Genomic DNA, 56038 nt, shown 5'->3' on the forward strand with positions numbered 1-56038 from the left:
GAATTTGAACCAAGATCTCCACAGGAGCTTCAATCTTACGAAAATCTTATAAAAAGTGCAATAGGTTTTGACCCAAACAGAGGAGACAATGTTACTGTAATTAGCGTACCTTTCGAATCTTTAGAAACTCGAAAACAAGGAGAAGAAAAACCAAGTATTATACAGTATATAGTTGCAGGTTTATTGGGTTTAATCTTGCTTGGATTAATAGTATTCTTACTGCTTAAAATGAAAAAGAAAAAACAAGAGGCTATTATTACACCTTTATCTACAGGAGCAGCTCCTGCAGGTTTAGCCGCAGAACTTGCTAAAAGATACGAAGAAGAAAAAGGACTACAGCCAGAGTTTGAGAAAATACCTGAATACATAAAATTATTAGAGATTGCAGAAGAGAACCCTGTACTTATTGCTAATCTTATATCAAAGTGGTTAAAAGAAGAAGGTAAGTAATGTTAAATCTTACAGATTTTAGTAAGATAAATAAAAGTAATAATTTAGAAGATGATAAAAAATATCAGGAACTATTGATGGAAAACTCCATTTTAAAACATCAAATTAAAGAGCTTGAAAAAAAGTTAGAAGAAATAAAGCAGATATCCTTAATCGAAGGTTATGAAAAGGCAAAAGAAGAACTACTAAAAGAGTTAGAAATTGAAAAGCAAAAATATTTTAATCAATTAAAACAGGAGTTTGAAGAAAAAACAGCTCAAAAGTTACAGCTGTATAAAAAAACATTTGAAGATCTAAATTACAAATTAAATCAAGGTTTGAAAGAGATTTTAGATAAAATAAACGTAATTATTTCAGACTCTGTAGAAGAGATTTTAGATTTTTTATCTTTAAATTATCATAATCCTCAAACAATTAAAGACAGTATTGAGATGTTGATAGAAACTTTAAAATCTAATAATCTCGTAAGCATAAAAGTTGGAAAAAAAGAATTAGAAGAACTTTTAAAAAAAGCTTTACCAGACACACAGATAACACTTGATGAAACATTAAACCCTAACGATTTTAAATTAGAGTTTGAAATGGTAAAGGTAGAGAATAACGTAAAAGAAAAAATAGAACTGGTAAAAGATGAAATTAAAAGAGAGATTAAAAAGTTATCCGAAGTATAAGATAATAGGGAAAGTAAAGAAAATTAAAGGAAACACGATAGAAGCTGTAATGCCTGAAGTTAGTATAGGAGACGTATGCTTTATAAATGACAAAATAGAGTCTCAAGTAATTGGTTTTAACGATATGTATACCATATTGATGACATACGAAGATATTGAAGGAGTCAAAGTAGATAGCCCAGTTGTGCTAAGTTATACAAAAGGAAATATTTTAGTAGGGGATGACCTGCTTGGGTCTATTTTAGACCCTTTTGGAAAATCTCTCAATAAAGAAAGTATAAATTACTCAAATAGTTATTACCTAAAGTTAGAATCTATAAATCCTCTTAAAAGAGAAAGGATAAAAGAAGTTTTAGATGTTGGAGTAAAAATAATAAACAGTTTAATCACGATAGGAAAAGGCCAGAGAGTAGGGATACTATCACCAGCTGGAGTAGGAAAAAGTACCCTTCTTGGAATGATTGCAAGATACACAGATGCAGATGTAAACGTTATTGCACTTGTAGGTGAAAGAGGCAGAGAAGTAAAAGAGTTTATAGAAGATAACTTGGGAAAAGAAGGTTTAAAAAAGTCAGTGGTTGTCGTTGCAACATCTGATATGTCTCCATTAGCTAAAATAAGAGCTGTTTTAGTTTCTTTGACTATTGCACGGTATTTTTCTGACAAAGGTAAAAATGTCCTTTATCTTCTTGACTCGTTGACAAGAGTTGCTATGGCTCAAAGAGAAATAGGTCTTTCTGCTGGAGAGCCTCCAACTACAAAAGGTTATACACCATCAGTTTTTACTCTTATGCCTAAGATAATAGAACAAGCAGGAAATTTTAAAGGAAAAGGAAGTATAACAGGAATCTACACAGTATTAATAGAAGGTGAAGAAATATCTACAGACCCAGTGGCAGATGCAGCTATATCTTTCTTAGATGGACATATCGTTTTATCAAGACAGATAGCCAACAAAAGAATATATCCAGCTGTTGACATACTAAAAAGTATAAGCAGATTAATGCCACAGCTGGTAAATGACGAAATAATGAATTATCAAAGTATAATAATAAACTTAGAAAGCAAATACAGAGATATGGAAGATATGATTAACTTAGGACTTTATAAAGAAGGGTCTTCCAAAGAAATAGATATTGCAATAAAGATGCATCCAATAATAGAAGACTTTATTAAACAAAATATAAATGAAAAATTTGACTTTAATTCTTCTATTGAAAATTTAAAAAAAGTGATAGAATATTATCTAAAGATGGGAGGTGAGTTGAAATGATAGATACTTCTTTAACAAAATTTCCCGATGCAGCTCAAACAGGAAAACCCAAGATTGTAGATACAAATTATGATAACTCTAAAATGTCCAATTCGGACTTTTTAAAAGTTCTTCTAACAGACCTCCAATGGCAAGACCCATTGAACGCCAAAGATATATCAGATTTTCTTGATAATACTGTAAAACTAAGACAGATGGAATCCTTAGATGGTTTTCAAAAGCTAACCGATGCTTTATCTAAATTTACAAATAGTATTCTTACAGCTTCCTCTCTAATAGGTAAAAAAGTGAAGTATGAAGGTAATCAAACTTACGTAGAAAACGGTAAGTCTCAGATAGAGTTTAAGTTAGACTCTCCAGCATCTTTGGTAAAAGTCTCTATAATAGACCAAAATGGAAATGTAGTAGAAGAAAATACACTTAAAGATTTAAATGGTAATACTACATACCCTTATCAGATAAATAACAATAATCTATCAAACGGTTATTACAAAGTTATAATATCAGCAAAAGACTCTCAAGGTAAAGATGTGTCTTATACCTTATACTCAACAGGAATAGTTAACAGTGTTTATAAAGATGAAAACGGGTCTATATCTGCTAAAATAGCGAATAATCCAGTTTCATTAGATAAAATTTTAGAAATAAGTATGTAGGGAGGTAGATGCCATGCTTCAATCATTTTATACAGCTGTAAGTGGCTTAAACGGTAACCAAAGATGGATAGACGTAATATCTGATAACATTGCAAACGTTAACACTATAGGTTTTAAAACTGAAAGAGTTACATTTGAAGATTTAGTGGCAAAAAGTTTAACAACGTTTGCAAATAACACACCTAAAAACATGGAAATAGGCGGTGGTTCGTTTATTGCATTAACAACTAAGGATTTTTCACAAGGTTCATTCCAAAACACAACTAATCCGTTGGATTTAGCGTTAGATGGAGAAGGATTTTTTATGGTAAAAGATAATCAGGGAACTGTATACTATACAAGAGCTGGGCAGTTTAGATTAGATGCTAACGGTGATATTGTAAACGTAGATGGAATGAAGCTTCAGGGATGGAAGTTAGATACTGCTGGAAACATATCCGCTGCTTTAGACAAAATAAACGTTCCATACTCTGTACTACCATCTATTACCACAAAGATAAATCTTGTAGAACCTACAAACTTAGATTCAAGAGTGAATACAATCTCTGGAACAATAAATCCAACTAATCCTGCAACATTTAACTATGCAAACTCTATGACTATTTATGATTCATTAGGAAATCCTCATACTTTAACTTTCTATTTCCAAAAAAGTGCCGCTAATACTTGGAATGTGGCAGCTTACGTAGATAACAATACAACAACCCCTGTTGGAAGTGGTACATTACAGTTTGATTCAACAGGAAAACTAACTTCAGGTTCTCCTATTAATTTAACTATTAACTTATCAAACGGAGCTACTACTCCTCAAACTATTACTGTTGATTTTAGCCAAGTTAAACAGGTTGCTTCTGACTTTATCTTCTATGCAAATCAAGATGGATTTGCAAAAGGAGATTTAATTGGTGTGTCTGTATCAGAAGACGGTGTAGTTAGAGGAATGTATTCAAACGGTAAAGTAGAACTAATTGCAAGACTTGCAGTTGCAACTTTCAAAGATAAAGAGATGCTCGTTAGAAAAGGCAATAACTTATATCTTCCAAACACTCAATCTTTTACACCTATAATCACACCAGGAGGAATATTAAGTAAAGTTAGAAGTGGATTTTTAGAACTTTCTAACGTTGATATTTCAAGAGAATTTATAAACCTTATAACTGCACAGAGGGCATATCAAGCAAACGCAAGAGTTATCACTACCGACGATCAAATTCTACAAGAAGCAATGAACATTAAAAGATAACAAGAGGTAGTTAATGGCTGAAGAAAAAGAACAACAAGAGCAGCAACAAGAAGAAGGAAAAGGTGGGAAGAAAAAGTTAATAATTATACTTATACCAGTATTATTACTTATACTTGGAGGCGGTGGTTTTGCCGCTTACAAGTTTTTATTTGCTCCAAAAGGTGAAGAGAAACCAGCAGAAAAAGTAACAAAAGAAGTTAAAAACGTTGAAGAGCATGGAGTTGAGCTGGAAGTAGGCACTTTTGTCGCAAACTTAGCTGATAAAGACGCAGACAGATACATAAAAGTAACAATAGTAATGGAAGTACAAGATGAAAAAGTGAAAGAAGAGGCAACCAAAAGAATGCCTCAAATAAAAGACTCTATAAATACATTATTATTTACTAAAACATCAGAAGAGTTGAAATCTCCCGAAGGTATAGAAAGACTTAAAGAAGAAATAATAAGAAGAATAAATGCCATATTACCTACGGGTGGTGTTAAAGATGTTTACTTTACTGAGTTTATTATTCAGACGAGTTAGGAAATGATAGCTTTAGAAGATATTATTTTTTTTAGAGATGTAGAAGTACAGGTAAGAGTAGAAGTATCAACTATTAAAAAAACATTTGAATTTTTACTAAATATAAAAGAGGGGGATATAATCCCTCTTGAAAAAAATATAGAGGATTTTCTTGTATTACATGTGGAAAATGTACCATTTGCTATTGGAGAAATGACAAATATAAACGAAAAATTCGGAATAAGAATAGTAGACCTTATAAAAGAAGATGTTTGAACTTACAATTGTTGTAAAAGTAATTTTTTCACTGATTATAGTTATTCTCACTATGTACGGTTTATTATTTGTTGTAAAAAAATACTCTCCAATCGCTTCAGGATTTTCTAACGAAAATGATATAAAAGTAAGGGATCTAAAATTTATTGGAAAAGATAAAGGGCTTTTTACAGTAGAATTTAACAAAAAGGTTATTTTATTTTCTTTCAGTCAGACAAGTGTTGAAAAAATTGACGAAATGGAGTTAGAAAAAAAAGAAAATGAGTAAATATTTATTTGTCTTACTTTCTTTATTTATAGTCTTTGATTTTAGTCAAGCCGACTTACTTACAGAAACTCTGCAAAATTTTAACAGATTAGATACCTCTTTAAAAATTCTACTTCTTATAACAATACTTAGTATAGCTCCTGCTATACTTATAAGTATGACATCGTTTGTCAGGATAGTTATAGTTTTGTCCTTACTAAGACATGCGTTGGGTATTCCTACAGCTCCTCCAAATCAAGTTATAGTTGGTCTTGCATTATTTTTAACTTTTTTTATAATGAAACCAGTCTTTGATAAAATAAGTGAGGTAAGCCTTACACCCTACCTTAAGAAACAGATATCTGACGTTCAAGCTATTGAAAACGCAAAACAACCTTTAAAAGAGTTTATGTTAAAAAACACAAGAAAAGAAGATTTAAAACTCTTTTTAGACATATCAAAAGAAAAACCTCAAAAACCTGAAGATGTAAGTATGACTACGCTTATTCCTTCATTTATGATAAGTGAAATAAAAACAGCTTTTGAAATAGTTTTTATTATTTATCTTCCGTTTTTAGTTATAGACTTTGTAGTTGCCAGTATACTTATGTCTATGGGTATGATGATGATACCTCCAATGTTTATCTCTCTTCCTTTTAAACTTATGCTTTTTGTCCTTGCCGATGGCTGGGAATTACTTACAAAAGCTTTAATACAAAGCTATAAATTTTAGGGAAGTAAAATGAATATAGATTTAGCAGTAAACTTGGCTATGGAGATGTTTAAAATAACGTTGCTTGTAAGCACGCCCGTTATTCTTCTTATTTTTATAGTTGGGCTGGTTATCAGTATATTTCAGGCTGCTACTCAAATAAATGAAATGACTATTACATTTGTTCCTAAAATCGTTGCAGCTATAATAGGATTGATGATTTTTGGTTCGTGGATGACTACAAAGTTAGTAGATTATACCCGTCATGTTTTAGAAATGATAGTTCAGATATTAAAGTAGATGGTTTTAATAACACCTGACCAAGCTATAGCAGTAGCTCTTGTATTTTCAAGAATAATAGCTTTTTTTTCTACTTTTCCTTTAATATCCTCTGCTATAATTCCCCATAATGTTAAAGTTTTATTAGTTGTGTCTTTTGCCTTTTTTACTATGCTGGAGTTTAGCATTCAAGTTAAAGTAAATCAGATAGAGCTTATAACGTTTCTTATTTTAATTGTTAAAGAGTTTTTTATCGGCTTATCTTTAGGGCTTATCGTTAACATACTGGTTTCTGCATTTTCTTATGCAGGAGAAATAATCGGATTTTTAATGGGTTTAACCGTTATGAATATATACAATCCTGCCTTTGGTCAAACATCTGTTTTATCTGGATTTTTTGTTTTTTTATTTTATTTCCTATTTTTTGTTTCAGGTGCTTATCAGATACTTATAGGTTCTTTATTTAAAAGTTTTGAAATTTTACCGATAAGCCAAACTTCCATAAATCAAGGCATATTTCCATATGTAATAGAAAAATCTGGAGATATTTTTTTACTCTCATTTCAGATGGCTTTTCCTTTTATCCTTGTTTTGCTTATTTTTAACGTTGTTTTAGCGCTTATAAATAGACTTATACCTCAAATAAACGTATTTTTTATAGGTCTTCCTGCTCAGATTTGGATAGGCTTTATAATTCTTATGTTTTCAAGTATTTTACTTGTCAAAGTAGGATTAAACTTTGTTGATAAAATGGTAGAATATTATACAGAAGGATTAAAAATACTCAGCAGGTAATCTATGGCAAAAGACCCTCGCAAGACAGAAAAGGCAACGCCTAAACGAAGGCAAAAAGCGAGAGAAGAAGGTCAAGTCTTAAAAAGTACGGACGTTGCTATTGCTTTATCGTTGTTTGTCGTTTTTTTAGTGATGGTTTTTTATATTCCATTTATATACAAACATCTTTTAAGCTATTTTAAGTACACATTTTCAAATCCTCTTTATCTAATTCCAGAAGAAAACGGTAATAACTTTATATGGTTTACTTTTAAAGTTTCAGCCCTGTTAATACTACCTTTTGTTTTCATACTTTTTATCGTTGGAATTATATCTAACGTAGCACAGTTTGGATTTTTATTTACATTAAAACCGCTAACTCCAAACCTCAGTAAAATAAATCCAATATCAGGTTTGCAAAGACTTTTTTCACTTTCTACATTGTTTGAGCTTGTAAAAAGCATTTTAAAACTATCCTTAGCATTGTTTGTATCATACTTTATAGTTAGCTATTTACTTGATGGTTTTTTGGTCTATATGACTGCAACTATAAACTCTCAAGTTTACATACTTGCAAAAACAATAATTATACTAATAATGGCATTTGCGTTTTTATCTATACCAATTGCAATAGCTGACTTTTTTTATCGTAGATACGAATATGAAGAAAATCTAAAGATGACTAAGGACGAAGTAAAGGAAGAAAGAAAATCCTACGAAGGAAACCCGCTTATAAAAAGAGAAATTAGAAAAAGGATGAGACAGTTAGCTTTAAAAAGAATGATTGCAGAAGTCCCAAAAGCAGATGTTGTTATAACAAACCCTGTTCACTACGCCGTAGCTTTAAAGTATGAAAAAGGAAAGATGAGAGCTCCACAGGTTGTGGCAAAAGGACAAGATTTAATAGCTCAAAAGATAAAGGAAGTTGCTAAAGAACACAACGTAAAAATCGTAGAAGACCCGCCTTTGGCTAGAGCTTTATACTCTTCCTGTGAAGTTGGAGATTATATTCCAGAAGATTTTTACGAAGCAGTTGCAAAAATCCTTGCAGTTATTTACAAACAAAAAGCCAAAATGATATAATTTTAATAATCTGAGTTGGAGGGTAAAATGGTTTTTTTTAGGATTATTTTTGTAATGGCTTTGTTGATTATAAATATTTCAAAATCTCAGGTATTGGTAAAACCTGGTGAAATAACATATTTAGAAGTTAAGTATAACGATACTTTAGTGGCAGGAGAACCTAAAACTATAGAGTTTAAAGCAACAGACGCTTTTGGAAACCCTTCTAATAACTTAGGATTGGTAGATAAAATAAAGGTAATATCAAACGGTTTAATTCTTGATAAATCTGAAATATATCCAACAGAGATAAAAAGCGGAATATTTACATTAAAGGTAAACGGTAAAAAAGCAGGGGATTACTCTATCCAATTCCTATTAAATGAAAAACCAATTATTATAAAAGTACAACCTACAAACGCTCTAACTCCAACTCTAAGATTTAAAGTAATAAACAACAAAGCAGATTTTGTAATCATAACTTCACCTGATACATTTTTACCAGGATATCCATATACAGTAAAAGTTTCTTTTTACGATAAAGAAGGAAATCCTGTAATAACAAAATATCATTTAAATCAATCATTTACTATAACTGCTAATGGAACATCAAAAGAAGTTAACATCAATGATTTTATAGGGGAAACTTATGAGTATCAAATAATACCTTATCTAACAAAGGAGTTTAGTATAGAGGTTATAGACAAATATATAGACAAAAAAGTAGCTTCTAAAATCATCCAACCTGAAAAACAAGAGATAAGCAAAATAGATATAGAAATGCCTTTAGAGTTGGAAGTAGGAAAACCATTTAAGATAAAATTAAAAGCTTACGATACAAAAGGAAGGTTAATAAAAGTTTACGATAAAATAGGTAAAGATGTAATACTTAAAACATCTGGAACTGGAGATTTAATACCAAATAAAGTTCCAAAGGAAGCTTTCTCTGATGGAGTTGCTGAAGTAGATGTTATATATACAAAAAGTGAAACTATATCTATATACCCTGAATTAGAAGGGTCTTCAAAACCAATCCAAACTGAAAAACCACAGAAGGAGATAAAACAAGAAACAAAACAAGAGAAAAAACAAGAAATCAAAGAAACTCCAAAGAATAAAGAAAAAACATCAGTAAAATTAAAATTTCCCCCTGAAATTGGTACTATCGGTAGATTGGTAGAATTATCTTCAACAGAAAATGGAACTTCATTAAAAATAATTTTTTCTAAAAGAGACCTTGATTATGAAGTGAAAAAGTATGAAAAAGATATAACTATTAAGAATAAAATCATAGGTAAAATTGTATTCTTTGAAGAACCTGACCACAATGTAAGATTAGATATAATGGTTGATACTAAGAAATATTACATAAAATACCAGCTTTTACCTAAAAACTCTGTAGAGGTTGAAATTGAGGAAAAGTAAATTTTTGATAGGTTTTTTAACAATTGCTGTGTTATTTTACACTTCATACGGGAAAGAGAAAAAAGTAAAAAAACAGGAAATTGTTGTTCCTGTTGAAAAGAAAATAAATGAAAAAGAATTTTCTAAATTAAACTTTAAGAAGAAACAGAAAAAAGAAGTACAAGTAGAGGTTAAATAATTTTAAGGGTTTTGCCTTTTTAAACCTGAAAGTATCTTTACAATTTTGTTAACCATAACAGGATCTGTGTTGTTTAAAATCGCAGCTGCTTTCTTTTCGTTCATATTGTAGAGTATATAAGCTGCATCTTCTGCTGACTCCATTTTAGAAAACTTTTCTCCTGCAAGTTCTGGATCCATTTTTTCAAATATCTTGGCTAATTTTTTATACCTCTCTTCATTAATCTTCTTTCGAGACTCTTCAATCTGTTTTTTAAGATTTTCTAAATCTTCCTTTTCTTTTTTAATTTGGTTTAGTAATGCTTGATTTTTTTCATACATTTCTTTTATTTCGTTCCTAACTTTTATAAGTTTATCTAACTCTGTTTTTATCTCTTTTTCTTGAGAGTAGCTAACTGTTATAGTTGCTAAAATTCCTATTGTAAATATCTGAATTTTTGATACTTTCTTCAAATTGAGCTTTTACCTCCATTTGTAGTTGTTTCTTATACATGTACTTCTCTAACGCTTTTTTATATGCATTTTTTTCTTTTATACTATCAATAATTTTAGTCTCTTCCTCGTATAGGTCTTTTAACTGATTTTGTATCTCTTCTAACTTTTTTTGTAAAAAGTTTATGTAGTTAATCTTTATTTTTAGGTCAGCTATACTTTCCACTATTGTAGATATTTCTGTATTATGAAGCTGATTAAGTAAATTTTCTTTATACATGTTTTTTTCAAAGATATTCTTTCTAGTTTCTAAAAGTTTATAAGTATCATTGTTTATTTGATTTTCCAACAGCTTCAAGATTCGGTCTAACTTCTTCATTTATCTCTACCTTTTCTGTTTTTATTTTTTCTTTATACTCATCTTCTTTGTCTGTTCCTGTGATAAGGTTTATCTCTATCCTTCTGTTCATTGACCTTCCTATTTCAGAAGTGTTAGGTGCTATTGGTTTTGTGTCTGCATACCCTACTGCTGTAAACATTGAAGGAGGAAGGTTTTTAGACTGTATTAAGAATCTTACAACAGAAGCTGCTCTTGCAGCAGATAACTCCCAGTTAGACGGATACATACAGCTCCCAGAAGGAGGGATATTGTCTGTATGTCCTTCAACTTCAACAGGTAAGTTGGCTTCTTTTATAACTTCAGCAATAGAAGATAAAAGTTCTTGATACTCTTTTTTTATTTCTACACTACAAGGGTTAAAAAGTATGTAATCTAATATTCTTATTCTAACTCCCATAGGTATTACTTCTACTTGAACTTTTCCTTCAAGGTTTAGCTTTTTTATTATCTGTTCTACCTTTTCTTTTATCTTTTTCTTTGTATCTTCTCTTTTTTGTTTTACACCTACACCTTCTATAATAGATGGTGGTGCAGAAGTTGATATAGGTTTAAAACTAAATGCAGCTGATATTGCCTCTACAAACGATGCAAGTTTCTTTTTATCTATGGTTGAAATTGCAAAAAGTGCTATAAATAAAGCAAGAAGTAGGCTTAAAAAGTCTGCATAGGGAACAGCCCATCTCTCTCCAGCTCCATGTTCTTCGTGTTTCTTTTTTTTAGCCATTACTTACCTTGTTCTTCGGATTTTCCAGTATATATTAAAAGTTGTTCTCTAAGCATTTTAGGGTTTTTAGATAAAGCTATTCCAATTATTCCTTCTAATATCATTTCTCTAGTTTTTACTATGTCTTTCGATTTTGCCTTCATTTTATGACCAAAAGGTCCAAATAGAAGGTAAGAAGATACAATACCTGTAACAGTTGCAGTAAAAGCTCCTGCAATACCTTCTGCCATTTCTACAGGGTTTTCAAGTCTTTTTAGAGCGAGTATCAGTCCCATAACAGCTCCGACAAGACCAAAAACAGGTGTAGTTTCTCCTGCAGTTATCCAATACTTTGCAGCTCCTTCATAATACTCTTCTATCTCTGCGATTTCAAGCTCCATCCTTTCCCTGATTACTTCTGGCTCTAATCCGTCAACTAACATCTGAAGTCCTTTTCTGAAAAATGGGTCATCTATATTTCCTATCTCAGCTTCTATTGATAAGATTCCTTCTTTTCTTGCTTTTTCTGCTATTTTTATTATCTGATCTAAAGTTTCTTCTGGATTAAGTTGTGGATTTCCAAAAACTATTTTAAGTTCTTTATATGCAGCTGCTACATACTTTTGTTTTGTTGCAACTGCAGCAGCTGAAAGAGTTGTAGGTACAACGATTATGATAGATGATATGTGTATAAGCCCTGCAGGATTTCCACCTTCTAAGATATCTCCGACAGCAAATAATACTAATGCTGCAATTATACCACCAATCGTTGTTATATCCACGGCTTATCTCCGTTTTTTCATTTTATTATATCAGATTTTAATAGAATTTCTTCTACAATTTGACCATCTTTCATCTTAACTATTCTGTCAGTTTTTTCTGCTAAATCAATTTCGTGAGTAACCATCACAATAGTTTTTCCTTCTTGGTTTATCTGTTTAAATATTTCCATTACTTTTTCGGTATTTTTTGAGTCTAGATTACCTGTTGGCTCATCTGCGATTAAAATGTCTGGGTCGTTAGATAATGCTCTTGCAATAGATACTCTCTGCTGTTCTCCACCTGATATTTGATAAGGCTTTCTATTTTCTTTTCCTTTTAAGCCTAATTTTTCAAGTAAAATGTTAGCTTTTTCTCTTGCAACATTTTTATTTACCTTTGCCTTTAACATAGGAACCATAACATTTTCTTCTAAAGTAAGCTCATTTATAAGGTAGTGAAATTGAAAAACAAAGCCAAACTTTTTATTTCTAAGTGTTGCCAATTTGTTTTTATCTTTAAAAGAAATTACTTGGTTTTCTACAATTACTTCTCCTTTTGTAGGACTATCTAAAAGTCCAAGTATGTAAAGTAGCGTACTTTTCCCAGACCCTGATGGTCCTATTATACTTAAAAACTCTCCTTTATTTACAGAAAGGTTTATGTTTTTTAATATCTTTTCTTGACCTATTACTTTTTCTATGTTTTTAACTGATAGAATCTCCATCAACCACTCCTGAATATATCAACAGGATTTAGTTTTGATGCTTTGTAAGAAGGATAAAAAGATGCTAAAACAGAAAAAGTTAAAGAAAAGAAAAAGCCATAGATAAAATAAACAACACTTCTGTCTAATATAAAACCTTTTGCCCTAACTAACCCTTCTACTTCTATTTTAATAGAAGACAACCACTCTTGGATGCTGTAGCCTAAAACACTACCGATAAAATAACCAAAAAGTCCAACTATAAATCCTTGATAAACGAAAATTTTTATAATATCTTTCTCTTCGTACCCTACAGCTTTTAAAATTGCTATATCTTTTTTCTTTTCCATAACTGTCATCATTATTATGTTAAATATTCCAAAAGCAGAAACAACCAATATTGCAAAAACTATCATATAGGTTATGTAATTTTGTATTTTAAAAAGTTGAAGGAAGTTTTTGTATGCGTACTGCCAACTTTCTGTATAATAACCAGTTTCGATGTGTATTTTCTTTGCAAGTCTTTCAGCCATGTTTACGTCTTTTATTTTAAATATAAGCTCGTTAACTTCGTTGGGTTTTTCTAATATAGCCTGAGCCGTTCTTAAATTTATATAAACTCTTGTTTGGTCTAAGCTTGTTATACCTGACTCAAAAAAATCAACTACTTTAAATATTTGACGATTGCCGTTAGGGGTTGTAAGTATAACTTTTTTTCTAATTTCGTTAACACCTAAGTCCTTTGCAAGAAGTTTACCAAGTATAACACCGTTTCTGTCTGAAAGTAAGTCATCTGATCTTTTATTTGTTATAAACTTGTCTATTACAGAAGCTTTTCTCTCTAAGATAGGGTCTATTCCTATTAAACTGCCAGCTTTTTCTATAGTTCCGTATCTTACTATCACTTGACTTGTAAGGTGGGGGGCTACGCCTAATATATTACTATCTGAGCTGTACTTTTCTATTATGTGTTTGTAGTCTGTTATTTTGTCTTTTTCTTCTTTAGGTTTGTAGCCGTAAACTTTTGCGATGGTATCTTTACCAAAGAAAAGTTTTACTATTTCTTGGGGGTTGTTATCTGGTTTTACTTTTAAGGTAATATGGGCGTTTAGGTCTATTGCTTGTTCTATAAAGTACTTTTGAAAACCGTTCATTAAAGATGCCATAACTATAAAGGCTGCAACTCCTATAGAAACGCCCATTATTGATACAAAGGTCTGTCTTTTTCTTTCAAACATAAGTTTTATCGATAGAAAAATTACATGATACATTTTATTTTCCGATAACCAGCGTATCGCCTTCTTTCAATCCACTTAAAACTTTTACATATCCGTTATAATCTTCACTTTCTGTCTGTATGGCTACTTCTTTTACTTTACTTCCTTGAAGAATTTTAACTTTACCTTCTGAAATAAACTCTTTTGGTATGAAAATACCTTCTTCTTTTGATAGAATTATGTTTCCTTCTACTGTCATATTTACAACAATTGGTAGGTCATAATTAACATCTGCTTTAACTTTAACAGTCCTTGAGTTTCTGTCTGATTGGAGATCTATAGTTTTTATCTTTCCTGTAAAAACTTTGTCTGGGTATGAGTCTAACTTAATTAAAACTTCCATACTTTCCTTTATTTTTGGAATGTACTCTTCATCAACAAGTAAAACTGTTTCTATTTTGTTTGGATTTCCTATAGAGACTATCTGGTTAGATTGAGTCATAGAGTTTACGTAATCTCCCACGTTTAAAAATTTTCTTAAAACTTTACCATCAGTAGGAGATTTTACTATGTACTTATCAAGCTCTTTTTCGAGTGAGCTTTTTTTTGCAGATAGACTTTTTAGCTGAAAGTTAAGGTCTTGAATGGTGTCTTTATAAAATTCAACCTGTTTTTTATAGTCTTTCTCTGCAACTTCTAAGTTTTTTGAAACTTCATCAAACTGTTCTTTTGATATAAGACCTTTTTCAAAGAGAGCTTTTCTTCTTTCGTAAATTTTTTTTGCATTTTCGTAAACCTGTTTTTTTATCTCTATCTGAGCTTGGTTCTCTTTTTGAAAAGCTGAGTTTTCTAAAAGTTTTTCTTTTATAGAAGATATTTGATAGTCTATGTCTTTTATGTTTTCAAAGATGGTTTGGTTTGATATTTTAGCTATCGGCTGACCTTTTTTTACAGTATCTCCTTCTTTTACATAAAGTTTTTCAACATACCCTGATACTTCTGACTTTACTACCACTAAATCTGATGTATCTATGTACCCAGATGCATAGATAGATTTAACTACTTGTCTTTTTTCTACTTTATAGGTTTGATAGCTATTATTTTTCTTATAAAAAAACAAACCTGTTAGTAATAAAGCTAATACAATGCCGAGGATTACTAGTTTTTTAACCATTTATTATTTTTTCTCTCCATTTTTTAGCTATGTATAATACTTTATCTTTTTCTACTGTTTGAACTACTTTATTTTTCATTACAACCTTTCCGTTTATTATTACAGTGTTAACATCTAAACCTTTACCAGAGTAGATTATTTGAGTGTATGGGTCAAAAAGAGGTTGTAAGTGAGGCTGATTTACATCTATAACAATAATATCTGCATCTTTTCCTACTTCTATACTTCCAATTCTATCTTCCATTAGTATTGCTTTTGCTGCTTGTCTTGTAATCATTGCTAAAACTTGTTTTGCAGGTAAGACTGTAGGATTGAGATTATAACCTTTATGAAGTTTTGCAGCTGTAGATGCTTCTCCTATCAAGTCTAAATCATCGTTTGAAGCTGTTCCATCTGTTCCAAGGGATACAACTATCTCCTTTTCTAACATTTTAGGAACTGGTGCTATTCCTGATGCAAGTTTTAGATTACTTTCTGGACAGTGGGCTATCTTTACTTTCTTTTCTGATAGAATTTCTATCTCTTCTTCTGTAGGGTGAACCATATGGGCAGCTAAGACTCTTTCGTTTAAAACACCTATACTATTTAGATGTTTAACTGGTGTGTTTCCATATCTGTTTTTTATATCTTCTACTTCATTAATAGTCTCTGAGACGTGAATGTGATATAAAACGTTGTAATCTAAAGCAACTTCCATAGCTTTTGTTAGAGTGTTTGGACTACAAGTGTAAGGTGCGTGAGGTCCAATGGCAGGAAATACATTATTATCATTTCTGTATTGTATTATAAAATCTTTTGTTTTTTGTATTCCTTCTTCTGGAGTTTTTGCTGCTGGTGTTGGAAAGTCAAGTATCCCCGTTGTTAAAACAGCTTTCATACCTGCTTCTTTCACAGACTGGGCAACTGCATCTTCATAAAAATACATATCTACAAAACAAGTTATTCCGTTTCTAATCATCTCATAACAAGCCAAATCTGTCCCATCTTTTACAAACTCATAACTGACGTACTTTCCTTCTACTGGCCATATGTACTGCTCAAGCCACACTTTTAAAGGATTATCACTTCCGTATCCTCTAAGTAATGTCATAGCTGCGTGGGTATGGGTGTTTATCAATCCCGGTAAAACAACGTTAGAATTTAGGTCTATTACTTCTTTAGCTTCAAACTCTGACTTTCCTTCTCCTACTTCTGCAATTTTTCCATCTTTTATGACTATATAGCCATTTTTATACTCTGTAAAGTTTTCATCCATCGTTAAAATGTAGCAGTTTTTTAAAACCAAATCAAACATTCTCTTCCTCCTGAATAAACTCTTTTAAAAATTCGTAAAGTTCTTGGCTTGGTTGTAAATCAACATAGTAAGTTCCATCTTCGTGCTCTATTCTTAATGTTTTTCCATCATCTTTAAAAAAGATGTTTGTAAGTCCTTTTGAAAAGTACCACTCAAGCTCTTGGGTTAGCGATTTCATATAAAGGGTAAATCCTCCCGGTCTTTTTGCTACTTTTGTTAGGACAACGGGAGCTTTGTTAACCCAATCTTCTTCTTCCCACTCAAAAGTGTTAACATCTGTTGCTATACCTTTTAAATTAAACTCCTTCTCTATCCAGCTCATCCTCACTCCTCTACAAATTTTCTTACAGAGCTCTTTCCGTGTTTTACCTTAGTGTTTTTAAAATCTTTTACCACTTCTTTTAATATTTTCTTTTTTCTTTCCTTTTCATATTGGTTTGAAAATTTTATCTCAAATAATTTTAAAACATTTTCAATCTCTTCTTTGCTTGAGAGTGTGTAATCCTTTATTGTTTTTAAAAATTCTCTCGCTTTTTTATGGCTAAGTATTAGATAAACTCTTCTTTTATTTTTTCTTAAACTTCCTCCAAAGAGCTCCTTTACAGGTTCAAGTGCTTCTTGAGTTTTTGATTTTATTGTTATGTGAAGGTAAACTGATGTTTTAGACCTTGGGTCTTTTCTAAAAGAAATTTTTCCTCCACAGTCAAACAAACCAGCTACGTAATATAATATTTTTTCCTTTCCCTCCATTTACTTTGTGTCCATATTAGATATTTCTTTTAGAAGCTCATCTACCATCTCTTTTTCTGAAACTTTTCTTATTGGCTGACCGTTTTTAAAAAGTATTGCTGATTTATAACCACAGGCAAGCCCTATGTCAGCTTCTTTTGCTTCTCCTATTGCATTTACAACACAACCCATTATAGCAACTTTAAGAGGTTTATCTATACCAGAGAGTTTTTCTTCAACTTGTTTTACTACTTCAGGAAGATTAACTTCTATTCTTCCACATGTAGGACAGGAGACTATTTCAATACCTTTTCTTCTAAGCCCAAGTGATTGGAGTATTTGGTATGCAACTTTTACCTCTTCTTCTGGGTCGGCAGTTAAAGATACTCTTACAGTATCTCCAATCCCTAAGTAAAATAAGATTCCAAGACCTACAGCTGATTTTACAGAACCTCTGTCTTTTGGTCCTGCCTCTGTAATACCAACGTGAAGTGGAATATCTGTTTTTTCTGCAAAGATTTTATTTGCCTCTACATTTTGAAGAACGTCAGAACCTTTTATTGAGACTTTAAAGTTTGTAAATCCAACCTTTTCAAAAAATTCTGACCAATAAAGGGCACTTTCTGCTAAAGCTTCAGCAGATGGATAACCATATTTGTCTAACAGCCTTTTTTCTAATGAACCAGAGTTAACTCCAAGTCTTACGGCGATATTTCTTTTTTTACATTCTTGTAAAATCTCTTTTATCTTTTCTTCATCGTTTATGTTTCCTGGATTAAGTCTTATTCCGTGTATTCCACTTTCTAAAGATAGCATTGCTATTCTTGGGGAAAAGTGTATGTCTCCTATTACAGGAATAGGTGAGTTTTTGACTATCTCAGGAAGTGCTAAAGCATCTTCTTCTCTGGGGACTGCAACTCTTATTATCTCACATCCAGCTTTTGCTAATCTATGTATCTGATTTAAAGTAGCTTCTATGTCGTGGGTTTTTGTGTCAGTCATTGATTGGACGACTATAGGAGCTCCATCTCCTATTTTAACGTTTCCCACGAATACTGGTCTTGTTTTTCTTCTTTTAATCAAGGTATTATCAACTCCATTCCTACGGAAATTGTGTTATCTTCTAAATTATTCAATCTTTTTATCGTTTCAACATCTGTTCCATATCTTTTTGCAATACTGTAAAGAGTATCTCCAGGTCTAACAGTGTACTTTTTAATTTTATAACTTGCTTTTACAATTTCAGGTTTATCTTTATCTAACTCTAAAAGAGTAATAATGTTTTCTTGTTTATTTTCAGGTACGACTTTAGGATTTTCTTTTGGCTTTCTACTGGTAGCATAAATTCTTGGTGGTGGAGATGTTATAAATCTTCTATCAAAGCTTGCTGTATCTATTTTAGGTATATTTACGTTTATTCCTTCAAAGGCAGTATCTGTCTTTAAATGGGCGTTATAAAATTTAAGTATATCATAATCTATATTTTTTTCTTTAGCTAAATCTAAAAGGTTAATCTCTCTATCAGCTGTAAAGTTTATAACGTCGTAAACGTTAAACTTTGTATCTAAACCGTACTTTTCAGGGTTGTTTGCAATAAGAAGTATAGCGAAAAATCTTGGTACGTACTCCTTTGTTTCGTTAGGAAGGTAATCTTTTATATCTTTAAAAGTAATACCGTTATAAGCTTCAAGTCTCTTTGCGACACATTTTTCTCCACAGTTATACCCTGCAATAGCGAGCTCCCAGCTTCCAAACATACTATAAAGAGATTTGAGATATTTTGCAGCTGCTACTGTAGATTTATAAGGGTCTCTTCTTTCATCTACAAACTCATCAATTCTAAGTCCAAATCTTTTTGCCGTAGATGGTATAAACTGCCATATTCCTGCTGCGTTAGAGGGAGAAGTAGCATAAGGATTAAAACCACTTTCAACAACTGCAAGGTAAGCCATCTCTGGTGGAAGTCCTTCTTGTATAAATATACTTTTAACCATAGGTAAAAAGTAGTTTGCTCGCTTTAAAGCATTTTCTGTAAAGGATTTCTTAGTAGTTGTAAAGTAATTTATAAAGTACTCTACATCTTCATCGTTTGGAATCTCTATACCAAGTATTTTAGCTTCTTGAGTTATATAGTTTTTATCACTTTCACTAAGTCCATACTTAACAGCTTCTATTATTGCTTTTGAATCAGAATAGTTAGTTTTATCTTCAATTGTAGGACTAATATTCTGTTTTACTTTAGGTGTATCAGAGGCTTTAGCTACAGAATAATTTTTTTTATAAGGTAATTTAGTAGTTGTTTTTACCTCTCTAACTTGGACTGAACAGGAAGTTAAAATAAAACTCATTAATAATAAATATGCTAATAATCTTAATTTCATAATCTATCCAAGTTAATAGAGTTTTATATACTTATTCGTCAACAGAGGTAAAAACTTTACTACTTAACGCCTTCACCCTTTTATGATCTTTTATTGAATTTGTGTTTTCGTCAATGTATACAAGGTCAACGTAGAAGTTCTCTAAATCTTTTTCGTTAACTGCCACATAGGAAGCTATTATTATTATATCGTTGTAATGTCCAAGTCTTGCAGCTGCACCGTTTAAAATACATTCTCCAGAGTATCTAACACCCGGAATAACGTAAGTAGAAAACCTTTGACCGTTATTTACGTTATAGACCTCTATCTTTTCAAAAGGTACAAGGTTGGCAGCTTCCATAATCGCCTCGTCTAACGTTAAACTTCCTTCGTAATGAAGGTCAGCTCCTGTTATTTTTATTCTGTGTACTTTTGACTTTAGTAAAGTTCTATACATGCATACCTCCTTAACTTTCTCTTTTAACAATGTAATATGCAAGGTTTACAAGGTCTTGTTTATCTTTATTATCAGGAAAGTCTTTTAAATTTTCAATGGCTTTTCTCACATAACTCTCTGCATCAGCTTTTGCCTTTTCTATTCCGCCGTAATCCTCTACTATTTTTTTAGCTTTAAGAAGGCTTTCTACAGAAGGATTTTTATCAAGGATAACAGACTTAATAAAGTCTTTGTCTTCTTTGTTTAAAAAGTCTTTAATCACAAGAAGTGGATAAGTTATCTTTCCTTCTTTAAGGTCGTTCATCAAACTTTTACCTACTTTTTCTTCATCACCTTCATAATCAAGTATATCATCTATTATTTGAAAAGCAACACCTAAGTTAATACCGTACTGATAGGCATTTTCTTTAAGGTCTTTATCATCGCTAACTAAAGCAGTTCCTACATAACAACAGCTTCCAAATAAAACAGCAGTTTTTCCTAAAACTATCTTGTAGTAATCATCAAAAGAAGTATCAAAGTCAGCAATTTTTTTAAGCTCTAAAAGTTGTCCTTCCGCCATCTTCTTTACACTATCACTGACATTTTTAATCATATCTATATCACCATAGATAGAAAACAGATACAAAGCATTTGCATACATGTAATCACCAACCAAGACAGTTGTATCGTTTCCAAAAACTCGGTTTGCCGTAGGTTTTCCTCTTCTTTTTTCAGACCCATCAACAACATCATCATGAAGTAAAGACGCAGTATGAAGATACTCTAAAGCAGCTGATAGGATGTAATCTTCTTCTTTGTTATATCCTCTTAACATACTTGCAAACTTTAAAACAAGGTAAGGTCTAACTCTTTTTCCACCGCCATCAAGTATGTATCCACCAACCTGCAAGATAAAGTTAACCGATGAATCTAAATACTTTCTTAAAGTGCTTTCTACTTTTTCTTTGTCAAAAACTATCAATGCATTACTCCTGCTGAAAAGTCTAAATACATTATAAATTATTTTTTATCTGAATTCTTTGAAGTAGCAAAAATGTTAATATAAAAGATAAAACAAACCCAACATAAATGAATGTTTTATAAGTATTATAAAAACTTTTTCCAGAAGAAAGGTAAACTTTTTCTATTAAAACTCCTTCTGTGTAAAGAGGAAGAAAAGACTTTACAGTCCCAACAGGATTTATAACAGCTGATATTCCTGTGTTTGCAGCTCTGATAAGATATATGTTATTCTCTATTGCCCTTACTCTTGCCAATTCAAAATGTTGATAAGGAGCTGACGTTTTACCAAACCACCCATCGTTTGTAATGTTAACAATAACATTAGCTCCTTTGTTTACAAAGTTTGCCACAAAATCAGGAAATATAGACTCAAAACATATTAAAGATGCTATTTTCATATTGTTGTAAATCAGTAGTTTCTGACCTTCTCCTTTGCTAAAATCTATCCCTTTAAGGTATGTAAATATACTTTCTAAGATGCTGTTTCTAAATGGCGTGTACTCTCCAAATGGAACCAGTTTAATCTTTGAGTAGTAATCTATGTAAAAACCATCTTTATCTATTAAAAACAGTGAGTTGTAAACCTTGTCTATATCACCATCCTCTTTGAGTAAAACGTTATCAAACCCTGACAAAATAGGAATTTTTATCAGGGAAAACTGCTCAAAAAAGTAATCCTTTAAAGAAGAGTTAATATAAGGAAAAAAAGGAAGAGCTGACTCAGGAAAAACTGCTATATCTGCACCTTTTTCTTTTGCCTGTTTTAAAAGTTGAATGTATCTGTCTATTATTTTTAGGTTAATCTCTCTAGTAGGTTTTAATTTCATTGACTCTTCAACGTTTCCCTGTAAAACAGCTATCTTGTAATACTTTCCACTGTCTGTATAACTGTTTATCCTGTGATTTCCCCATACAAACATCGCAGTAAAAAATACTACGTTAAAAACATTTAGCACAACAAACCTGTAATCTTTCTTTGTAATCATTAAGTAAAAGCTTACAGAGAAAAATAAAACTAAGAAAGAAAGTCCGTAAATACTTGTGTAGTAAGTAATTTGAGCAACTGGATTTATGTAAGATAACATATAACCAAAAAGATTCCAGCTAAAACCATTAAAAGGAAAAAACTCTCTTAAAAATTCTAAAAAAACCCATACAAACGGCAGAAGGAAAAATCCATAAAAAGAATACTTTTGATAAACCTTTTTACCAATAAAAGAAAAAAGGACAAAAGTGTATAAAGAATAGGCAAAAGAGAATATCAAAAATAAAACAGATGATACAATTAAATTAATACTACCGTAATAGCTAAGAGCAAAAACTATCCAGTAAAAAGAAAATATTGAAAATACAGTTCCAGCCACAAAAGAGTAGATTAAAATATCTTTTGTAGAGTGCCTTTCAAACAAGTAAAAAAGCAAAGAAAAACCTATTAAAAAAGAAAATGGTATAAAAAAGTTTGGTAAGGACAAAGATAAAAAAAGTCCTGCTAATCCACTGATAAAAATATTTTTTAGTTTACTTTTTATCACGGAAGGACAATTTTATTTATGTTGGTTATTTCTTTTGCAGTTTCAAGTAGGTAATGTTTAAATAAACCATCGTAGTTATTTTTGTTTAATCTTGATACAGGAGCTACGATAGAAAGCCCTGCAACAGGATGGTCAGACTCATCTCTTATAACCGTTCCTATTTCTACAACTTCTTTTTCAGTATCTTCAAAATCAACTTCAAATATATCAGTAAGCTCTTTTTTTGCTCTTAAAATAGCTTTTCCTGCAGCTGTAGTTAAAGCAGGATACCTTTTCCCTAGCCTTGACTTTGCTAAAACAGAAGATTTACTTTCTTTACTGTAGAAGTAGATAACATCGTTCTGGTGGAGCATAGATAGGTAAACAGTTTCATTTGTTTTATTCCTAAGATTCTTTATAAACTGTTTTGAGTGATTTAAAATCGTCAGGTTTTTAATAAAAGAGTATCCTAAGTATAATGTTTTTACACCTAATCTATAATGACCTGTTTCTTCATCTTGCTCTATAAGTCCTTTCACTTCCAATGTAGCAAGTATTCTAAATACATTGTTTTTATTTAGTCCCAGTATATTACTCAGCTCTGTGACTCCTAAATCATCTTTTTCTTTTAAAGCCTCTAACAAATCTAACGCTTTTTCTATCGATTTTTTAGCTCCCTTTTGTTGCATAATTAAAATATACCTCTACCATTGTGATAAAATTATTGTATCATACAAGATTTGTAAAGGGTTAAGTTATGGGAAAACAAGAGATTCAGGAACTTTTTGAAAAGTTAAAAGAGCTTCTTTTAATTGAAAAAGATTTAATAATAAAGGCTATAAATGACTCTCACTCTGTAGACAAACTAAATAAAATCGTGGAAGAGAAAAGAGAAATTTTATTTAAACTTGCAAACTACAACCCCGAAGATTTTAAAGGATTTGAAAAGATAATAAAAGAAATTCAAGAAATTTCAAAAAACAATATGGCTCTTACACAAGCAAACTTAAAGTTTATAGAGTCAGTATTTGACAGTATATTTGAAAATGCTGCAACTTACTCCACAGAAGGCGAGATAAAAAAACAGTCTTCAAGTATTATTAATAAAAAAGCTTAAAGGGGGCATTTATGAGAGCTGCTTACTATGATAAGTTAGAAGGATATAAAGCTATAAAAATCGGAGAGTTTCCTACTCCAGAAATTAACGAAGACGAAGTTTTGGTAAACATAAAGGCATTTTCATTAAACCATCTTGATGTGTGGGTTATGGAAGGAAAGTACCCTACAAACATACCACTACCTCACATATTTGCATCTGATGGATCTGGAATAGTTGCAAAAGTGGGAAAAAATGTAAAACATTTAAAGGAAGGAGATAGGGTAGTTATATTCTCTGGGCTGTCTTGTGGCGTTTGTGAAAAATGTCTATCAGGAAGAGATAACGAATGCAATAGTTTTAGACCACTTGGAGTTTTAGAAGATGGGGTTTCAGCAGAGTATGTAAAAGTTCCAGCTGTAAATGTTTTTAAAATTCCAGATAGTTTATCTTTTGAAAAAGCAAGCTGTATTCCCATTACCTATATAACTTCTTGGCATTCGTTAATAACAAGGGCTAAAATAAAACAGGGAGATATAATTTTAATTCATGGTGGAGGAAGTGGTGTTGGAACGGCTCTAATCCAGATAGCTAAACTTTACAACGCAACAGTTATAACAACCGTAGGAGATGATTGGAAAGTAGAAAAGTGTAAAGAGATAGGAACTGACTTTGTTATCAATTACAACAAAGAAAATTTTGTAGAAAAAGTTAAAGAGTTTACAAATAATCAACTTTGTGATATTGTTGTAGACCACATCGGTGCAACAACATTCCCTCACTCTCTCTTATGTGCAAAAAGGGGAGGAAAAGTTATAACGTTTGGCTCAACAACAGGAGCTGACACTCAAATTAACTTAAGGTATGTTTTTGGTAAAAATCTTACGATTCACGGAGTATATATGGGTACAAAAGGAGAGTTTGCAGATATGTTAAAACTCTTCCCTGACAAACTTGACCCAGTTATAGATTCTATATTTGATTTAGAAGATGTCCAAAAAGCCTATGAAAAACTTCTAAGTAGGCAGTTTTTCGGAAAAATCGTGGTAAGAGTATGATAAAAATTGAAAATTTATATGTTGAAATAAACTCAAACGTTATACTTGAAGATATCTCTCTTGAGATAAAGAGAGGAGAGATAGTTGCAATAGTAGGACCAAACGGTGGAGGTAAAACTACCCTTGTAAAGGTTATCTTAGGTTTTATAAAACCATCAAAAGGAGTTGTTTTAATTGAAGGAAAAACTCCACAAGAGTATGTAAAATCAGGTAAAGTTGGGTACCTTCCACAAAGGTCTAACTACGATAAAGACTTTCCAGTATCAGCTTTTGACGTTGTAATGTTTGGTTTGATAAACTCAAAGTTAGACAGAAAAGAAAAAGAAAAAAAAGTTTTAGAGTATCTACAATATGTAGGAATGGAGGAGTTTAAAGACCGCCCTTTTGGAAAATTATCAGGAGGGCAGCAACAGAGGGTAATGATAGCAAGAGCTGTAATATCTGAGCCTGAGATACTTATTTTAGACGAGCCTGCTACAGGAGTTGACGTAGTAGCACAGGAGAGTTTTTATGAGTTTATAAAAAAATTAAACAAAGAAAAAGGAATAACAGTAATAATGGTTACCCACGATATAGGAGCTGTAGGGTCTTTTACAACTAAAGTGGTTGGTTTAAATAGAAAACTCCACTATCTTGGGGAGTATGTAAACTTTTTATCTAAAGAGTCTTTAGAAAAGCTGTATGGCTCTGAAGTAAAGCTTCTTATCCACTCTCCCGAGTGTTTTACTTGTCAACATTTTAACATAGAGGTTAAACATTGATTGAGCTTTTATCTATTCCTTTTATAAGAAATGCCATAGTTGGTGGTTTTTTAATTGCAGTTTTACTGTCTGTTTTATCTTTGTTTGTGTTTGTAAAAAGATGGTCTTTTATAAACATAGGTATATCCCATGCTGCATTTGGCGGTCTTGCCATAGGATTTTTCTTAGGCGTTAACCCTACAATAGTAGGAAGTATATTTGCTGTTTTAGTGGGAATTTTGATAGGATACATAAGTAAAAAAGGACAAGTGCATGAAGATGTTTCTATAGGTATTTTACTTTCTTTTTCTATGGCTCTTGGTGTTGTTGTGATGTCTTTTTCTAACAATTACAACTCTGACCTTTTTGCATTCTTATTTGGTAATATTTTGACTATATCGTCCGAAGATATTGTGATGATTTTTATATTTTCTGTAATTTCTTTGATATTTTTGTTTTACAACCTTGAAAAGTTAATGTATTGCTGTTTTGACGAAGACCTTGCCTACATAGGTGGGGTTAAAACTAACTTTTTATACTACGGCGTTATAACAATAATAGCCATTGCAACGGTTTTATCGATTAAGTTGGTTGGGTCTATTCTTTCTTCTGCTATGATAATACTTCCTGCAGCTGTAGCATCTCAACTGTTTTGGAGATACAAAAGTATAATATTAGCGTCTATCTCAATAAGCATAATAGTCGTTTTAGTAGGAATATTTTTATCCTTTGAGTATAATCTACCATCAGGGTCAACTATAGTTATTGTTTATTCTTTGATATTTTTTGTAGTGTTATTAGTAAAAAAATTATTTCAGATAAGTTAAAGCCAGTATGCTTTTATATGCCCTTTTATCCAGTCCCAGAGGATTTTTTTGGCCGTCCTGTCGTAGTCAACTTCACCACCTGATACTTTGTAGTTCAACTTTTTTCCTATTATTTCAAGGGTTTGTAGTGGGTCATTAGAGACTTTCACTTTGTAAGCTTCTTCCAGAGCTTCTTTTTTGTTTTGAAGTATTTTTTCAATCAGCTTCACAGCAACATCTGCAGGGTAAGGTAGTTTATCTGGAATGTAAGACCCTTTTAATGCTAAATCTTCTTGATACTCAAGGGTTATTATTCCTGGAGTGTCTATCAAGTATATGTTTTCATCTAATTTTATCAGCTTTTCTCCTACAGTCATTCCGGGTTTTGGAGAGGTAGTTGCCACTTTTTTCTTTTTTAAAGCGTTTATAACAGAAGACTTTCCTACGTTAGGATAGCCTAAAACTCCTACTTTTACTATCTGTTTCTCTTTAGCATACTCTTTTATCTTTTCTAACAGCTGATTAACACCAATGTTTTTATGAGCTGAAAATACTATTACTGGAAAATCTTTTTCTATTAAGCTTTTAGCCTGTTCTAAAAAGTCTTTTGGAACTAAATCAGATTTATTTAAAACGATTATTAAATTTTTATTCCTTTCTTTTGCTAGAGACTCTACAACTGAATTTCTTGTAATAAGTGGTATTCTTGCATCAACAACCTCTAAGACTACATTAGACTCTTTTAAAACCTTTTTCGCTATACTTTTTTCCCTTAACCACTCTCTTGGCTTTTCCACTTCTTTAGTCTCCTAAAAAATTTTTAAATTTATATATTTTTTAAGGTACCTTTAATATTCTTCTTTTCAAGATAGATAAGTATTCTATCGAGTATATTTTCTGGCTTTTTAAATGGTTTTTGTTTCCTTATCAATCCAGCTGCTAAAAAACCATACAAAGTTCTTTTTACGTCTAACTCTGTTTCCTGATAAAGTTTTTCTACAAATTCCTTATTTTGAGTGATGGAATTTAACTTTTCACTTTCAAGAACCCTTTCAAAATGAAGCTTCACTATAATGTCAGACACTTTGTTAGACCCATTTATAAGATTAAGTATATCTTTTTCCTTATCGTTTAAATTTAGTTTTTTTAGTTTATCTTCATAATCAGGATTTTTCTCGTAAATTAAGTGTAAGTCCGTTATTTTTCTGTTGACTTCTTCAAGGGTTAAGTTTCTAGATAAAATGATTATTAGTTTAATAGATTCTATGTAAACAGGAATGTCTTCAGTGTATTTTATAAATCCAGAAGTTATTGAAAATTTCCCTTCTTTTAGTTCTAAAACTAAAGGTAAATAAGTAGATAAGTTCTTAAACAGGTCTTCCTTGGCTACTTTATCTCTTTTTAAAACAGTTTTGAAGTCTAAATCAAGGTATAGTAAAAAATTTCTTTTAACCTTTCTTATATAAACTGGATTTCCTTTGTAAAAGTATATTCCATAAGTTCCAATTTCTTTATTTTCAATTACCAATATGCAATCTTTTTCTTCGGAGCTTATTATCTGAAGTATATCAACGAGATTAAATGTTATAAGATCTCCTGAACTTATCATAATTTAACCACCTTGATTAATAGACTTTCTTAATTATTATAATCTAAACCAATTTCAAAAATCCTAAAAAGTGATATAATTTTGTAATAGGATATATTTTTTATAATTTCTATCCATAGAGGTGATGAAATGAGTTTTGGCTTTACAGAAGAGCAGATAAAAAGATACAGTAGACATATAATACTTCCAGAAGTTGGAGGTGTTGGACAGCAGAAACTTTTAAATGCTAAAGTTTTAGTGATAGGTGCTGGTGGTCTTGGCTCTCCGTCTATATACTACTTGGCAGCTGCAGGTGTTGGAACAATAGGAATAGTTGACTTTGACGTAGTAGATTTTTCTAACCTTCAAAGACAGATTCTCCACAACACTTCAAGAGTAGGAGTGCCAAAAGTAGAATCTGCAAAGATGACTGTTGAAGCTTTAAATCCAGATGTAAAGGTTATAGCCTACAACCAAAAGATAACAAAAGAAAACGTTTTAGATATAGTTAAAGATTTTGATATAGTTTTAGATGGGTCAGATAACTTTCCTACAAGATTTTTAGTTAACGATGCATGTTATATGCTTGGAAAACCTCTTGTGTCAGCTGCAATACTCAGGTTTGAAGGACAGTTAACGGTATTTGATTACAGAAATAAAGAAAGCTCTCCGTGTTATAGATGTCTTATCCCTGAACCACCACCTCCGGGGCTTGTACCATCATGTCAAGAAGCTGGTTTGCTTGGCGTAGTTGGAGGTATAATGGGAACATTACAAGCAAACGAAGCTCTAAAACTGATATTAGAAATTGGAGAGCCACTAATAGGAAAACTTTTAGTGTTTGATGCTTTAAAGACAGAGTTTAGAACCGTTAAATTTAGAAAAAATCCTAAGTGTGAACTTTGCGGTGAAAATCCAACTATAACAGAACTTATAGAGTACGACCAAGCTTGTGAAGTAAGATTTTAGAGGTGAAAGATGCAGATAGATAGAGAGTTGGATTTAAAAGGTGAGGTTTGCCCTTTTACATTTGTAAAAAGTAAATTGATAATGGAGCAGATGGAAAAAGGGCAGATTTTAAGAGTAATACTAGACTATAAACCTTCTGTTGAAAACGTGCCTAAAAGCATGGAGATGGAAGGTCAAAAAGTGTTAGCTGTAAATCAAATAGGTGATAACCTTTGGGAAGTAATAGTGAGAAAGGAAAAATGAAACTACTTATTGTAATGGCAAGTAATCCTTACTCAGCTGATTTTAACACTATGATTAAATTTGCAAAAGCTGGTATAAAAAGAAATGACAAAGTGTCTATATTTTTTATGGCTAATGGAACCTACTGCTTAAACCACGATAAAGTCAAAGAGTTAGCTGATGACGGTGTAAAACTTTACTACTGTGCTCATAACGCAGAAGAAAGGAAAATAAATCCTCATTCATTTGCAGAAAGTAGCAGTATGTATGGGCTTTCAAAGTTGATAGGAGAATCTGATAAAGTTATAAATCTATCTTAGGTGTGTTATGGCAAAGAAAAAAGTTGTATCTATTATAAAGTCAAACCCTTTTGGGTGGAAAACGTTTGAAGCTTTAAGACAAGCCGTTGGCATGGCGTTAGACCATCAAGTAAGCGTTGTTTTTATGAGAGATGGAGTTTTTGCCCTTACAAACTGGAATTCAAACCTAATAGGAGTTCCTTCTTTTGACAAATCTATTGAAGCTCTGGGTATGTTAAACGCAAGGATTATTGTAAACAAAGAGTGTCTGGGAGATAGAGGCATTACAAAACTAAAAGATTTTGGTGTAGAAATTGAGTTGCTGTCTAAAGACGATATATGCCAGATAATAAACGAGGCAGAGGTTGTAATTACATGGTAGATACAGTTTATCTCATAAAAAAGCCTGCAGAATTTCCTATTGCAGATTTAATCTCTGATAATGATGTTTTAATACTTATACAAGATGCGGTTTTAAGACAGCCATCTATATCTAACTGGTATGCCTGTAAGGAAGATGTTATTGCAAGAGGAATTAAAATTCCAGAAAATAAACTTTTAGATTATGAAGATATTCTCAATTTAATTGAAAAAGCAAATAAAGTAGTTGTATGGTAAAAGTAGGCATATCCCTTGGAGACCCTTCTGGAATATCCCCTGAGATACTTATAAAGTCTTTAAATAAACTTCCTAAAAACAATGCTTACATAATCTATGGTGGAAAAAAAGTTTTAGATAAAACTGCAAAAAATTTAGGTTTAACTGCTAATTTTACATTAATTAACAGTCCTGAAGAAGTAAAAAAGTCTGGATACTATCTTATAAATCTTTTTGATGAAGACTTTCAAGCTGGAAGCCCATCTATTTTGTCAGGAAAAGCATCTGTAGTATTTTTAGAATCAGCTGTAAAAGACATTTTATATAATAAAACCGATGCACTGGTGACCCTGCCTATCTCAAAAAGGTGGATTATGGAAGCTGGATTTAAATACGCAGGGCATACTGACTATTTGGCAGAAGTCTCACAAGCAAAAGAGTATGTTATGGTATTGATGTGTAAAAAGATAAAAGTAGGACTGATTACAACCCACATACCTCTTAAAGATGTACCTAAAAGTATTACAACAGAAAAGATAGTCTCAAAAGTTAGACTTATAAATAAAGAGTTAAAAGAGAAGTTTGGCATAGAAAAACCAAAAATAGCGATAGTAGGTCTAAACCCTCACGCTTCTGATAACGGAAACATAGGAGATGAAGAAAATAGAATAATAATACCAGCAGTAAATCAGCTTCTTAATGAAGGAGTAGATATTACCTATCCTTTATCAGCTGACACTGGGTTTAATAGATATAAAGAGTTTGATTTTTATGTAGCAATGTACCACGACCAAGGTTTAATACCTTTAAAGTTGTTGTGTTTTAGAAAAGCCGTAAACATCACTTTTGGCTTAAACTTTATTAGAACTTCTCCAGACCATGGAACAGGTTATGATATAGCTGGAAAAAACATAGCAGACCCTTCTTCTTTTATAGAAGCTGTTAAGTTAGCTGTTAAACTTGCTTATAACACTCAAAGTAAAAATCATCTTCAAACCGTTTAAAATCTTCTACTTTAAGTTTTATACTTTCATTTATATCCTCTATTCCTAAACTACCAAAAGATGATATTCCGTCTTCTCCTACTATCTTTGGAGCTACAAAAAGAGAAATTTTATCCCAAAAACCTTCTTTAATAAAGGAAGTGATAACTTCTTTTCCTCCTTCAACCAGTAGATGAACTATTTGATTTTGATATAAAATCTCAAGAATGTCTTTGATTTTAAACTTACCGTTGTAAGTATTTAACGTAAATACTTTTACGTTAGGTTGTTTCGAAAGTATCTCCTTTTTATAAGGGTCAGCTTCTTTTGAAGTGATAACTATTGTGTCAGCTTCTTTATTGTAAATATTGTAATCTAAAGGAACTTTTAATTTACTATCTAATAAAACCCTTACAGGTTGTCTATCGGTTTTGACGTGTCTAACTGTTAAAGAAGGGTTATCAAGCAGTGCAGTATTTGAGCCTACTAAAACAGCTGTTGCCTGATTTCTAAGTATGTGTGCGTATCTTCTTGACTCTTGGGAAGTTATCCACTTGGAGCTTCCTGTTTTAGTTGCTATTTTTCCATCTATCGTTTGAGCTACCTTTATATGAACAAAAGGTCTTTTTTGGGTTATGTATACAAAAAAGTCCTCATTTATTTTTTGTGCTTGTTTTTCTAACATTCCTACTACTACTTCTACACCTTTTTGTTTGAGGATTTCAACACCTTTTCCTGCAACTAACGGATTTGGGTCTAATGTAGCAACTACTACTTTACTTATACCTTCTTCTAATATAGCTTCTGTGCAAGGAGGAGTTTTGCCGTAATGACAGCAAGGTTCTAAACTTACAAACATTGTAGAACCTTTAAGGTCAAAACCCTTGGATTTAGCGTCTTTTATAGCCTCCCTTTCAGCGTGGGGCATTCCTGCTTTGTAATGAAAACCTTTTCCTATGATTTTGCCGTCTTTTACAATAACAGCTCCAACGGTAGGATTTGGATGGGTATATCCTTTCCTCTCTTTTGCTAAATCTAATGCTATGTTCATATAGTGTTCTAAATTTTCCATAAATAGAATTTTATCATAAAGATCTTATATCTTTATAATGAATGTTGTGTCCTCCGTCGTAAACTTGAGTTGGTCTAAAGAGTTTATTATTTCTGACATACTCTATACAGTGGGATATCCAGCCAGGAACTCTTGCCATTGCAAATATAGTTGTATAAAAGTCTGAAGGTATTTCCATCTGAGAGTATAACACTCCTGAATAAAAGTCTATGTTTGTATAAATTTTTTTCTCTTCTAAGTATTCTAATGCTATTTTTTCAAAGATTTCAGCTTTTTCTAAAAGAGGCGTAGATTTTTCTTTCTGAAGCTTTTCTAAAAGGTATTTCATTATTTTTGCTCTTGGGTCATAAGTTTTGTAGATTCTATGTCCAAAGCCCATAATTTTATCTTTATTTTTCAACTTCTCTTTTATATACTCTCTTATTATTTTCTCATCGTTTGGAAGAGAAGATAACATTTTATATACTTCTTCATTTGCTCCACCGTGTAATCTTCCAGACAATGAACCTACTGCAGAAGAAACACAGGCGTAAAGGTCTGCTAATGTTGAAACAACTACCATCGCTGTAAATGTAGATGCATTTATGGTATGCTCTGCATGTAAGATTAAAGTTTTATCTAACGTTTGCCAATAAATTTTTTCTACAGGTTTACCCTTTAGCATATAAAGAAAATTTTCAGTGTAATAAAAATTTTTATTTGGAAAAACTATTTCTTTTCCTTCTTTTAATCTTTTTGAAAAAGCTATAACAACAGGAACTATCGCCATTATTCTTACAGTCTGTCTATACTTGTTTTCTTCTTTCATTATATCTGTATCTATGTCATCAAAAGCAAATACAGGAATTAAACTTTGTAATATTTTCATAGGATGTAAATTTTTTGGTAAAGACTTCAATATATCTAAAATTCTTTCAGAGTATTTCAGATTTTCTTTAATATCTAACTCAAACTTTAATAACTCCTTTTCATCAGGAATTTTTCCGAAGATAAGCAAGTATGACACTTCTAAAAAGTTAGAGTTTTCTACCAACTCTTGTATTGGTATTCCTCTATATTCTAAAATACCATTTTCTCCATCTACGTAGCTTATACTTGACTTTACAACTGGGATACCAGCCAATCCTTCATAAACTTGCATTTTTATCACCTTTAATTTTGATTATTGTCATTAAAAAAATTTAAACAGAATATTAGAATTTAGCAAGAATAAACTTCAGGAGGTTTTTCAAATGTTGTACCTAATAAGTTTAATTTTATCTCTATTTACTTTTTCATTGGCAGGTGAAAGGCTTTATACCATATCACCGAAAGAAGCCCACAATCTTTTAAATAACAAAAATGTAGTATTTATTTACACAGAAGACAAAGAAACTTACAAAAAAGAACACATACCTTCATCTATTAACATTGATAGTTTATCGTTGCAAGATATAGCGATAAAAAATAATGAAAAGCAAAAATGTAATTATTTACCACTTTGTCCTAAAACTGCAGAAAAAATTTTTTCAGAAAAAGGCTTAACACCTAACAATTTTTACATCATTTACTATGACGAACTTCCTAATAAAGCATCTTACTTATGGTTTTTACTTTACTCTATGGGTGTAGATGATAAAAACTTAAGAATATTAGATGGGGGATTTAAAGCTTGGAAAAATGAAAGACTGCCTACAGAGTCAGGAGATGAAAAACCAAGAAAAAAAGCAACATTTAAAGTAAAACCAAGGTACGAAGTAGTAGCATCTAAAGAAGAAGTTTTAAAACATGTAGAAAACTATCAAAAAGATATAGATGACAACATTTTACTTATAGATACACGAACATTTTTAGAATTTACAGGAAGGCAGGAAATGACAGATATAAAAAGGTCTGGACATATACCCGGTGCAAAGTTTGTGTACTGGAGATGGTTTGCAGGTAAAGATACCACTTATAGACCATTTGAAAAATTACAAGAAGATGTAAAGAAGCTTAACATAGACTTTAACAAGAAAATCATACTTTACTGCACTATAGGAAACAGGTCTTCTTTTGTTTTTATCCCTTTAAAAGCCTTAGGTGCTAAAAATCTAAAAATATACACTGGAAGTTGGTACGAATGGGGCAATGACGAAACCCTCCCTATAGAAAAAGAAAAATTTAGAGAACGCTAAAAAATTTTTAAAAACTTACGATAATAAAATTGAAAAAACTTTTAGGAGGTAAATAGACATGGCAATGAGAATTAATTACAATTACTCAGCAGACTTTACACTTGTAAACTTAAACAGAACAGAATCTGCGCTAAACAAATCACTTGAAAGACTATCAACAGGATTCAGAATCAACAGAGCAGCAGATGATGCAGCAGGTTACTTCATTTCAGACCAATTAAAGACTTATGCAATTTCATTAGCACAAGGAACAAGAAACGCTAACGACGGTATCAGCATAGCACAGATAGCTCAAGGTGCTCTAAAAGAAGTATACGACATACTAAATGACATTAAAGCAAAAGCAATTCAAGCATCAAACACATCTGACGACACTTCCAGAGGACAAATCCAACAAGACATTAACAACTTAGTAGATTCTATAGCTAAAATATTCAAAGATACAGAGTTTAACGGAATAAATTTATTTAGTGGTTCCAGCTCTACAACATTTACAATCCATTATGGTGGAAGAAAAGACCAAGAATTAGCAATAGTAACATCTCAGGCTACTGCAACTGCTGGAACATCAACTACAGCTGTATCTACAATTACAATAGGTTCTACTGGATACTGTATAGATGTAACTTCTCAAACTAAAGCAAATGCTACAGTAAAAACAGTAGATGATTTAATCAAAGTTGTAGACGATATGGCAGCTAAGTTTGGTTCATACCAAATAGAGCTTGAAAAAATCATATCTAACAACGAAACATCAAGAGTAAATACACAAGAAGCAGAAAGCAGAATCAGAAACGTAGACATGGCTAACGAAATGGCTAACTTCACAAAGCTTCAAATCTTAATGCAGTCTGGTACTGCAATGCTCGCTCAAGCTAACGCTAAAAACCAACTTGTCCTACAGCTTTTAAGGTAATATAATTAAATAGGGGGAGTAAGACTCCCCTATTTTAAAAACTGATAGCAGGTGAGTAGCCATGAATATAAACGCATTAGATAAATTACCAGTGCAACTTCAAGATATCCAAATAAACTTACAACAAGCAGAGAAAACTCCTACTATTCAAGAAGACATTTCTCAAACAAAAACAGCAGTAGTAACTGATAATACTAAAAATTTAGAAAATTTAGTAAAAGAACAGTTAAAAAACCCTGAGGAACTGAAAAAACTGATAGAAGAGCTCCAGAATAAGATAAGTTATCTAAATAAATCATTGAAAATAGAAATCGACAGAGAAATCAACGAGCCTATTATTAAAATAGTAGAAGTTGGAACTAATAAGGTAATAAGACAGATACCACCAGATTACATGATTAACATAATTAAAAACATAAACAAAATGTTAGGAGCTCTGTTTAACGAGAAAGTTTAATTAAAAAAGGCGGTGATAATTATGGCAGGAGAGTTGAGTGTAACAGGGTTAGTAGGTAATTTTGATATTAACTCTGTCTTACAACAGATACAAGCTATAAAAAGCCAGCAAATATTACTTCTTCAGCAAAAACAGCAAACTATATCAGCAAAAAAATCAGCTGTATCGGATATACAGAACATTTTAAAGAACATACAAAACACTGTTAACAACATCACAGACCCAAACATCGCTTATGCTAAGTCTATAGCTCTGTCTAATCCAAATGTAGCTACAGTATCTATTACAGACCCAACTCAAGTCCAAACTGGAACTTACTCTTTAACCGTTAACCAACTTGCACAGAATGACGTTTATGCAACTTCAACCGCAGTTTCAGATAAAAATGATCCTTTAGGTTTATCTTCTGGAACTTTAACAATCAGAATAAAAGGTGTTGATTACAACGTTGTGTATGACAATACATTCTCCTTGCAAGCATTAGCTGATGAAATAAATAGGACGGCACAAACCTATAACGGAGATTTTAGAGCTTCTGTTGTTAACGTAGGAACTCAATCAAACCCTCAGTATAAACTGGTTATATCAGGAACAAAAACTGGACAGGAAAACGCTCTAACAATTTCAGATAGTGGTAATCTAATATCTACACTTGGATTAGACCATATAAAAACAGCTCAAGATGCTCAAATAAACTATGAAGGGTTAACTATTAACAGCTCAACAAATACCTTTACTAACATCCCTGGTCTATCTATAACAGTAAATCAGACTGGTAATACCACTATAACTGTGAATAAAGACTCTAAACCTATCACTGATGCTTTAAACAGTATAATAAACGGTTATAACAACCTTGTAAACACATTGAACAAAGAAACAGGTAAAGATGGAAGGTTAAGTGGTGAGTATTCCTTAAATATTATAAAAAGTGGATTATACAGGCAGTTAGAGCCCCTTTTGACAAACGGAGTTATAAAGTATGACAGAACTAATGGAAATATATCACTAAATACCACAAAACTTCAAGATATGATAACAAATAATCCTAATGACCTTCAAGATATTCTAACTCAGGTAAAAGATAATGTTTACAACTATCTCAAAGATTATACTCAGACATCTGGAGTTATAGATACAAAACTAAAATCTTACGATAAACAGATAAACTCTATACAGAGTATGATAGACCAGATAAACAAAAGAATACAAACAGAGATACAAACTCTTAAAAATCAATTTATATACATGCAAAATCTACAAGCTCAATATAACGACATAAGCGCAAGAATACAGGCAACATTTGGTTTACAAACAAATAAATAGGAGAAAATAGATGATTAATCCGTATCAAAGTTATATAAAGACAGAGTTAGATTCTCTCCCTGTAGCTGGCATTATAGCAAAGGGTTATGACCGTATAATATTGGAGCTGAAAAGTGCTATAGAGAATATAGAAAAAAGAAACATTAAAGGTAAAATTGAAAACATCTCAAAAGCTATTGACTTACTTACTACACTTCGTTTAGGACTTGACTTTGAAAAAGGTGGAGAAATAGCAAGAAATTTAGAAGATATATACTCTTTTTGTGAAAGAGAGATACAACTAGCAAATCTAAAAAATGATGTAGAGAGATTACAAAATGTTATTAAAGTTTTAGATACTGTTAAAAGTGGGTGGGAAGAATTAGCAACCAAGTCTTAAAAGATCTTATTGATAAGATAGATAGATTAGTGTTAGAATCCCAAATCTCAGAAGAACCTTACTATCTCGAAGATTTAGGTAAGTTAGCAAATGAGATAGAATGTTATTTAAAAGATAATCCTTTAGACCAACATTCTGCACAAGTTATTTTAGAAAAAATAAACTTAATAAACAGTATACTTCAAGAAAAATCAGACAAAATCATAAAAATCCTTAAAGATAAACAAAAAGAAGAGAAGTTAATCCAGCAGGCTTATAAACTTCTATCAGACATAATCTAATTTTCTCCTATGGTAAAATAATTTAAAAATCTGGCGGAGGAAACTACTTGAACAAATTAGAGCAGATTTTTGAAAGGATTTTATGGGAATCAAGGCTAATAGTTGTATTTTCTGTTATAGCTTCAATTTTGGCATCTTTTACATTAGTTGTAATAGGAACTTACGACATTTTACTTATTTTTAAAGAACTTTTTCACGCTTTTTCAGACCAAGAAGTATACGAACAGTTTCATAAAGATGCAATTACTCACATTATAAGTGCGATAGATGCATATTTAATATCCACAGTTTTACTTATTTTTGGAATAGGACTTTATGAGCTTTTTGTAAGTAAAATTGACTACGCAGAAAAAGATACAAGGTCTTCTAAAATATTAATTGTACACTCGTTAGACCAGCTTAAAGACAAATTAGCTAAAGTAATAGTTATGGTTTTAATCGTTACGTTTTTTAAACACGCGGTTAAATACAGTTATGAAGAAGTATTAAACTTGCTATATCTTGGAATTGGAATATTTTTAATAGCGTTGGCTATATACTTATTAGCTAAATCCCACGAAGCTCAAAAAAGTGAGGAGCATTAAATATGAAAGATTTAACTGTTTTACTGACTTCTCTAACTATAATATCAGGGATAAGCTGGTTTTTTTTCTCAAAAGATAAAAAGAAAGAAGAGGAAAATCAAGAATCAGGAGAATTAGAAAAGCTTGAAGTTAACATATCTGGAATGCATTGTGCTGGATGTGCAGCTGGAATAGAAGCTACTTTAAAATTAGTCAGTGGGATAAAATCTGCTACCGTTAACTTTGCTACTTCTAAGGGAGAATTTCTATACGACCCATCAAAGATAAAAAAAGAACAGATAATAGAAAAAATAAAAGAGTTAGGATACGATGCATCTCTTGATTTAGAAAGCTTTGAAAAAAAAAGTTAGAAGAGATTTCATCTCTTAAAAAAAGAGTTTTAATTTCTATTCCTCTCTTTGTAATTGTAGTTTTATCTATGTTTTTCCACTTCTCTTTTTCAAATTATATACAATTTCTGTTAGCTTCTATTATACAGTTTTATGGTGGTTATGAATTTTATAAATCCTCTTTAAAGTCTTTAAAAAATAGAATAGCTGATATGAACCTTCTTATTACTATTGGTACTTTTTCTGCGTACTTTTACTCTGTAGCTGTTTTGTTTTTTAAGGATTTGTTTCCAGCTGAAATGAGACATCTTTACTTTGAGGGATCTTCTGCTATTATTACATTTGTTTTAATCGGTAGATATTTGGAGCTGAAAACAAGGCAGTCTGCAACAGAGTTTATGAAAAAACTGTTATCTTTAAAACCAGATAAAGCAATAAAATTGGTAGATGGAAAAGAAGAGGTTGTAGATGCTATATCTATTAAAAAAGATGATATCGTAATAGTAAGACCTGGAGATAAGATACCTGTTGACGCAGTTATTATAGAAGGACAGACTGAGGTTGACCAATCTGTTTTAACAGGAGAGTCTAAACTTGTTTATAAAAAGATAGGAGATACAGTTTTAAGTGGAAGTATAAATAAATCTGGACTGATTAAGATAAAAGCTATAAAAGATGCAAAGGACAGTGTTTTAAATCAGATAATAAAACTGCTGTTAGATGCCCAGTCTAAAAAACCACAGATAGGTAAACTTGCAGATAGAATAACTACTTACTTTGTCCCTGCTGTTTTAATTATATCAATTATAGTTTTTGATATTTGGTACTTTTTAGGTTATCCACTTAACTTTTCTTTAACAGCTGCAATTTCTGTTTTAGTTATAGCCTGTCCATGTGCTTTAGGGCTTGCAACTCCTATAACCATTGTAAACGTTGTTGGAAGAGGTGCAAAAGAAGGGCTTCTTTTTAAAGAACCTGAAGTTATAGAAAAATCAGAAAAAATAGATTATGTAATCTTTGACAAAACAGGAACATTAACAGAAGGAAGAATGAAAGTAGAAGACTACATAGTCAAAGACTTTCTACCTGTGTTTGTATCTTTAGAAAAAGGTATAAACCATCCCGTTGCTCAAAGTATTTTACAGTTCCCAGTAGAGTATGTAGATATTGAAGATAAACAGATAGTAATTGGTAAAGGTGTTGTGGGAGTTTACAAAGGTAGTAAAGTTATTATGTGTAATAAAAAATTTTTAGAGGAGATGAACATTCAATTAGAAAAAGAATTTGAAGAATTTTACTTAAAAAATAAAGAAAAAGGAAATACAGTTATATTTGGCGTTTTAGATGGTAAAGTTTACGGAGCTTTTTCAATATCTGATAGTATAAGACCAGAAAGTAAAGAAGTTGTAGAAAAATTAAAAAACAAAGGCATAAAAGTTGTAATGCTGACTGGGGACAATCAAAAGGTTGCAGAAAAAGTAGCTAAAGAAGTAGGTATTGAAGAGTTTTATTATGATTTAACTCCACTTGACAAGTATAACTTTATAAAAGACTTAAAAGAGAAAGGCTTTATTGTTGTATTTGTAGGAGATGGAATCAACGACGCTCCATCTATGGTAGAAAGTGATATAGGAATTGCAGTTGAGACAGCTTCAGATTTAGCAAAAGAATCAGGAAGTATAATACTACTAAAAAGTGATTTAAGAGGCGTAATAAAAGCTATAAACTTATGTCAAAAAGGCTTAAAAACTATAAAACAAAATCTTTTCTGGGCATACATTTACAACATAATAGGCATTCCTATAGCTGGAGGATTGTTATATCCATTTTTTGGCATTCTTTTAAACCCAATGTATGCAGGACTTGCAATGAGTTTTAGCTCTATAACGGTAGTCCTAAACGCTTTAAAATTAAGATACATCTATATCTAATGATAAAAATCATTTTTGACATAGATTTTTCTATGTATATTCTTTGAAAAAATAAAGTGGAGGTAATAGCTTTGAATAAACCTGAAATTTTAGCGCCTGTAGGACATTACGAAGGACTGGCAGCTGTTATAAAAGCAGGTGCAGATGCTATATACATGGGTGTAGGAAAGTTAAATCAGAGAGCTTTAAAAAGTGAGTTTGACATAAACGATGTAAAAGAGATAAGAAAGATAACTCAGGACAAAGGTGTAAAACAGTACATAGTTTTAAACTCCATTGTGTTTGAAGATGACCTTCCTTGGGTAAACGAAACCTTAGACCAGCTTAAAGAGATAGGTGTAGATGCTGTTATAGGCTGGGATATGGCTGTAATATCAGGGTCTATAAAGAGAGGTATTACTACTCACTTATCTACAATGGCTTCTGTATCAAACACTCAAGCAGCTAAGTTTTACGAAGAGTTAGGAGTAAAAAGAATAGTCCCTGCAAGAGAAGTAAAATTGCAAGGTTTATTGGAGCTGAAAGAAAAAACTAACCTTGAAATTGAGATTTTTGTTCACGGTGCAATGTGTATGGCCGTCTCTGGAAGATGTTTTTTAAGCCACGATGTATTTGAAACTTCTGGAAACAGAGGAGAGTGTTATCAGGTTTGCAGACATGAGTTTGAAGTAAAAATAACTTCAAAAAATACAGGAACAGACTTTATTCTTGGGTCTGACTATGTACTTTCTGCGAGAGACTTGGTTACTCTTAACTTTGTAGATAAACTTATGTGGGCTGATAGCTGGAAGATAGAAGGTAGAAACAAAAACCCAGATTACGCATACCTTGTAACCTACTCTTACAGAGAGGCAAGGGACAGAATACTAAACGGAGAGTGGAACACAAAAGGTTATCAAGATTTATGGGATTTATTAGAAAGAGCATACCACAGACAGTGGGACAGTGGTTTTTACTTTGGGCAAGGACTATTTGGTCTAAACCAATCTGTAGCAAAAGAGAAAAAAGTGTACGTTGGAGAAATTATAAAGTACTATCCTAAGATAAGCGTTGCAGAAGTAAGAATAGTTAATAATCCAATGAAAGTAGGAGATACGATACATATAATCGGAAAAACAACAGGCGTAGTGAGACAGAAAGTAGAGTCAATGCAAATAGACAGAAAAAATATTGAAATAGCAGAAAGAGGAACTGTAGTAGGATTAAAAACCGTAGAAAGAGTTAGAGAAGGAGACAAAGTTTACTTAATAGTTGAAGTAGAAAACCCAATAGAAGAACACAAGAGAGAAAGTGTAAAAGCTTAATCTATGTACGGTGTTGGCTTACCAAAATAGTATCCTTGCAGGTAGTCAACACCGAGTTTTTTCAAAATTTCATACTCCTCTTTTTTCTCTACCATTTCTGCAAGTACTTTTATATTTTTGTGTTTTGTTATTTTTATGATACTTTCAATTATGACTTGATCATCTATATCTTTATCTATATCACTAATTAGAGAACCATCTAATTTTACAAGATCTATAGGAAAATGTTTTAAATATATAAAGTTGGAATAACCTGCACCAAAATCATCTATTGCAAAATTAAAACCAAGAGTTTTTCCATATCTTATATAATCCTTGAGGGTTGTTAAATCAGATAAAGCTTCCTCTTCTGTTACTTCTAAGAATATGTTTTTAGGTTTAATGTGATAGTAATTTAAAAGTAAAGAAAGATCATCTAAATTGCTTATTTTTTCAAAAAACTCTTTAGACATGTTAAAAAAGATTAAAATATTTTTTTTATTTTTTTCAGAAATGTATCTAATAGCTTTTTCTTGAACTATTTTATCAATTTTTTCTAAAACCTTGTACCTAATTGCTTCCGTAATAAATTTATATGCCGGCAAATATTTTTCTTCTTCCGGAATATATATTCTTGCTAAAACTTCGTAACCAACTACTTCTAAAGTGTCTGACTTTATTATAGGTTGGAAAAATGGAACTATCCTATCTTCTTTTATAGCTGATACTAATATATTTTTTGATTCAAATTCACTTGATATTAAATTTTCTATCTCATCTTTAGTTAAAAATTCAACTCTATTTTTACCTTCTTTTTTTGCTTTGTATAAACCAAGATCTGCTGCTTTTAGTAAAAGTTGAAAATCATAACCGTGTAAATTTGTGTTTGCAATTCCTATACTAACAGTTAGAGAAATTTTTGTGTCGTCATTTATAACAAGTGAAGATTGTTCTATATTTTTTCTTATCTTCTCTGATGCTTTTAATGATCCATCAAGTGATGTCTCAGGCATTATCACCAAAAATTCTTCTCCTCCGTATCTTCCGATTATATCGGTTGATCTTATAGAATTTTTTAAAATATCAACCATATGTAAGAGAACCAGATCCCCGGCATCATGTCCAAAAGAGTCATTAATGATTTTAAAATCATCTATATCTATTAATGCAATAGAAAGAGGTCTATTAAACCTTTTAGCCCTTGAAATCTCCTTTTCTAAATCCATCATTAATTTTCTTCTGTTTGGTATTTTTGTTAAAAAGTCTAAAGTAGCAAGATTATAAATGTTTATTGTATAAACAAAGTTTGATAAAATAACATCCAGATACTGTATATCTTCTTCTTTCAATTTTTCTTTTGAAAATCCTACAAAAATTAAAGAAAGATCATCATCAACCTTCTTTTTTATGTAAAGTATAAATTTATTATTATAAATTTCTAAAAATTTCTCTTCGTTATTTAATTTTTCTATAACTTGGTTTACATCTATTAAAATTTCTTTTTTTTCTGCATTCTCCGAATAAAGAATATCATTTTTTGAAAATTTAGATACTGAAATTAAAACAGAGCCTTCTAAGTTTAGTATTCTATCTATTCTGTTTAAAGTGTAATGTGCAAATTTACTAAAATTATTTGATATTGATATCATTTTTGTTACGGTTTCAAAAATCAATTTAAACTTATGATTAGATTTAACTATATTTTTTCTAAAATCTTCTAATAAAGAAGAAACCCCTGCAAGTTCATCGCTTCCAAAGTGTTGCAGAGAAAACTTAACTTTTTCTAAGCCTTTTTCATTTATTTCTTCTAATTTATATGTTAGAAAAATCAAAGGAAATAGTACAATTCTTCTTACAGCGAAAAAAGATATTAATAAAATGAATACAAAACTTGTAGAAAAAATTATTGAATCTTTAAAAACTTTAACTAAAGTCATTTTTAAAACAGTCTCATTTTTAATACATCCAACAAGATAAAAATCAGCATTATCGTATTTTTTACTGCTACAGATTTCATCAGTTGGAAGGGTTTTTGATATGTAAAAAACAGGATTATAAATAGACACTATTCCTGCTTTTGACATTATTATATCGTAAAGCATTTTCTCGTCTATACCTATTAAGTAATATTTTTCTTTAAACTTAGCAAAATAGTATATAATCCCATTTTCATAATAATATCTAAATGGTTTATTTATTGATTCATCTATCTCATTGAAAATTCTTATTTTAGGGTCTGATTTTACCTCGCTAATTAAGTTATTTCTTAACATTTTCTCTATTTTTTCAGTAAAAATCTCTAATTTTTGTTGGCTTAGGTTTTGCCTTATTGTAGTTGCAAGGTCAATGTGTTTTTTTGTGTCTTCATAGCCTTCTTTAATATGATAGTACGATAAAATTCCGAATGAGATTAATGTAGAAATAGTAAACAAAGTTAAAAACATTAATGTTATTTTAGTAGCAAAAGACCTTACCTTTAAAACATTTTCAACAAAATAATTTATTCTAAAGCAAAATTTACTTTCTTTTAATTTCATTTATTCTTCTTACTCTTTACTCCTATAAAAGTTATACTTTAAATTTTTAAACCAAACTATAGCCTCTTCTTTTGTATCAAATTGCTTTGACTTTAAAGGCTGTGGATAGTTAGTGTAAAAAAGCCAACAGTATTTACCATTTTCTTCTATCAACTTTACCCCTGCCACATTATTTAAAAGTATATACACATTATCGTCAATTTCTTGAAACATTTTAACCTTCCTCTTTCATATTTTTTAACTCCTTTTGTTTCTTCATAAACCATCTTACAGAAGATACAATTAGTATTATTAATGCTATGGTTCCAGCTATGAGTTTTGCTTTTTCCATATCCATATCAAGAATCCTAAACATACTAAACCACATAAACACGTAAGTTAGATACAGACCGTATAGCAGTAAAGCAACCGAAAACGCTTCCCAGATAATTTTTCCTATCATAAAAACACCTCTTTAATTTAATTTATGTGGTATATATTTTATTTCATTTTAAACAAAGAGGTTTTAGTAATGTTATTTTATATTGTGTTTTTTTCTCTATACGCTTATATGTACTTTTACTTTATTTATAAACTAAAAAAAGCTTTCAATGTAAAAGTATTAAAATTTTATCTAATATCTCCACTGTTTATACTTTCTCCGTACTTTTACAGAATGTATGACAAAGCTGGATATGATTTTTATTACTTATCTCTTTTTATCTTAATTTTGATGGGTTTTATAATACTGTTTTTTATCTACTTTGCCTTAATTGATTTTTACCACATCTTAATAAGAATCTTCAATAAGATTTTTGGTATAAATCCTTTACCTTCTATAAGAAATAACATTAGTTTTGTTTTTGTCTTACTTTTAACAATCTCATCTTTAGCATACGGATACTATGAGACACTAAATCCAAAAATTTACAGATTTGTAATTTACTCAAACAAAATTAAAAAAGATATTAAAATTCTTCACATATCAGACCTTCATCTTAACCAAGTTATGAGAGAAGATAAAATAAAACTTGTTTTAGATGTTTACAACAAAGAAAAACCAGATATGGTTATATCTACTGGAGACCTTGTAGATGGTAAGGTTTCTTACAGAAAGTCCTACATAGAACTTCAAAAAAGTATGAATCCACCACTTGGTAAGTATGCCATACTTGGAAATCACGAGTATTATACAGATATAAACGATGCTGTAAAATTCCATATTCTATCTAAATTTCAGCTCCTTAGAAATGAAACTGTATCTATTGATAATGTTAATGTTGCAATTATTGGTGTAGATGATATAGATGGTGTAAGGCTTGGGTACATTGCAGAGTACCCAGAAAAAGACTTGTTTAAAGGATTAGATAAAACAAAGTTTGTAATATTCCTTAAACATCAACCAAAGTTAGATAAAAATTTAATAGGAGAGTTTGATTTAATGCTATCAGGACATACTCACGGAGGAGTTTTATTCCCTGTTAGATACATTTTAAGAAAGATTTTTATAGCTGATTTTGGATTTGTCAATATAGGAGGTAGTTATGTATTCGTAAGTAGAGGTGTTGGAACAGGGGGTCCTCCAATTAGGATAGGTTGCCCACCAGATGTAGCTGTATTTGAGATTAAAAAGCCCCCGAGGTAATATCCCCGGGAGAGGAGGTTAGTATCATGAGAAAATGCAAATATAATTATATATTAATTTTTGAATAGTAGGCAAACATAAAGAAAAAGTTGAATTTAAACAAAAAAATCTTATCTTTATTTATTGAATAAAAATAAAATCTCTGAGGAGGGAAAAGATGGCAACAAAGAAAATTGAAATGGTACAAAGAATATAATTTCATTTAAATTTGAATAACGATTATAAAGAGGGCTTAAAAGCCCTCTTCATCGAAAGAGTAATACTGCTTTTTAGCTTTTACGAATATAAACTCTTTAGCTGCAGGATTGTAAGCTGTAAGCTTACTTCCTAATACACAACCTGTATCTATACCATAGCAAAGATTGTTTATGTAAGGTTCATCGTAAACTACATGACCGTATATAATCTTTGGACTATCTGAGGTTAAACGTCTTTCTTTTGTCCAGTCTAAACGCTCTGGAAAGCCTTTTTCTGTATATCTACCAGTAGTTTGCCCGTATAAAACAAAACTTTTTACTTTTTCATCGGTTCTACCTATATATTCGTCTTTTATACCTGCGTGGCATACAACTACGTTCTTATTTATCAATATGTAAAGTGGTAAATTTTCATAGTAAGATATGACTTCTTGGCGTAATTTTTCTCTTTCTTCTTCTGAAAGTTTTAAAAACTCGTTGATAGTTTTTTGCATACCAAAAGATATTTTTACTTTATTTCCTTTTAAATATCTGTAAAATTTATCAAGATGATTACTTTTGACTTCGTAAAATCTTTTCTCTTTATATAGGTTTATACAGTATTCAAGAGTTTTTAAATTATAATCTCCTCTGTCTATCGTGTCTCCAACAGAAAATATGATTAAATCTTTTCCGTACTTTTTTTCAGCAACGCTAACAAGCTCATAAAACTCATCATAACAACCATGTATATCACCAACCACTATGTATGGTTTATCTATACTTAGATTTAAGTAAAACTCTTTCATTTAAAATACCTATAAAAATGGGTTCTTATTCTTTCTTTTGTTTCTTTTAATCTATTCCAGAATGTTTTTGTGTCTAAATCAAAGGTATCTGCAATTCTACCTGTTATGGTATCGTCTTTTGTAAATTTAGAGGTTGATAAACCTTTTACAAGTCTAAGTCTTGTCTCTATCTCTCTTAAAAAGATGTAATCATCAACAACATCTGGGTCAAAATCTAATAAACCTTCTAATATACCTGTTCTTCTGTCTTTATTTTCAAGGTAAAAAAGTTGAACCATAAACTCTATATCTGCTATTCCACCTTTTCCTAATTTTATATCTAACACATTTTCTGTTTCTTTTGTTATACCTTCTAACTTTAATCTCATATCAAGAACTTCTTCTTTAAAAGACTTATCTACATCTCTACTGAATAAAAACTCTTTTATTAAATCCTCAAACTCGTTTTTTATCTCCTTATCTCCAGCTATAAATCTTGATTTTGTCCACGCTAAGACTTCCCAGACTCTTGCCTCTTTTGAAAAGTACTTTTTGTAAAAATCTACAGTTGGAGACAGCTCTCCAGCTTTTCCATAAGGTCTCAATCTAAGGTCTATCTGATACAGCTGTCCTTCTTTTGTGTACTTTGTTAAATCTTGGACTATTTTTTGAGGGATTTTTGAGTATTTCAACTTTGCATCTTCATCTTTAAAAACAAAAATTAAGTCTAAGTCTGAACCTATATTCATCTCCTTACTTCCAAGTTTTCCAAGTCCAAAAATAGCAAACTCCTTACCTTCGTTTATAGTATAGAGCTGATTTATTATAAAGTCAGCAAGGTTTGTAATTATGTTGTTTAACTTTTTTAATCTTGATACAGGGCTGTTTAATCTTATTCGTGCAAAGTAGTCTAAAGCTCCTAAAACTTCTACAATTTTTTTTAGTTTTTTAAGTCTTTCTACTGGGTCTTCTATTTTAAGTATTTCTAACTCTTTTAAAAAATCTTTTTCGTTTATAAGTGGTTTTCCTGAAGAAAATGCCATATCTATAATCTCTGTATCTTTTGATATTATATTTGTTATGTAGTCTGAGGTTTTTACGATTTGCAGTATAAAATCTATTAGTTTTGACTTGCTTTCTAAAGCAGTTAAAAATATTCTGTAGATATTTCCTTCTATAAAAAGTTTGTTTAAATTAATGATAAATCCTTCTTTGTCAGGAGATTCTTTTATTTCTTTTTCAAGTTTGGGAATATACTCAAAAAGCAAGTTTTTTTCTTTTTCTGATAAAAGTAGATACTCAGGATTGTTAAATATCTCTAAAATAACATTTAACGCCCATTTTCCATCTCTAAATCCAAGCTGTTTTAGATACTCTACAGCTTCTTCTTCGTTTTGTTTTGTCATTATGTAAGTTTGTAAAGGAGTGTAATGTTTTTCTTCTTTTCCTGCTATCTTATCAAATATTGATTTAACGTTTTTTCTGTGATTGTTAAAAACGTTTAAAAACTCTTGAGTATCTGAAAAATCAAACTTGTTAGCATACTCATCTGCATATTTTAAGTTAAAAATCTGAGTTTGAGTGCAGTTTTTAAGCTGTATAACGTGTTCTAAATTCCTTAAAAATATGTAAGCAGTTTCTAATTTATCAGCATCTTCTTCTGGTAAAATTCCATACTCTTTTAGTTTTCTAAGTGCTTTAACAGTCTCTCTTTCCCTTAAATCAGGGTTTTGTCCACCATGTAGAAGCTGAAATATTTGGACTGTAAACTCTATCTCCCTTATTCCACCTTCACATTTTTTTATATCTATTTCATCAGCTTTTTTGGATTTTGCAGATTCTTCTATAAGTTTTTTCATGTTAAAAATCTCATCTATTAAGTCTTTACTAAGACTTTTTCTGTAAACAAAGGGCGTTATGATAGATAAAAACTCTTTTGATACACTTTCATCTCCAGCTGCGTGTCTTGCTTTTATCAACATATGTCTCTCCCAAGTTCTACCTACTGACCAGTAGTAGCTTTCTATAAACGGAATGCTGTAAGCAAGAAGTCCTTTTTTACCTTCAGGGCGAAGGTCTAAATCTACGTTCCAAGCTACACCTTCAAAATTTCTCTTTGTAAGGTAAATATTTACGTCTGTAAAAACTTTAATAAAAAACTCTCTGTTTGATATTCCTTTTTCCGTTTTCCCTTCTTCTGAGTATATATACATTACATCAACGTCAGAATAGTAGTTTAAATCTGTTCCTCCGTGTTTTCCCAGTGCTATTACAGACCCACCTGCAATCTTTCCTATGGCTTCATCTACAGGTTGTCCATATTTTTCTGAATGTTTTTTGTAAGCTCTTCTGTATGCTACTTCAAAGCAAGCATCTGCAAGATAAGAATACTCTTCTGTCAACTTTATAAGGTGATGTTTTTTGTGTATGTCTTTTGCTACTATTCTGCTAAAATGTTTCATTTTAAAACGAGTTAGCTGTGCTATAAAATCTTCATCTTTTTCAATATTCAAAAGTTTAAGAGCTTCCTCTATTAACTTGTCTCTACCAAGTAGTGGCTGATTTAAACTTTCTTCTATGTAAAAAAGTTCTTCAGGATGTCTAAATAAAAAATCTGCTATACAAGAAGAAAAGTAAGATAACTTACTAAGGAGCTGTTTTTGATTTAGATTTAGACTATCTAAAAAATCTTTTTTTAATGTTTCAAATTTAAATAAATTACTCATATTCTAACTCCAAATTGTGATATATAATATTTTATAACTTTTTTGGGGGTTTAACGGTTATATATGGACAGTGATGTTTTAAGGTATAGATTAAAGCTCCTTATCTTAACTGTTATCCTGCTTTCAGTTTTATCATCTTGTGAAAGGAAAAAAGAAAAGGACGTTTACGAAAGACTTCAAGAGAGAGTAGAAGGTATAATAAAAAATACAACTCCTTCTATAGTTACAATATTTACAAAGCCAAAACAAAACCAACAAATTTTATTTAAAGATTTAGAAGACGAGTCTGTAGGTTCTGGATTTGTTTTTAGAAAAACTCAAACACATCTTTATATAGCAACAAATGCTCACGTTATAGAAAAAGCTAATCAAGTCTTTGTAAGATTCTATAACGAAAGAGTTATGAAAGCTGAAGTTATAGGAATTGACAATCCTACAGATATAGCAGTTTTAAAGGTAAAGTTGAACCATCTAAACAAAAACGTAAAACCTCTATACTTTGAAAATATAGAAAACGTAAAACCTGGCATGTTTGTGTTAGCTGCAGGTAGCCCTTACAATTTAGGACATACCTACACATTTGGTATAGTATCAGCATTAGATAGAGAGGTAGGTATATCTGAGATTGAAGGGTACATTCAGACAGATGCTGCAATAAATCCAGGAGACTCTGGAGGACCTCTTTTAAACTTAGATGGAAAAGTGGTAGGTATGAATATAGCAACTGTTCAATCCGGACAGGGACTTGGCTTTGCAATACCTTCTGACGTTGTAAACGATGTTGTAAATCAGCTTATAAAGTATGGTAAAGTTTCAAGAGGATATATAGGGATAACAGTGGCAGATTTATCAGAAGAGTTAAAAGAAAAAATGGATATGGATAATGGTGTTATAGTTTTAAAGGTGAAAAAGAAAAGTCCTGCTGATGATGCTGGAATAAAAGAAGGGGATATAATAACAAAATTTAACGGAAACTTAATAAGAAATTCAAGAGATTTTAGGAAAATGTTTAGAAAAGTTAAACCGGGAGATATGATAGAGCTTGAAGTAATATCAAATAAAAATACAAAAACTATAACAGTTATTGCCCAAGAAAAAAGTTAGCGGTTGACAACCACAGGATAAAAGGTTAACATAAGATAACCTCATAAAGGGGGATATGATGAGAAAATTTAACTATGAAGAAGGTGTTGAATATTACATAAAGTCAATATACAAAATCCCTCTTTTAACCCCGCAGGAAGAGAAGGAAACACTTGAAAAGATTCAATTAGGGGACAAGGAAGCGTTTAAAAAACTTGTTCTTTCAAATTTAAGGTTTGTAATAAACGTAGCCAAAAGATATGCAGGTTATGGCATTCCACTTCAAGACTTAATTTCTGCTGGAAATATAGGTTTAATAGAAGCTGCTAAAAGATTTGACCCTTCAAAAGGTGTTAGGTTTATATCTTACGCTATATGGTGGATAAAACAGTCTATTATAAACACAATAAGCCACGAAGGTGATATAATTAAAAAACCAAGTAAAGTTCAGAATTTATATCAAAAAATCAGTAATGCTTACTTTTATCTAAAAGACTCTCTAAACAGAGAGCCAAGTGTAGAAGAAATCCATTCTTTTCTTTTAAGAGAAGGAATAGAAATAGAGAAGGATACTATTGAAAGTTATCTTTTTTTTAATCAGTACTTTGTTAGTTTAGATGAACCTATTATAAGCTCAGATGAAGACATTTATTTATCAGATACTATCTCAAAATCAGGAACTGAAGAGATAGAGAAAAAATTAGTAGATGAAGATATTTTAAAATCTATAGATGATCTTTTGGAAACACTTTCTCCAAGAGAAAGACAGATAGTGATACACAGGTTTGGTTTGTATGGAAAAGAACCTAAAACATTAAAAGAAGTGGGAGATATAGTCGGCATATCAAGGGAAAGAGTAAGACAGATAGAGATAAGACTTTTAAAGAAACTAAGAAAGTTAGCTACAAAAAAGAAAATAGAAGATTTAATCAGATAAATACATCTTTCATAGCTTTTATAAATTCATCGTTTTCTTCTTTTTTGCCAATAGATACCCTTATACAGTTTTCCATTTTAGGTAGATGGGACATATTTCTTGTAAGAACGCCTCGTTTTATAAGCTCTTGGTGAGTTTTGTTTGCATCTGGAGTTTTCATCAGGAAAAAGTTAGCATCAGAAGGGTAAACCTTAACAGCTGATATTTTTGATATCTCATTCATAACCCTCTCTCTTTCCTGTTTTACAGATGTAATTTGATTTTTCAGCTCTTGCCTTCCTTCTGTTAAGACTATTCTACCTATAACTTGCGTAGGAAAGGTGATGTTAAAAGGAAGTCTTGCCTTATCTATAGCAGAGGCTACTTCTTTTTTTCCTATTAAATAGCCAAGTCTTATGGAAGCAAGTCCAACCTTCGACATAGTCCTTAAAACTACAACATTGTCATATTCTAAAGCCTGTTTTAAAAAGTTTTCTTTATCAGAAAAGTGTATGTAAGCTTCATCTATAACAGTAAAAATACCTTTTTCAATTACTTTCATAATTAAATTTCTGTCAAAGCTGTTTCCCGTTGGATTGTTTGGAGATGCAAAAAATGCGATGTGGGGGTTTTGTTTTAGAGCTTCTTCTATACCTTCTTCTGTAAGTTGAAAATTATCATCTAAGAAGAACTCAGCTTTTGGTCTTCCTACAACATCACTTGAGACTTGATACATAGGAAAGGTAGGAACTGGATACATTACTGGATTTTTTAAATCTCCTATCACTGTTATCAAAAGATGTATAAGCTCGTCTGACCCATTTCCTAAAACAAGGTTTTCAGGGGATACATTTTCTCCTTCTTCAGAAGATATAAAGTCGGAAAGAGCCTCTTTTAACTCTTTTGCGTGAGGGTCAGGATACCTTTGAAAGTTTATTTTTATAATCTCTTCTTTTATTCTTTCTTTTAGTTTATCAGATAAATCAAAAGGGCTTTCGTTTGAAGATAGCTTTACTTTGCAAGGTGTTGTCTCAGTTTTGTATGCTTTTAAATTTTCTAACCTTTTTAAATACATCTTTTACACTCCTGACACCTGTTCTTTTTTAACTCTTGACCTAAGTAGATTTTCAACATCTAATATTAAAGGAGCTGCAACGTATATTGAAGAGTAAGTTCCAAAGATAACTCCTATAAAAATAGCCAAAGCAAAACTGTTTAAAGATTCTCCTCCAAAAAAGTACATTGCTAAAACAGAAAGTATTACTGTTCCTGAAGTTATTATAGTTCTTCCTAAGTTCTCGTTTATACTTCTATTGATAATACTCTCTAAATTTTTCTTTCCTCTTTGTTGTATGTTTTCCCTTATTCTGTCAAAAACTATTATCGTATCATTTAAAGAGTATCCTAAAACTGTCAATATAGCTGCTATGACTGTTAAATCTATCTCTCTACCAAGTAAAGAAAAAATTCCAAGGGTTATTATAGCGTCGTGGAAAAGAGGTATAACACCTGCTATTGCAAATAAAGGTTCATATCTATATCCTACAAAAAGCAGTATTCCAATAAAAACAAATATCATAGAGTAAATTGAAGCTTTTGCCATCTCACTACCAACTAAAGCATCTATAAACTCAATTTTTCTTATTTCGTACTGACCTTTATACTTAGTATCAAGTGCTTTTTTTACACTTTCTACTATAGTAGAAGAGCTTCCTTTCTTTATAGGAACTCTTATCTCGATTTCTTTTTTTTCTGTTCCTACTTCTTGAATTACTGCATCGTCAAGGTTTACATCTTTTAAAAGAGGTCTTACATCAGATATTTTTATAGGTTGGTTAAATTTTATCTGGATAGAGGTTCCACCTGTAAAATCAAGTCCAAGATTAAATCCTTTTGTAAAGAATAAAGTTAAACTCATAACTAACAATAAAAAAGAAAATAGGTAGCCTAACTTTCTAATCTTTAGAAAATCTATGTTTGGAGCTTCAACTAAAAAGTTTCTCATTATTTATCTCCTTATATAGCATATTTAAAGTATTTTCTACCACCGATTGTAAAGTCAAGCATCATCTTAGTTAAAAACACAGCTGTAAAGAGGTTTATAAATGTCCCTAATGATAAAGTTGCGGCAAAACCTTTTAAAGGTGCATTTCCAAACTCTAAAAGGGCAAGAGCTGCTATTATAACTGTAATGTGAGAATCAAAGACAGCTCTAAAACCTCTTTTAAAACCTTCTTCTAATGCAACTCTCAGAGTTTTTCCTTTGTGTAGCTCCTCCTTTATTCTTTCAAAAATTACAACGTTTCCGTCAACTCCCATACCGATGTTTAGAATAATTCCAGCAATACCAGGTAGTGTTAAGGTAATATCAAACAGTAGCATAGTAACCCAAAGTAGCATTAGGTTAAAGATTAAAGCAATTACAGCTATAAAACCTGATAAAGCATATCTGTATATCATAAAAAGACCAACTAGTGTAAATGAAACTATACCTGCCATTAAAGTTTTGTCTATAGACTCTTTTCCTAATGTTGGACCAATAACACTTTCCTCTACTATACTAACAGGTGCTGGTAGGGCTCCTGCTCTTAAAACTACTGCAAGGTCGTTTGCTTCCTCTGTGGTAAATCTTCCAGTTATCTGCCCTGAAGATGTTATTCTTGACCTTATAACAGGAGCTGACATTACTTTACCGTCAAGGACTATGGCAAGTCTTTTACCTATCATCTTTTGAGTTGCTTCTCCAAAAATCTCAGCTCCTTCTGAAGTGAGTTCAAAGTTAACAGCAGGGTTTCCTCCTTGATCTAATGCAGTTCTTGCATCTTTTAACATCGCTCCAGTTATAACAGGCGTCTTTTTAACTAAAAACCACTCTTTCACAGATTGACCGTTAACAATCTCCTCTTGACCTTCAAGAAGCTCTAAGTCTTCTGGAATACCGTTTGGATACTTTTTAAGAAGCTCTTCTTTTGAATATGCAGAGTCTACAACTTCTTTTAGCTCAAGCTGAGCGGTTTTTCCTATTATTGCTTTGGCTCTTTCTAAGTCTATTACTCCTGGTATCTCTACCAATACTCTATCTTTTCCTTTCTGTGCTATGTTAGCAGATAAAGTTCCAAACTGGTCTATTCTGTTTCTTAATGTTTCTACAGCTTGTTTCATTGTTTGAGTTTTTATTCTATTTAGCTCCCAGTCTGTAAATTTAACAGTTAAGGTATCCTCTGAACTTTCAACTGTTAGTTGAGGAAATTCTTTCTTTAGGATTTCTTTTGCTTTATCTATTTTTGTAGGGTCTAAAAGGACGATTTTTAAACTGTCGTTTTCTGATTTTGAACTTAAAAGTTCTATGTTGTTTTCTTTAAATTTTTTTTCTATATCCTTAGCCACATTTAAGTACTGGTCTTTTATCACTTTGTCTATATCTACTTTAAGGGTTATACTTACCCCACCTTGCAGGTCTAAACCAAGTTTAGGCGATTTAGTCATCATAATATAAATAGACCCAGCTAAAACTAAAAAGATTACTAAAAGTTTTATTTTCGCATCAAGTTTCAAACTCAATCTCCTATTTTTTGATAATTTATTATTCTATCATAGATAGAGTTTTACCCGTAAAGTAAACTATAGTCAGGACTATAGACATTATTAAAATATGTTCAAATATTGCTTTATATGGATTTTCAGACCTTTCAATCGCAATTTTAAAACTGTAAATAGAAACTAAAAATATTCCCCAAATTATACTTATTAAAATTGCTATGTTTAAATTAAATAACAAAATTGGTAAGATAAAGCTAACTGTAATTATAAACTTAGATAAAAAAGTAGATAAGGTTGCAATCCAAATATGCTTTGATGATTTTGTTGTATCTGATTCCTCAGATAAATGAATTCCTAAAGCGTCAGATACTGAATCTGCTATTGCTATAGAGAGTATTCCACTTATAACCACAAATTTACTTTCCGTTGTAGCATATAAGCCTATTATCATTCCAAGGGTTGTTATTACTCCAGATGTTAATCCAAAACCAAAACCCTTAAAGATTGCTAACTTCAAAATTATCTCCAAAATGCTATAATACATAATCATAACAAATTTTACGGAGTTGTAATGGAAAACGTTTTTTTTGTTGGCAATTCTATCTTACAAAATTCCCTTACTAAAATAAGGGATAAAAATTTAAAACCATCTTTGGTAAGGAAGCATTTATCAATTATTGGAAAAATTTTACTAATAGAAGCCTTAAAAATTGAAGATATTAAATTAAAACAGGTAGAAACTTGGTTTACAATGGATAATTTTCCCGTTATAAACGAAGATGATTATGTAATAGTTCCAATCTTGAGAGCAGGATTGCCTATGATGGAAGGCTGTTTAGAAATATTAGAAGATGCTAAAGTTGGTTTTCTTGCAATTAAGAGAGATGAAGAAACTTTAGAAAGTAAAGTCTATTACGAAAGACTTCCAGATTTAAAAGATAAAAAAGTTATCATAACAGACCCAATGATAGCAACAGGAGGATCCCTTATAAAAGCCATAGAAATAATAAAGTCCAAAAATCCCAAAAAAATAATTTCTCTTAACGTTATAGCATCAAAAGAAGGAATAAAAAAAGTATCTA

General features: G+C 31.1%; 67 protein-coding genes (2 of these 67 only partly in view). 38 read left to right on the top strand and 29 right to left on the bottom strand.

Features of this window, described 5'->3' with window-relative positions:
• The 14 genes in view from fliF to Q385_RS0105325 are tightly spaced (at most 27 nt apart) and all read left to right on the top strand, a layout consistent with a single transcriptional unit that may run on beyond the window.
• Positions 1-450, top strand: the 3' end of a protein-coding gene (gene fliF / locus Q385_RS0105260) for a flagellar basal-body MS-ring/collar protein FliF (protein WP_028950660.1). 1152 nt of this gene lie to the left of the window's left edge; 450 of the gene's 1602 nt are visible here — the last part of the coding sequence; the start codon falls outside the window, past its left edge; the stop codon is at positions 448-450.
• Positions 450-1121 (top strand): hypothetical protein, encoded by a 672-nt coding sequence (locus tag Q385_RS0105265; RefSeq protein ID WP_028950661.1) that lies wholly within the window; start codon positions 450-452, stop codon positions 1119-1121. The genes fliF and Q385_RS0105265 overlap by 1 nt, the downstream gene beginning before the upstream one ends.
• A complete protein-coding gene (locus Q385_RS0105270) occupies positions 1081-2394 on the top strand; it encodes a FliI/YscN family ATPase (RefSeq protein ID WP_028950662.1) in 1314 nt (437 codons plus the stop codon). The genes Q385_RS0105265 and Q385_RS0105270 overlap by 41 nt, the downstream gene beginning before the upstream one ends.
• Entirely contained in the window at positions 2391-3050 is a 660-nt protein-coding gene (locus tag Q385_RS0105275; RefSeq protein WP_028950663.1) for a flagellar hook assembly protein FlgD, read from the top strand. Before Q385_RS0105270 ends, Q385_RS0105275 begins: the two co-directional genes overlap by 4 nt.
• Before the next feature lie 13 nt (positions 3051-3063).
• On the top strand, positions 3064-4293 hold the full coding sequence (locus Q385_RS0105280) for a flagellar hook protein FlgE (protein WP_028950664.1): 1230 nt from the start codon (positions 3064-3066) through the stop codon (positions 4291-4293).
• A 13-nt stretch (positions 4294-4306) separates the two neighbouring features.
• Positions 4307-4816 carry a flagellar basal body-associated FliL family protein gene (locus tag Q385_RS0105285; RefSeq protein WP_028950665.1) on the top strand — a complete coding sequence of 170 codons (510 nt, stop codon included), beginning with the start codon at positions 4307-4309 and terminating at the stop codon, positions 4814-4816.
• 3 nt (positions 4817-4819) lie between these two features.
• Positions 4820-5071, top strand: coding sequence for a FliM/FliN family flagellar motor switch protein (locus Q385_RS0105290; protein ID WP_028950666.1), 252 nt, complete (start codon positions 4820-4822; stop codon positions 5069-5071).
• Positions 5064-5339: a hypothetical protein gene (locus tag Q385_RS0105295; RefSeq protein ID WP_028950667.1), complete on the top strand. Its 276-nt coding sequence runs from the start codon at positions 5064-5066 to the stop codon at positions 5337-5339. Before Q385_RS0105290 ends, Q385_RS0105295 begins: the two co-directional genes overlap by 8 nt.
• Entirely contained in the window at positions 5332-6051 is a 720-nt protein-coding gene (gene fliP, locus Q385_RS0105300) for a flagellar type III secretion system pore protein FliP (RefSeq protein WP_028950668.1), read from the top strand. The genes Q385_RS0105295 and fliP overlap by 8 nt, the downstream gene beginning before the upstream one ends.
• Positions 6052-6060: 9 nt before the next feature.
• A complete protein-coding gene (gene fliQ / locus Q385_RS0105305; protein ID WP_028950669.1) occupies positions 6061-6330 on the top strand; it encodes a flagellar biosynthesis protein FliQ in 270 nt (89 codons plus the stop codon).
• Complete coding sequence (gene fliR / locus Q385_RS0105310) at positions 6331-7104, top strand: flagellar biosynthetic protein FliR (protein WP_028950670.1); 774 nt, start codon at positions 6331-6333, stop codon at positions 7102-7104.
• Between the two features lie 3 nt (positions 7105-7107).
• Positions 7108-8166 (top strand): flagellar biosynthesis protein FlhB, encoded by a 1059-nt coding sequence (gene flhB / locus Q385_RS0105315; protein ID WP_028950671.1) that lies wholly within the window; start codon positions 7108-7110, stop codon positions 8164-8166.
• Between the two features lie 27 nt (positions 8167-8193).
• Positions 8194-9570 carry a hypothetical protein gene (locus tag Q385_RS0105320; RefSeq protein WP_028950672.1) on the top strand — a complete coding sequence of 459 codons (1377 nt, stop codon included), beginning with the start codon at positions 8194-8196 and terminating at the stop codon, positions 9568-9570.
• The gene (locus Q385_RS0105325) at positions 9557-9748 is read left to right on the top strand and encodes a hypothetical protein (protein WP_028950673.1); all 192 of its coding nucleotides are present in this window, start codon (positions 9557-9559) and stop codon (positions 9746-9748) included. The genes Q385_RS0105320 and Q385_RS0105325 overlap by 14 nt, the downstream gene beginning before the upstream one ends.
• A gap of 2 nt (positions 9749-9750) precedes the next feature.
• On the opposite strand, the gene Q385_RS0105330 is transcribed toward Q385_RS0105325, so the two are convergent.
• From Q385_RS0105330 to Q385_RS0105405, 16 genes are read right to left on the bottom strand one after another with little or no spacing between them, the layout of a single operon-like run.
• Entirely contained in the window at positions 9751-10200 is a 450-nt protein-coding gene (locus Q385_RS0105330) for a MotE family protein (RefSeq protein ID WP_028950674.1), read from the bottom strand.
• A complete protein-coding gene (locus Q385_RS0105335; protein WP_156925203.1) occupies positions 10139-10558 on the bottom strand; it encodes a hypothetical protein in 420 nt (139 codons plus the stop codon). The genes Q385_RS0105330 and Q385_RS0105335 overlap by 62 nt, the downstream gene beginning before the upstream one ends.
• Positions 10506-11303, bottom strand: a complete 798-nt coding sequence (locus Q385_RS0105340) for an OmpA/MotB family protein (RefSeq protein WP_028950676.1) — start codon at positions 11301-11303, stop codon at positions 10506-10508. Before Q385_RS0105340 ends, Q385_RS0105335 begins: the two co-directional genes overlap by 53 nt.
• Positions 11303-12064 (bottom strand): flagellar motor stator protein MotA, encoded by a 762-nt coding sequence (gene motA / locus Q385_RS0105345; protein WP_028950677.1) that lies wholly within the window; start codon positions 12062-12064, stop codon positions 11303-11305. The genes Q385_RS0105340 and motA overlap by 1 nt, the downstream gene beginning before the upstream one ends.
• 17 nt (positions 12065-12081) lie before the next feature.
• Positions 12082-12768 (bottom strand): ABC transporter ATP-binding protein, encoded by a 687-nt coding sequence (locus tag Q385_RS0105350; RefSeq protein ID WP_028950678.1) that lies wholly within the window; start codon positions 12766-12768, stop codon positions 12082-12084.
• Positions 12768-14018, bottom strand: a complete 1251-nt coding sequence (locus Q385_RS0105355) for an ABC transporter permease (protein ID WP_028950679.1) — start codon at positions 14016-14018, stop codon at positions 12768-12770. The genes Q385_RS0105350 and Q385_RS0105355 overlap by 1 nt, the downstream gene beginning before the upstream one ends.
• Position 14019: 1 nt before the next feature.
• Positions 14020-15138 carry an efflux RND transporter periplasmic adaptor subunit gene (locus Q385_RS0105360; RefSeq protein ID WP_028950680.1) on the bottom strand — a complete coding sequence of 373 codons (1119 nt, stop codon included), beginning with the start codon at positions 15136-15138 and terminating at the stop codon, positions 14020-14022.
• Positions 15131-16432, bottom strand: a complete 1302-nt coding sequence (locus tag Q385_RS0105365) for an amidohydrolase (protein ID WP_028950681.1) — start codon at positions 16430-16432, stop codon at positions 15131-15133. Before Q385_RS0105365 ends, Q385_RS0105360 begins: the two co-directional genes overlap by 8 nt.
• Positions 16425-16754 (bottom strand): hypothetical protein, encoded by a 330-nt coding sequence (locus Q385_RS0105370; protein ID WP_037919651.1) that lies wholly within the window; start codon positions 16752-16754, stop codon positions 16425-16427. The genes Q385_RS0105365 and Q385_RS0105370 overlap by 8 nt, the downstream gene beginning before the upstream one ends.
• A gap of 2 nt (positions 16755-16756) precedes the next feature.
• Entirely contained in the window at positions 16757-17182 is a 426-nt protein-coding gene (locus Q385_RS0105375) for a hypothetical protein (protein WP_028950683.1), read from the bottom strand.
• The gene (ispG, locus tag Q385_RS0105380) at positions 17183-18244 is read right to left on the bottom strand and encodes a flavodoxin-dependent (E)-4-hydroxy-3-methylbut-2-enyl-diphosphate synthase (protein WP_028950684.1); all 1062 of its coding nucleotides are present in this window, start codon (positions 18242-18244) and stop codon (positions 17183-17185) included.
• A complete protein-coding gene (locus tag Q385_RS0105385) occupies positions 18241-19542 on the bottom strand; it encodes a lytic transglycosylase domain-containing protein (RefSeq protein ID WP_028950685.1) in 1302 nt (433 codons plus the stop codon). The genes ispG and Q385_RS0105385 overlap by 4 nt, the downstream gene beginning before the upstream one ends.
• Positions 19543-19573: 31 nt before the next feature.
• A complete protein-coding gene (gene panD, locus Q385_RS0105390; protein WP_028950686.1) occupies positions 19574-19978 on the bottom strand; it encodes an aspartate 1-decarboxylase in 405 nt (134 codons plus the stop codon).
• Between the two features lie 10 nt (positions 19979-19988).
• Positions 19989-20942 carry a polyprenyl synthetase family protein gene (locus tag Q385_RS0105395; RefSeq protein ID WP_028950687.1) on the bottom strand — a complete coding sequence of 318 codons (954 nt, stop codon included), beginning with the start codon at positions 20940-20942 and terminating at the stop codon, positions 19989-19991.
• A gap of 31 nt (positions 20943-20973) precedes the next feature.
• Positions 20974-22515 carry an apolipoprotein N-acyltransferase gene (lnt, locus tag Q385_RS0105400; RefSeq protein WP_028950688.1) on the bottom strand — a complete coding sequence of 514 codons (1542 nt, stop codon included), beginning with the start codon at positions 22513-22515 and terminating at the stop codon, positions 20974-20976.
• Positions 22512-23183: an IclR family transcriptional regulator gene (locus Q385_RS0105405; RefSeq protein ID WP_028950689.1), complete on the bottom strand. Its 672-nt coding sequence runs from the start codon at positions 23181-23183 to the stop codon at positions 22512-22514. Before Q385_RS0105405 ends, lnt begins: the two co-directional genes overlap by 4 nt.
• 68 nt (positions 23184-23251) lie before the next feature.
• Between Q385_RS0105405 and Q385_RS0105410 the strand changes: the two genes are divergently transcribed.
• Genes Q385_RS0105410 through Q385_RS0105425 form a run of 4 tightly spaced genes read left to right on the top strand, consistent with a single transcriptional unit; the run spans position 23252 to position 26215 of the window.
• Positions 23252-23611 carry a hypothetical protein gene (locus Q385_RS0105410; protein ID WP_028950690.1) on the top strand — a complete coding sequence of 120 codons (360 nt, stop codon included), beginning with the start codon at positions 23252-23254 and terminating at the stop codon, positions 23609-23611.
• An 11-nt stretch (positions 23612-23622) separates the two neighbouring features.
• Complete coding sequence (locus Q385_RS0105415; protein ID WP_028950691.1) at positions 23623-24648, top strand: zinc-binding dehydrogenase; 1026 nt, start codon at positions 23623-23625, stop codon at positions 24646-24648.
• Positions 24645-25409: a metal ABC transporter ATP-binding protein gene (locus Q385_RS0105420; RefSeq protein ID WP_028950692.1), complete on the top strand. Its 765-nt coding sequence runs from the start codon at positions 24645-24647 to the stop codon at positions 25407-25409. Before Q385_RS0105415 ends, Q385_RS0105420 begins: the two co-directional genes overlap by 4 nt.
• A complete protein-coding gene (locus Q385_RS0105425; protein WP_028950693.1) occupies positions 25406-26215 on the top strand; it encodes a metal ABC transporter permease in 810 nt (269 codons plus the stop codon). The genes Q385_RS0105420 and Q385_RS0105425 overlap by 4 nt, the downstream gene beginning before the upstream one ends.
• On the opposite strand, the gene Q385_RS0105430 is transcribed toward Q385_RS0105425, so the two are convergent.
• The gene (locus tag Q385_RS0105430) at positions 26212-26991 is read right to left on the bottom strand and encodes a GTPase (RefSeq protein WP_028950694.1); all 780 of its coding nucleotides are present in this window, start codon (positions 26989-26991) and stop codon (positions 26212-26214) included. The genes Q385_RS0105425 and Q385_RS0105430 overlap by 4 nt on opposite strands.
• 29 nt (positions 26992-27020) lie before the next feature.
• Positions 27021-27803 carry a DUF4388 domain-containing protein gene (locus tag Q385_RS0105435; RefSeq protein ID WP_028950695.1) on the bottom strand — a complete coding sequence of 261 codons (783 nt, stop codon included), beginning with the start codon at positions 27801-27803 and terminating at the stop codon, positions 27021-27023.
• 129 nt (positions 27804-27932) lie between these two features.
• On the opposite strand from Q385_RS0105435, the gene moeB reads away from it, so the two are divergent.
• Genes moeB through pdxA form a run of 6 tightly spaced genes read left to right on the top strand, consistent with a single transcriptional unit; the run spans position 27933 to position 30873 of the window.
• A complete protein-coding gene (moeB, locus tag Q385_RS0105440; protein WP_028950696.1) occupies positions 27933-28751 on the top strand; it encodes a molybdopterin-synthase adenylyltransferase MoeB in 819 nt (272 codons plus the stop codon).
• Between the two features lie 9 nt (positions 28752-28760).
• A complete protein-coding gene (locus tag Q385_RS0105445; RefSeq protein ID WP_028950697.1) occupies positions 28761-28994 on the top strand; it encodes a sulfurtransferase TusA family protein in 234 nt (77 codons plus the stop codon).
• Complete coding sequence (locus Q385_RS0105450) at positions 28991-29293, top strand: DsrE family protein (protein ID WP_028950698.1); 303 nt, start codon at positions 28991-28993, stop codon at positions 29291-29293. The genes Q385_RS0105445 and Q385_RS0105450 overlap by 4 nt, the downstream gene beginning before the upstream one ends.
• A gap of 7 nt (positions 29294-29300) precedes the next feature.
• Positions 29301-29654 carry a DsrE family protein gene (locus tag Q385_RS0105455; protein WP_028950699.1) on the top strand — a complete coding sequence of 118 codons (354 nt, stop codon included), beginning with the start codon at positions 29301-29303 and terminating at the stop codon, positions 29652-29654.
• On the top strand, positions 29648-29890 hold the full coding sequence (locus Q385_RS0105460; RefSeq protein WP_028950700.1) for a DsrH/TusB family sulfur metabolism protein: 243 nt from the start codon (positions 29648-29650) through the stop codon (positions 29888-29890). Before Q385_RS0105455 ends, Q385_RS0105460 begins: the two co-directional genes overlap by 7 nt.
• Positions 29884-30873, top strand: coding sequence for a 4-hydroxythreonine-4-phosphate dehydrogenase PdxA (gene pdxA / locus Q385_RS0105465; protein ID WP_028950701.1), 990 nt, complete (start codon positions 29884-29886; stop codon positions 30871-30873). The genes Q385_RS0105460 and pdxA overlap by 7 nt, the downstream gene beginning before the upstream one ends.
• Here pdxA and ribD read toward each other — a convergent pair.
• Both ribD and Q385_RS0105475 read right to left on the bottom strand, forming a co-directional pair.
• Positions 30824-31924: a bifunctional diaminohydroxyphosphoribosylaminopyrimidine deaminase/5-amino-6-(5-phosphoribosylamino)uracil reductase RibD gene (gene ribD / locus Q385_RS0105470; RefSeq protein ID WP_028950702.1), complete on the bottom strand. Its 1101-nt coding sequence runs from the start codon at positions 31922-31924 to the stop codon at positions 30824-30826. The two genes, pdxA and ribD, sit on opposite strands and share 50 nt — an antisense overlap.
• 13 nt (positions 31925-31937) lie before the next feature.
• On the bottom strand, positions 31938-33065 hold the full coding sequence (locus Q385_RS0105475) for a citrate/2-methylcitrate synthase (RefSeq protein ID WP_028950703.1): 1128 nt from the start codon (positions 33063-33065) through the stop codon (positions 31938-31940).
• Positions 33066-33156: 91 nt separating this feature from the next.
• Between Q385_RS0105475 and Q385_RS0105480 the strand changes: the two genes are divergently transcribed.
• The 10 genes from Q385_RS0105480 to Q385_RS0105525 all read left to right on the top strand — a co-directional run bounded on the left by Q385_RS0105480 (position 33157) and on the right by Q385_RS0105525 (position 41587).
• Positions 33157-34080: a sulfurtransferase gene (locus Q385_RS0105480; protein WP_028950704.1), complete on the top strand. Its 924-nt coding sequence runs from the start codon at positions 33157-33159 to the stop codon at positions 34078-34080.
• A gap of 58 nt (positions 34081-34138) precedes the next feature.
• Positions 34139-34996: a flagellin N-terminal helical domain-containing protein gene (locus Q385_RS0105485; RefSeq protein ID WP_028950705.1), complete on the top strand. Its 858-nt coding sequence runs from the start codon at positions 34139-34141 to the stop codon at positions 34994-34996.
• Between the two features lie 61 nt (positions 34997-35057).
• Positions 35058-35453 (top strand): flagellar protein FlaG, encoded by a 396-nt coding sequence (locus Q385_RS0105490; RefSeq protein WP_028950706.1) that lies wholly within the window; start codon positions 35058-35060, stop codon positions 35451-35453.
• 21 nt (positions 35454-35474) lie between these two features.
• Complete coding sequence (gene fliD, locus Q385_RS0105495; protein WP_028950707.1) at positions 35475-36779, top strand: flagellar filament capping protein FliD; 1305 nt, start codon at positions 35475-35477, stop codon at positions 36777-36779.
• Between the two features lie 10 nt (positions 36780-36789).
• On the top strand, positions 36790-37158 hold the full coding sequence (fliS, locus tag Q385_RS0105500) for a flagellar export chaperone FliS (RefSeq protein ID WP_028950708.1): 369 nt from the start codon (positions 36790-36792) through the stop codon (positions 37156-37158).
• Positions 37131-37439: a hypothetical protein gene (locus Q385_RS0105505; RefSeq protein ID WP_156925204.1), complete on the top strand. Its 309-nt coding sequence runs from the start codon at positions 37131-37133 to the stop codon at positions 37437-37439. Before fliS ends, Q385_RS0105505 begins: the two co-directional genes overlap by 28 nt.
• A gap of 47 nt (positions 37440-37486) precedes the next feature.
• Positions 37487-38023: a YqhA family protein gene (locus Q385_RS0105510; RefSeq protein WP_028950710.1), complete on the top strand. Its 537-nt coding sequence runs from the start codon at positions 37487-37489 to the stop codon at positions 38021-38023.
• Between the two features lie 2 nt (positions 38024-38025).
• The gene (locus Q385_RS0105515) at positions 38026-38373 is read left to right on the top strand and encodes a cation transporter (RefSeq protein WP_028950711.1); all 348 of its coding nucleotides are present in this window, start codon (positions 38026-38028) and stop codon (positions 38371-38373) included.
• Between the two features lie 68 nt (positions 38374-38441).
• Positions 38442-40283 (top strand): copper-translocating P-type ATPase, encoded by a 1842-nt coding sequence (locus Q385_RS0105520; RefSeq protein WP_028950712.1) that lies wholly within the window; start codon positions 38442-38444, stop codon positions 40281-40283.
• A 71-nt stretch (positions 40284-40354) separates the two neighbouring features.
• The gene (locus tag Q385_RS0105525; protein WP_028950713.1) at positions 40355-41587 is read left to right on the top strand and encodes a peptidase U32 family protein; all 1233 of its coding nucleotides are present in this window, start codon (positions 40355-40357) and stop codon (positions 41585-41587) included.
• Here Q385_RS0105525 and Q385_RS09135 read toward each other — a convergent pair.
• The 3 genes from Q385_RS09135 to Q385_RS0105540 are packed head-to-tail and all read right to left on the bottom strand — an operon-like array spanning position 41584 to position 44545.
• Positions 41584-44103, bottom strand: a complete 2520-nt coding sequence (locus tag Q385_RS09135) for a putative bifunctional diguanylate cyclase/phosphodiesterase (RefSeq protein ID WP_051524402.1) — start codon at positions 44101-44103, stop codon at positions 41584-41586. The two genes, Q385_RS0105525 and Q385_RS09135, sit on opposite strands and share 4 nt — an antisense overlap.
• 9 nt (positions 44104-44112) lie before the next feature.
• A complete protein-coding gene (locus Q385_RS0105535) occupies positions 44113-44316 on the bottom strand; it encodes a hypothetical protein (RefSeq protein ID WP_028950714.1) in 204 nt (67 codons plus the stop codon).
• Position 44317: 1 nt separating this feature from the next.
• Positions 44318-44545, bottom strand: a complete 228-nt coding sequence (locus Q385_RS0105540; RefSeq protein ID WP_028950715.1) for a hypothetical protein — start codon at positions 44543-44545, stop codon at positions 44318-44320.
• A 69-nt stretch (positions 44546-44614) separates the two neighbouring features.
• On the opposite strand from Q385_RS0105540, the gene Q385_RS0105545 reads away from it, so the two are divergent.
• A complete protein-coding gene (locus Q385_RS0105545) occupies positions 44615-45727 on the top strand; it encodes a metallophosphoesterase (RefSeq protein ID WP_028950716.1) in 1113 nt (370 codons plus the stop codon).
• Positions 45728-45959: 232 nt separating this feature from the next.
• Here Q385_RS0105545 and Q385_RS0105550 read toward each other — a convergent pair whose 3' ends face one another.
• Positions 45960-46712: a metallophosphoesterase gene (locus Q385_RS0105550; RefSeq protein WP_028950717.1), complete on the bottom strand. Its 753-nt coding sequence runs from the start codon at positions 46710-46712 to the stop codon at positions 45960-45962.
• Entirely contained in the window at positions 46709-49417 is a 2709-nt protein-coding gene (gene glnE / locus Q385_RS0105555; protein ID WP_028950718.1) for a bifunctional [glutamate--ammonia ligase]-adenylyl-L-tyrosine phosphorylase/[glutamate--ammonia-ligase] adenylyltransferase, read from the bottom strand. The genes Q385_RS0105550 and glnE overlap by 4 nt, the downstream gene beginning before the upstream one ends.
• Before the next feature lie 63 nt (positions 49418-49480).
• On the opposite strand from glnE, the gene Q385_RS0105560 reads away from it, so the two are divergent.
• Positions 49481-50521: a S1C family serine protease gene (locus Q385_RS0105560; RefSeq protein WP_028950719.1), complete on the top strand. Its 1041-nt coding sequence runs from the start codon at positions 49481-49483 to the stop codon at positions 50519-50521.
• Between the two features lie 58 nt (positions 50522-50579).
• Positions 50580-51437, top strand: a complete 858-nt coding sequence (locus Q385_RS0105565) for a sigma-70 family RNA polymerase sigma factor (protein WP_028950720.1) — start codon at positions 50580-50582, stop codon at positions 51435-51437.
• On the opposite strand, the gene hisC is transcribed toward Q385_RS0105565, so the two are convergent.
• The 4 genes from hisC to Q385_RS0105585 are packed head-to-tail and all read right to left on the bottom strand — an operon-like array spanning position 51430 to position 55473.
• Positions 51430-52491, bottom strand: a complete 1062-nt coding sequence (gene hisC / locus Q385_RS0105570) for a histidinol-phosphate transaminase (RefSeq protein WP_028950721.1) — start codon at positions 52489-52491, stop codon at positions 51430-51432. The genes Q385_RS0105565 and hisC overlap by 8 nt on opposite strands.
• A 3-nt stretch (positions 52492-52494) precedes the next feature.
• Positions 52495-53421, bottom strand: coding sequence for a protein translocase subunit SecF (gene secF / locus Q385_RS0105575; RefSeq protein ID WP_028950722.1), 927 nt, complete (start codon positions 53419-53421; stop codon positions 52495-52497).
• 11 nt (positions 53422-53432) lie between these two features.
• Entirely contained in the window at positions 53433-54971 is a 1539-nt protein-coding gene (gene secD, locus Q385_RS0105580; protein WP_028950723.1) for a protein translocase subunit SecD, read from the bottom strand.
• A 28-nt stretch (positions 54972-54999) separates the two neighbouring features.
• Positions 55000-55473, bottom strand: a complete 474-nt coding sequence (locus Q385_RS0105585; RefSeq protein ID WP_028950724.1) for a VIT1/CCC1 transporter family protein — start codon at positions 55471-55473, stop codon at positions 55000-55002.
• Positions 55474-55527: 54 nt separating this feature from the next.
• On the opposite strand from Q385_RS0105585, the gene upp reads away from it, so the two are divergent.
• Positions 55528-56038: the 5' portion of a uracil phosphoribosyltransferase gene (gene upp / locus Q385_RS0105590; protein WP_028950725.1), read on the top strand. 113 nt of this gene lie beyond the right edge of the window; only the first 511 of its 624 coding nucleotides appear in the window; its start codon is at positions 55528-55530; its stop codon lies beyond the right edge, outside the window.

The organism is Sulfurihydrogenibium subterraneum DSM 15120, assembly GCF_000619805.1.
In the GTDB taxonomy this organism is placed as follows: domain Bacteria; phylum Aquificota; class Aquificia; order Aquificales; family Hydrogenothermaceae; genus Sulfurihydrogenibium; species Sulfurihydrogenibium subterraneum.

Excerpts from the sequence above, each read along its gene's own strand:
- fliR (WP_028950670.1), top strand. The coding sequence starts at position 6,331 with ATGGTTTTAATAACACCTGACCAAGCTATAGCAGTAGCTCTTGTATTT.
- Q385_RS0105445 (WP_028950697.1), top strand. The coding sequence starts at position 28,761 with ATGCAGATAGATAGAGAGTTGGATTTAAAAGGTGAGGTTTGCCCTTTT.
- fliD (WP_028950707.1), top strand. The coding sequence starts at position 35,475 with ATGGCAGGAGAGTTGAGTGTAACAGGGTTAGTAGGTAATTTTGATATT.
- Q385_RS0105285 (WP_028950665.1), top strand. The coding sequence starts at position 4,307 with ATGGCTGAAGAAAAAGAACAACAAGAGCAGCAACAAGAAGAAGGAAAA.
- Q385_RS0105280 (WP_028950664.1), top strand. The coding sequence starts at position 3,064 with ATGCTTCAATCATTTTATACAGCTGTAAGTGGCTTAAACGGTAACCAA.
- Q385_RS0105545 (WP_028950716.1), top strand. The coding sequence starts at position 44,615 with ATGTTATTTTATATTGTGTTTTTTTCTCTATACGCTTATATGTACTTT.
- Q385_RS09135 (WP_051524402.1), bottom strand. The coding sequence starts at position 44,103 with ATGAAATTAAAAGAAAGTAAATTTTGCTTTAGAATAAATTATTTTGTT.
- flhB (WP_028950671.1), top strand. The coding sequence starts at position 7,108 with ATGGCAAAAGACCCTCGCAAGACAGAAAAGGCAACGCCTAAACGAAGG.
- ribD (WP_028950702.1), bottom strand. The coding sequence starts at position 31,924 with ATGGAAAATTTAGAACACTATATGAACATAGCATTAGATTTAGCAAAA.
- Q385_RS0105455 (WP_028950699.1), top strand. The coding sequence starts at position 29,301 with ATGGCAAAGAAAAAAGTTGTATCTATTATAAAGTCAAACCCTTTTGGG.
- Q385_RS0105340 (WP_028950676.1), bottom strand. The coding sequence starts at position 11,303 with ATGGCTAAAAAAAAGAAACACGAAGAACATGGAGCTGGAGAGAGATGG.
- Q385_RS0105270 (WP_028950662.1), top strand. The coding sequence starts at position 1,081 with ATGAAATTAAAAGAGAGATTAAAAAGTTATCCGAAGTATAAGATAATA.
- Q385_RS0105335 (WP_156925203.1), bottom strand. The coding sequence starts at position 10,558 with ATGAAGAAGTTAGACCGAATCTTGAAGCTGTTGGAAAATCAAATAAAC.
- Q385_RS0105290 (WP_028950666.1), top strand. The coding sequence starts at position 4,820 with ATGATAGCTTTAGAAGATATTATTTTTTTTAGAGATGTAGAAGTACAG.
- panD (WP_028950686.1), bottom strand. The coding sequence starts at position 19,978 with ATGTATAGAACTTTACTAAAGTCAAAAGTACACAGAATAAAAATAACA.
- Q385_RS0105265 (WP_028950661.1), top strand. The coding sequence starts at position 450 with ATGTTAAATCTTACAGATTTTAGTAAGATAAATAAAAGTAATAATTTA.
- Q385_RS0105275 (WP_028950663.1), top strand. The coding sequence starts at position 2,391 with ATGATAGATACTTCTTTAACAAAATTTCCCGATGCAGCTCAAACAGGA.
- hisC (WP_028950721.1), bottom strand. The coding sequence starts at position 52,491 with ATGTATTTAAAAAGGTTAGAAAATTTAAAAGCATACAAAACTGAGACA.
- Q385_RS0105490 (WP_028950706.1), top strand. The coding sequence starts at position 35,058 with ATGAATATAAACGCATTAGATAAATTACCAGTGCAACTTCAAGATATC.
- Q385_RS0105360 (WP_028950680.1), bottom strand. The coding sequence starts at position 15,138 with ATGGTTAAAAAACTAGTAATCCTCGGCATTGTATTAGCTTTATTACTA.
- Q385_RS0105385 (WP_028950685.1), bottom strand. The coding sequence starts at position 19,542 with ATGAAATTAAGATTATTAGCATATTTATTATTAATGAGTTTTATTTTA.
- Q385_RS0105450 (WP_028950698.1), top strand. The coding sequence starts at position 28,991 with ATGAAACTACTTATTGTAATGGCAAGTAATCCTTACTCAGCTGATTTT.
- Q385_RS0105350 (WP_028950678.1), bottom strand. The coding sequence starts at position 12,768 with ATGGAGATTCTATCAGTTAAAAACATAGAAAAAGTAATAGGTCAAGAA.
- Q385_RS0105405 (WP_028950689.1), bottom strand. The coding sequence starts at position 23,183 with ATGCAACAAAAGGGAGCTAAAAAATCGATAGAAAAAGCGTTAGATTTG.
- Q385_RS0105420 (WP_028950692.1), top strand. The coding sequence starts at position 24,645 with ATGATAAAAATTGAAAATTTATATGTTGAAATAAACTCAAACGTTATA.
- Q385_RS0105370 (WP_037919651.1), bottom strand. The coding sequence starts at position 16,754 with ATGAGCTGGATAGAGAAGGAGTTTAATTTAAAAGGTATAGCAACAGAT.
- Q385_RS0105375 (WP_028950683.1), bottom strand. The coding sequence starts at position 17,182 with ATGGAGGGAAAGGAAAAAATATTATATTACGTAGCTGGTTTGTTTGAC.
- Q385_RS0105550 (WP_028950717.1), bottom strand. The coding sequence starts at position 46,712 with ATGAAAGAGTTTTACTTAAATCTAAGTATAGATAAACCATACATAGTG.
- Q385_RS0105520 (WP_028950712.1), top strand. The coding sequence starts at position 38,442 with ATGTTTTTCCACTTCTCTTTTTCAAATTATATACAATTTCTGTTAGCT.
- Q385_RS0105480 (WP_028950704.1), top strand. The coding sequence starts at position 33,157 with ATGTTGTACCTAATAAGTTTAATTTTATCTCTATTTACTTTTTCATTG.
- Q385_RS0105540 (WP_028950715.1), bottom strand. The coding sequence starts at position 44,545 with ATGATAGGAAAAATTATCTGGGAAGCGTTTTCGGTTGCTTTACTGCTA.
- Q385_RS0105565 (WP_028950720.1), top strand. The coding sequence starts at position 50,580 with ATGAGAAAATTTAACTATGAAGAAGGTGTTGAATATTACATAAAGTCA.
- fliP (WP_028950668.1), top strand. The coding sequence starts at position 5,332 with ATGAGTAAATATTTATTTGTCTTACTTTCTTTATTTATAGTCTTTGAT.
- fliS (WP_028950708.1), top strand. The coding sequence starts at position 36,790 with ATGATTAATCCGTATCAAAGTTATATAAAGACAGAGTTAGATTCTCTC.
- Q385_RS0105535 (WP_028950714.1), bottom strand. The coding sequence starts at position 44,316 with ATGTTTCAAGAAATTGACGATAATGTGTATATACTTTTAAATAATGTG.
- glnE (WP_028950718.1), bottom strand. The coding sequence starts at position 49,417 with ATGAGTAATTTATTTAAATTTGAAACATTAAAAAAAGATTTTTTAGAT.
- Q385_RS0105485 (WP_028950705.1), top strand. The coding sequence starts at position 34,139 with ATGGCAATGAGAATTAATTACAATTACTCAGCAGACTTTACACTTGTA.
- secF (WP_028950722.1), bottom strand. The coding sequence starts at position 53,421 with ATGAGAAACTTTTTAGTTGAAGCTCCAAACATAGATTTTCTAAAGATT.
- pdxA (WP_028950701.1), top strand. The coding sequence starts at position 29,884 with ATGGTAAAAGTAGGCATATCCCTTGGAGACCCTTCTGGAATATCCCCT.
- Q385_RS0105320 (WP_028950672.1), top strand. The coding sequence starts at position 8,194 with ATGGTTTTTTTTAGGATTATTTTTGTAATGGCTTTGTTGATTATAAAT.
- Q385_RS0105460 (WP_028950700.1), top strand. The coding sequence starts at position 29,648 with ATGGTAGATACAGTTTATCTCATAAAAAAGCCTGCAGAATTTCCTATT.
- Q385_RS0105435 (WP_028950695.1), bottom strand. The coding sequence starts at position 27,803 with ATGATAAGTTCAGGAGATCTTATAACATTTAATCTCGTTGATATACTT.
- Q385_RS0105295 (WP_028950667.1), top strand. The coding sequence starts at position 5,064 with ATGTTTGAACTTACAATTGTTGTAAAAGTAATTTTTTCACTGATTATA.
- Q385_RS0105415 (WP_028950691.1), top strand. The coding sequence starts at position 23,623 with ATGAGAGCTGCTTACTATGATAAGTTAGAAGGATATAAAGCTATAAAA.
- Q385_RS0105365 (WP_028950681.1), bottom strand. The coding sequence starts at position 16,432 with ATGTTTGATTTGGTTTTAAAAAACTGCTACATTTTAACGATGGATGAA.
- fliQ (WP_028950669.1), top strand. The coding sequence starts at position 6,061 with ATGAATATAGATTTAGCAGTAAACTTGGCTATGGAGATGTTTAAAATA.
- Q385_RS0105515 (WP_028950711.1), top strand. The coding sequence starts at position 38,026 with ATGAAAGATTTAACTGTTTTACTGACTTCTCTAACTATAATATCAGGG.
- moeB (WP_028950696.1), top strand. The coding sequence starts at position 27,933 with ATGAGTTTTGGCTTTACAGAAGAGCAGATAAAAAGATACAGTAGACAT.
- Q385_RS0105560 (WP_028950719.1), top strand. The coding sequence starts at position 49,481 with ATGGACAGTGATGTTTTAAGGTATAGATTAAAGCTCCTTATCTTAACT.
- Q385_RS0105475 (WP_028950703.1), bottom strand. The coding sequence starts at position 33,065 with ATGCAAGTTTATGAAGGATTGGCTGGTATCCCAGTTGTAAAGTCAAGT.
- Q385_RS0105355 (WP_028950679.1), bottom strand. The coding sequence starts at position 14,018 with ATGTATCATGTAATTTTTCTATCGATAAAACTTATGTTTGAAAGAAAA.
- Q385_RS0105410 (WP_028950690.1), top strand. The coding sequence starts at position 23,252 with ATGGGAAAACAAGAGATTCAGGAACTTTTTGAAAAGTTAAAAGAGCTT.